Origin of the sequence: Pseudomonas sp. GM80 (genome assembly GCF_000282515.1) — a bacterium.
GTDB lineage: Bacteria > Pseudomonadota > Gammaproteobacteria > Pseudomonadales > Pseudomonadaceae > Aquipseudomonas.
This window is the reverse complement of sequence record NZ_AKJD01000167.1, coordinates 56,168-99,040: the sequence shown is the minus strand read 5'-3', so window position 1 is coordinate 99,040 and position 42,873 is coordinate 56,168. Positions and strand designations below refer to the sequence as shown.

Genomic DNA, 42,873 nt, shown 5'->3' with positions numbered 1-42,873 from the left:
AGGATGTTGACTGGGCTGGCCTTATCGCGAGCAGGCTCACTCCTACAGGGATTTGGTCACATAACCCTGTGGGAGCTGGCTTGCCAGCGATGGGGCCGGCAGCCTTCATGCAGCAGCGTTCTTTTCCTGCAATCCGTCAGACGATTCGCTGATTGTTGGCTATGGCAACGTCGTATGAGACGGCCTACCTGACTCTAGGACATTGCCTACAAAACCGCCGGATTCATCCGCTATCTGACAGGTGATGAATACGAAACTATTGAGGGGCACAAAGCAAAAGGCAGTCAGTGCCAACAGCCAAGGAAGGCGCATGCTTCAGAATGATCGGGAAAATCTTGAACTCGAACGGCTGCAAAATGAAATACGCAAACTCGTTGTCGAGAGACTCAAGCTCATGGCGGAGGAACGCAAGTTCAAGCGAGAAAAATTCTGGTATCCCGTTGACGTCGGTACGGGGGTGTTAACCGCGATTGCCGCAGTATTCAGCCTTTTGGCAAAGCTCTAACCAAACCCACAGAGGAGAATGATCATGACCCTGGAAGAACGCGTTGCCAGAATTGAACGTCTGTATCGAGAGGACGTTGAACTTGCCGAACGAGCGCAAGACCTTTCCCCAGCGGAAATTCGTTCCGAGCTGTTCAGGTTCAGCATGGGCGCATTATTTGCCTTGGTGGTGCTCACCCTCGGGACGATAGTGCTCCGTTCGCTTTGAAACGTGTCCTGAGCAGACCGGGAACAGAAACGGGTCTGAAAACGACATTTGACGTGCTCATTGCCGACAGCCATTTTCCCAAAAACGACATCCCGCCGATCTGATCCGTACAACCATTCCTCAGCTAAGTCTTTGCTTCTGCTGATTTATCGCGGAGAATCGCGCCCCTGTTTCGGCCGGAGCATGTCTGTCGGTTTTTTCCGACGCGTCCTGACCGAGTGGCAAGTGACCGGAATGCGGAGATCCGACCGGATGAATGATCAGGCCAAAAGCGTCGACCAGCGCTTTGAAGCAGCAGCACCAGCCGAGCTGTCGAGCTGGAATCGCCAGGACACCACCTGGATGTTGGGACTGTTTGGGACGGCCATCGGCGCCGGCACCCTGTTTTTGCCGATCAATGCGGGTCTGGGCGGCTTCTGGCCGCTGGTGATCCTCGCGCTGCTGGCGTTCCCGATGACGTTCTACGCTCACCGTGGCCTGACCCGTTTTGTGCTGTCCGGCCGCGAAGGCGCCGACATCACTGATGTGGTCGAAGAGCATTTCGGCATCAAGGCCGGTGCGCTGATCACGCTGCTGTATTTCTTCGCGATCTTCCCGATCCTGCTGATCTACAGCGTCGGCCTGACCAACACGGTCGCCAGTTTCCTCGAACACCAACTGCACATCACACCGCCGCCGCGCGTCTGGCTGTCGTTGGTGCTGATCCTCGGCCTGCTGGCCGTGGTGCGTTGCGGCGAGCAGGCGATCGTCAAGGCCATGAGCCTGATGGTTTATCCGTTTATCGTCGCGCTGCTGTTCCTTGCGGTGTACCTGATTCCGCACTGGAACGGCGGCATTCTCGCCACCGCTTCGCACGTGCCCGCACCGTCGGCGTTGCTGCACACGCTGTGGCTGGCGATTCCGGTGATGGTGTTCTCGTTCAACCACTCGCCGATCATCTCGGCGTTCGCGGTCGATCAGAAGCGTCGTTACGGCGTGCATGCCGAAGAGCGCAGCTCGCAGATCCTGTCTCGCGCCCACGCATTGATGGTGCTGATGGTGCTGTTCTTCGTATTCAGCTGCGTGTTGACCCTGTCGCCTGAGCAACTGGCGGAAGCGAAGGCGCAGAACCTGTCGATCCTGTCGTACCTGGCCAACCACTTCAGCAACCCGACCATCGCCTTCGCGGCGCCGTTGATTGCGTTTGTGGCGATCTCCAAATCCTTCCTCGGTCACTACATCGGTGCCAGCGAAGGCCTCAAAGGCCTGATCATCAAGAGCGGCAACCGCCCGAGCGCCAAGGCGCTGGACCGCATCGTGGCAGCGTTCATGCTGGTGGTGTGCTGGATCGTGGCAACGTGGAACCCGAGCATTCTGGGCATGATCGAGACCATCGGCGGCCCGGTGATCGCGGCGATTCTGTTCCTGATGCCGATGTACGCCATCCGTAAAGTGCCGGCAATGGCACGCTATCGTGGTCAGGCGTCCAACGTGTTTGTCACCGCGGTAGGCTTGGTGGCGATTTCGGCGCTGATTTATTCGCTGACGGCTTAAATATAAATAGCCAGACCTAAAGATCGCAGCCTGCGGCAGCCCCTACAGAGATAAAGGTAGGAGCTGCCGCAGGCTGCGATCTTTTTTTACATCCTCAACTCAGAACGTAATCGACCGGTTTCAGCGCCGGCGGCACCTCTGCCCCCAGTTCCGCCAGGACATCGCGCTCGATACTGCGCACCAGCGCATCGGTCGGAAGATCGTTTTCATCGCGGCCAAACGGGTCTTCCAGCTCATCGGCAATCGCATCCAGACCAAAAAACGTGTAGCTGACAATCGCCGTGAACAGCGGCGTCAGCCAGCCCAGCGGTTCGGCCATGGCGAACGGCAGCAGGATACAGAACAGATAAATCGTCCGGTGCAGCAGCAAGGTGTAGGGGAAAGGCAGCGGCGTATTCTTGATTCGCTCGCAGGTCGCCTGCGCCTGGGTGAGGCTGGTCAGATGGTTGGCCAGCAGCATGTAGCGCCACTCGCTCAGTTCACCGTTTTGATGCAAATCGGAACATTGCTGGCCAACCGTCTGCAGGATTCGCCCGCTGTAATCGGGCGTCTGCGCATCCGGTTTCGGCGTGATCCACGCGTTGCTGGCGTCGGCTTCGCTCTCTTTGCGCAGGCGTGCGTTGAGCGCATGGGCGAAACCGCACAGGTTGAGCAGCAACGGCTGGCGCTCGGCAGACTCACGGATGACGTGGGTTTCGCGGATCACCGAGCGAATGTGCACGATCACCTCGCCCCAGGCCTTGCGCGCTTCGTACCAGCGGTCATAACAGGCGTTGTTGCGAAAATTCATGAAGATCGACAGCGACAACCCCAGCAAGGTGAACGGCGTGGCGTTGACCTTGGTGAAGTTGCTCGGGTGCAGGATTTCGATCAGCACAATGGCCGAGGCCAGCAGGGTGACCATCAAGGTGCGCAGGGCGATGCGCTTGGCAATCGAGCCTTTGAGGGTGAAGAGAATGGCGAATTGGTTGACCTTGGGTCTGATGATCATGCTGTGCGGTTCCGATAACCCATGGAAAATGGCGGTTCAGCCGCCGGTCATGTTCATGAAACGTACGACCTGGACGTCGTCGTTGACTTCGAAATTGTGCCGATAGGGCTTGAGTTTCATCGCCTCGATGATGGCTTTCTCCAACCGCTGCGGCTGCCCCGGATGCGCGCGCAACACGGCCTTCAAGTCCACCGAGTGCTCGTTACCCAGACACAGTAGCAGGCGACCCTCAACCGTCAGCCGCACGCGGTTGCAGGTGCCGCAAAAATTGTGGCTGTGCGGCGAGATGAAACCCAGACGAATATCCGGCGCCTCGGCCAGCCGCCAGTAGCGTGACGGGCCTTGAGTCGACTCGGCAGAGTCGATCAGGGTGTAGCGCTCGGCGATCTTTTCGCGCACCTGCGCACTGGAGAAAAACGACTCCGCACGGCTGTGTTCGCTGATGATCCCCAAGGGCATTTCTTCAATGAAAGAGACGTCCAGCTGGCGGTCGATCGCGAAGCTGACCAGGTCGTTGATCTCCTGATCGTTGCGCCCCTGCATCACCACGACATTGAGTTTAGTGCGGGTAAAACCGGCCTTGCGTGCGGCATCGATGCCGTTGATCACCTGCGCTAGATCGCCGGTGCGGGTCATCTGCTGGAAGCGCTGCGGGTCGAGGCTGTCGAGGCTGATGTTCAGACGCTTGACCCCGGCATCGAACAGCGGCACCGCGAGTTTGCCCAGTTGCGAACCGTTGGTGGTCATGCACAGTTCACGCAGGCCGGGCAGGGCGGCGATTTGCTCGCACAGCTTGACCACGCCCGGACGGATCAGCGGCTCGCCGCCGGTGAGGCGAATCTTGCGGGTGCCCAGGGCAACAAAACTCTGCGCCAGTTGATAGATCTCCTCCAACGTCAGCACTTGCTGGCGTGGCAGAAACTGCATGTCTTCCGCCATGCAATAAACGCAGCGAAAGTCGCAGCGGTCGGTCACCGACATGCGCAGATAGTCGACGCGGCGGTTGTAACCATCGATCAAGACACGCTCTGACATGACAGCCTCGCAAGTATCAAAACAGCGGATGAAAAGGGTGAGTCAGCGCAGGTTATGAGTAACTTCTCAAGGCGTCCAATCACTGTTAATGACTGGCTGATTGATGCCGTCGATGATGAAATTATTTTCGCGAAAAGTTGCTGATTTAGTTTCGCAAGGTACCGTAAATAAAGGGTTTTTCTGCGTGATAGATGTTTTCGATAGTGCAGTCATTAATAGCGATTAGACAATAATTTGTATCGGTTCATATCCTTGCCCCGGCAAATCAAACGACGACTTTTTTACCCTTGAAAGTCGGCCGTCGTTGTTTAACCGAATCAGGTTTATGCCTGTGTGCATCGTCATGGAGAGTCCCATGTCACAAGTCGACCGTTACAAACCCTACAAAGGCGCCGCTGCCGGTTGGGGCGCTGTCATCAGCCTGACCAAATCCTGGCTGGGCAGCGAAAACGCCCTGAAAAACATCCGCGCCATGCTCAAGACCAACCAGAACGGCGGCTTCGACTGCCCGGGCTGCGCCTGGGGTGAGGCGCCGGGGGCGAGCATGTTGAAGTTCTGCGAGAACGGCGCCAAAGCGGTGAACTGGGAAGCGACCGGGCGTTTGGTCGACCCGGCATTCTTCAACAAGTACACGGTGTCGAGCCTGGCCGAGCAGAGCGACTACTGGCTGGAATATCAGGGCCGCCTGACCCACCCGATGCGCTACGACGCGCGGGTCGACCGCTATGTGGAAATCAGCTGGGAGGACGCTTTCGCACTGATCGCCGACCACCTGAAAAATCTGAAATCGCCTCATGAGGCTGAGTTCTACACCTCGGGCCGTGCCAGCAACGAAGCGGCGTTTCTCTATCAATTGTTCGTCCGTGCGTTTGGCACCAACAACTTCCCCGACTGCTCGAACATGTGCCACGAGGCCAGTGCGGTGAGCATGAACGAGACCTTGGGCGTCGGCAAAGGCACCGTGGTCTACGAGGATCTGCACCACGCCGATGCAATCTTCGTCATCGGTCAGAACCCCGGCACCAACCACCCGCGCATGCTCGAACCGCTGCGTGAAGCGGTGAAGCGCGGCGCTCAGGTGGTGTGCATCAACCCGCTGAAAGAGCGTGGCCTGGAGCGTTTCCAGAACCCGCAAAACCCGCTCGAAATGCTCAGCAACGGCTGGGAAGCGACCAACACCGCGTACTTCCGCCCGGCGCTGGGTGGCGACATGGCGATGATTCGCGGCATGGTCAAATTCCTTCTGCAGTGGGAGCGTGAAGCGCAAGTGACTGGCGGCGAACCGGTGTTCGATCACACGTTCATTGCCGAGCACACCACGGGGCTGGACAGCTATCTGGCGGAAGTCGAGGCGACCAGTTGGGAGCATATTCTCGAACAATCCGGCGTGCCGTTGCATGACATCGAACTGGCCGCGCGCATGTATGGCCGCGCCAAAAGCGTGATCATGTGCTGGGCCATGGGCCTGACCCAACACGTGCATTCGGTGGCGACCTTGCAGGAAGTCATCAACCTGCAACTGCTGCGCGGCAACGTCGGCCGTCCGGGCGCCGGGCTTTCCCCGGTGCGCGGGCACAGCAACGTACAGGGCGACCGCACCATGGGCATCAATGAACTGGCGCCGGCAGACTTGATGGACGCGCTGGAAAAACGTTTCAACTTCGACGTGCCACGCATGCACGGGCACAACACGGTGATGGCGATCGGCGCCATGGAACGTGGCGAAGCCAAGGTGTTCATCGGTCTGGGCGGCAACTTTGCCCAAGCCACGCCGGACACCCCGCGCACCCACGCCGCCATGCGCAAACTCGACCTGACGGTGCACATCGCCACCAAGCTCAACCGCAGCCACTTGGTCACCGGTCACGACGCGTTGATCCTGCCATGCCTGGGGCGTACCGACATCGATATCCAGGCCGAAGGTCCGCAAGGGGTGACCGTCGAAGACACGTTCAGCATGGTGCACTTGTCGTTCGGTCAGTTGAAACCGAAGTCGGCGCACTTGAAGTCCGAGCCGGCGATCATTGCCGGGATCGCCGCCGCGACGCTGGGCAAGCATCCGATCGACTGGGAATGGGTGGTGGGCGACTACGGGCGCATCCGCAACCTGATTGCCGATGTGATTCCGGGCTTCGAAAACTTCAATGAAAAACTGTTGATTCCGGGTGGCTTCCACCTCGGCAACGACGCCTCGGATCGAGTCTGGAACACCGCCAGCGGCAAGGCCCAGTTCACTCCGTGCGTGCTGCCGGAACACCTGATCAGCGAAGGTGTGCGCAACCTGCCGGTCAAGCCGCATCTGATCCTGCAGACCATGCGTTCCCACGATCAGTACAACACCACGCTGTACGGCCTCGATGATCGGTATCGCGGGGTTTACGGCATGCGCGACGTGATCTTCGCCAACGAGCAGGACATTCAGCGCCTGGGTTTCGAACCGGGGCAGAAGGTTGATCTGGTGGCGCTGTGGGATGACGAACGCGAGCGTCGGGTCAGCGGTTTTACCCTGATCGCCTACGACATTCCGGCAGGGCAGGCGGCTGCGTACTACCCGGAGACCAACCCGTTGGTGCCGCTGGAAAGCTATGGCGAGCGGACGTACACGCCGACTTCCAAGTTCGTGGCGATCCGCCTCGAAGCCGCTAAGGTCAGCAACCTGATCCCGTCGTCGGCGGCGTAACCCGCAACCCATAAAAACACTGGCAATTTGACTGGCTGCAGGCGTTCGCGCCTGGCGGTGGCCCGGGTTCGTGCTGCCGCTTTTCAGCCTGGATGAGGACATCATCATGTTTAACCTGGAGGCACTGGACCTGGCGCGCATTCAATTCGCGTTCACGGTTTCGTTCCACATTATTTTCCCGGCGATCACAATTGGCCTGGCGAGTTTCCTCGCGGTACTCGAAGGCCTGTGGCTGAAAACCCGTAACGACACGTACCGCGATCTTTACCATTTCTGGTCGAAGATTTTCGCGGTCAACTTCGGCATGGGCGTGGTCTCGGGGCTGGTCATGGCGTACCAGTTTGGCACCAACTGGAGCGGCTTTTCGGATTTCGCCGGGAGCATCACCGGGCCGCTATTGACCTATGAAGTGCTGACCGCATTCTTCCTTGAGGCGGGGTTCCTCGGGGTGATGCTGTTCGGCTGGAACCGCGTCGGCCGTGGCTTGCACTTCTTCGCCACAGTGATGGTGGCGATCGGCACGCTGATTTCGACCTTCTGGATTCTGGCGTCCAACAGCTGGATGCAAACGCCGCAGGGCTTCGAAATCGTCGATGGCCGGGTGATGCCGCTGGATTGGCTGGCCATCGTCTTCAACCCGTCATTCCCGTTCCGTCTGGCGCACATGGCGATTGCCGCGTTCGTGGCGACATCGTTTTTTGTCGGTGCGTCCGCTGCCTGGCATTTGCTGCGCGGTAACAACACCGCGCCGGTGCGCAAGATGTTTTCCATGGCGTTATGGATGGCGTTGATCGTTGCGCCGATTCAAGCGGTGGTCGGTGACGCCCACGGTTTGAACACGCTGGAGCATCAACCGGCGAAGATCGCGGCCATCGAAGGCCACTGGGAAAACGCCGACAACGGCCCGACGCCGCTGGTGCTGTTTGGTATCCCGGACATGGCGGTGGAGAAGACCAGATACGCGCTGGAAATCCCCTACCTGGGCAGCCTGATCCTCACTCACAGCCTCGACAAGCAGATCCCGGCGCTGAAGAGTTTCCCGAAAGAAGACCGCCCGAACTCGACCGTGATCTTCTGGAGCTTTCGCGTGATGGCCGGGCTGGGGATGTTGATGATCCTCGTTGGTTTGCTGGGGTTGGCGCTGCGCCGTGGCGGCAAGCTTTATGGTCATCGCGGCTTTCAGCGACTGGTGTTGGTGATGGGGCCGAGCGGCTTGATTGCGCTGCTGGCCGGTTGGATTACCACAGAAGTCGGGCGTCAGCCGTGGGTGGTTTATGGCTTGCTGCGCACGCACGACGCGGCATCGCATCACTCGGTGGCGCAGATGAGCACATCGCTGGCGCTGTTCGTGGTGATCTATTTCACGGTGTTCACCGTGGGCATCGGCTACATGATGAAACTGGTGAAAAAAGGCCCGCAGCCGCACCACGAACATCCGCCTGAAGGCGACCAGACACAGACACCGCGTCGACCGCTTTCGGCCGCGACCACTCCCCTCGAATCCACGACCTCGGTCCACTGATAAAGGAGCATTGAGTCATGGGTATTCAAGGTATCGATCTCTCGTTGATCTGGGGCGTCATCATCGCCTTCGGGGTGATGATGTACGTGATCATGGACGGTTTCGATCTGGGCCTCGGGATCCTGTTTCCGCTGATCCCGGACGAGCAGGAACGCGATGTGATGATGAACACCGTCGCGCCGGTCTGGGACGGTAACGAAACGTGGCTGGTGCTCGGTGGCGCGGCATTGTACGGCGCGTTTCCGCTGGCGTACGGGGTGATTCTGGAGGCGCTGTACCTGCCGCTGATCTTCATGCTCTGCGGGCTGATTTTTCGCGGTGTGGCGTTCGAGTTCCGCTTCAAGTCTTCGCCGCAGAAACGCCACTGGTGGGACAAGGCGTTCATCGGCGGCTCGCTGCTGGCGACGTTCTCGCAGGGCGTGGCGATCGGCGCGTACGTGGCCGGGATTCCGGTGCTCAATCGGCAGTTTGCCGGTGGCGGTCTCGATTGGCTGGCGCCGTTCCCGCTGGTGTGTGGCGTTGGCCTGGTGGTGGCGTATGCGTTGCTCGGCAGCACCTGGTTGCTGGTCAAGACTGAAGGCATGCTCGAATCGCGGATGCGTCATTACACACGTCCGCTGGCCTGGTTGCTGATGGCGATGGTAGGGGTGATTGGCGTGTGGACGCTGCAACTGCATCCGGAGCTTGCGACGCGCTGGTCGACCCACGGCCATCTGCAAGTGTTTGCCGGGTTGGTGGTGTTGGCGCTGCTGGCGGTGTTCGGCTTACTGCGCTCGTTGCGGCAGCGTCATACGCACTGGCCGTTCGTGTTCACCCTGGTGCTGATGTTCCTCGGTTACATCGGTCTGGCGCTGAGCATCTGGCCGAATATCATCCCTCCGTCGGTGAGCATCTGGGCCGCAGCGTCACCGCCATCGAGCCAGTTGTTCGCGTTGATCGGCGCGCTGTTCATCCTGCCGGTGATCCTGATGTACACCTTCTGGAGCTACTACGTATTCCGCGGCAAAGTGAGGATTGGCGATGGCTACCATTGATTCGCGTGAAGTGAAAACCAGCCGCTGGTACAAGCGTCTGGGCTGGCTGTTGTTGATCTGGTTTGGCAGCGTGGTGTCGCTGGCGATTGTCGCAAGCCTGCTGAAACTGGCGATGTACGCGGCGGGAATGAGAACCCACTGATAATAAAAAAACCGGAGCCTGGCTCCGGTTTTTTATGGTCGGCAGTTTCTCTGAAAGTTGCTGCTTAGTTGCTTTTAGTGTTCCTCCAGCAACACTTGTGTTGCGCCCTATACAGTCGGCAAGGGCGATATAACCTAAGCGTTATTGGTTCTTTTGAGCGGGCGCGCGGCTCCTCTAGCATGGGCTCATGGGGCGTTTTTTGACTTTGGGGTTCATAGACTTGGTTGCTTGTCTGGCAACTAACCCGTTGCACTGCCTATCGCATTTCTAAAACTACAGCAGACATTGCCGTGCACTGATTGCCGACCAACTTTTGGTAGGCGGGGCCGGGTATTAGCTGCGATTCAAGGAGCTGTTACATGCATTACCGTTCCCGTTCATTACTGGCGGCCGCTGTCGTGACCGCCATCTGGCAACTGCCCGCCAAAGCCGAAGAATCCGCTGCGCGTTCCGAAGAGGGCGCGCGCCTGGACACGGTGTTGGTCACCGGCAGCCGAGGCACCGCGCGCACCGTGCTCGATTCGCCGGTACCAGTCGATGTGCTGACCGCCGAAGACCTCAAATCCGCCGGCGCTGCCGACGGTGAACTGGGCGCGGCCTTGCAGACACTGCTGCCGTCCTTCAGCCTGCCGCGCCAGTCCAACTCCGGCGGCGCCGACCACGTGCGCGCCGCACAACTGCGTGGCATGAGCCCGGATCAGGTGCTGGTGCTGGTCAACGGTAAACGCCGCCACACCTCGGCGGTGGTCAACGACTCCTCGAAAATCGGCCGGGGTACCGCGCCGGTCGACTTCAACTCAATCCCCATCAGCGCGATCAAACGCATCGAAGTGCTGCGTGACGGTGCCGGCGCGCAATACGGCTCCGATGCAATTGCCGGGGTGATCAACATCATCCTCGACGACGCCCCTGAAGGCGGCGAAGTGACCACCAGTTACGGCGCCTTTCACACCCATCAGGACGCTATCGGCAAAACCACCACCGACGGCCAGAACAGCGTGACCACCGCCAAGATTGGTACGCGCCTGGGCGAAGAGGGCGGCTTCGTTCGCGGCGGCACCGAGTACAAGGATCGCAACCCGACCAACCGCGCCGGTTTTGATGGCTTCGACGACACCCCGAACCAGCGCAACTACGTGATGGGCGACGGCCTCGCGCGGGACGTCAACCTTTGGTTCAACAGCGAGCTGCCGCTGGCCGGCGGCAAGGCCTACAGCTTCGGCACCTACAACCAGCGCCACACCACCGGCGCCGAATTCTATCGCTACCCCTACGAACAGCCACAGTTCTACCCCAACGGCTACCTGCCGCAATCGCTCGGCGACAACAAGGACGTCTCGGCCACCGCCGGTTTCAAAGGCATGATCGGCGACGACTGGGACTTCGACAGCAGCGTCACCCATGGTCGTAACCGCTTTGATGGATCGACCCGACGCACCCTCAACGTCAGCCTCGGCGAAGACTCGCCGACCAAGTTCGATACCGGCGATTACGAGCTGCGCCAGACCACCTCCAACCTCGATTTCAGCCGCGAATTGCGCCTCGGCGAGCGCTCGTTTGTGCTCGCGGTCGGCGGTGAATATCGCTACGAGAATTACCTGACCTACGCCGGCGACGAAGCTTCTTACATCGGCTCCGGCGCCGATGGTGCCAACGGCCTGCGCCCGAGCGAAGAGTCGGATCTGGATCGCAATGTGTTCGGCTCTTACGCCGAATTGTCCGGCGATCTCACCGACCGCTTCTTCGTCGACGCCGCCACGCGCTGGGAGCATTACGACGACGCCGGCAGCAAACTCACCGGCAAACTCAGCGGTCGCTACAAACTGACCGAGCAATGGGCCCTGCGCGGTGCGGTCTCGAACAACTTCCGCGCGCCGTCACTGGCGCAGAGTGGCTTCCAGAACACCACCAGCAACTTTGGCGACGGCGGCACGTTGACCGACATTCGCGTGCTCTCGGTCAACGACCCGATCGCCCGCGCACTGGGCGCGGAAAAGCTCGATCCGGAAACCTCGAAGAACTTCAGCCTGGGCCTGACCTTCCAGTTGAACGAACGCTTTGATGCGTCGCTGGACGTGTTCCGCATCGACGTCAAAGACCGCATCACCCTGTCGCAACGTATTGGCAGCGATGCGCTGGAAAACTACATCAACGACAACTTCGGCGTGGCCGGCGTGCACGACGTCAACTTTTTCACCAACGCCGCCGACACCAGCACCCACGGCGCCGAACTGGTGCTCAATTACCACCAACCGTTGTACGACGGGCAACTCGGCTTGACCACGGCGTACACCTATAACCACACCAAAGTCACCAGCACCAAAGGCACGCCATCGCAACTGACGGCGTTGGGCATCGGCAATGACGCACTGGTTGGCGTCGAAGAAACCAACACCCTGACCGACGCCGCGCCGAAGGACCGCTTCATCTTTTCCGCTAACTGGGCCAGCGAGCATTGGGGTTTGCTCGGGCGCCTGACGCGTCAGGGCGAGACCACTCGGGTGTTTGATTTCGGTGATTCGCAACCGGAGCAAACCTACGGCGCGGTGTGGCAGCTGGATGCCGAGGTGGCCTACAAATTCACGCCGAAATTCAACATCGCCGTGGGCGGCAACAACCTCACCGACAATTACCCGGAGCGTTCCGGTTCGGCGATCAACTACGGCGGCAACCTGCCGTACGACGTGCTCTCACCGATCGGCACCAACGGTGCTTACTACTACGCCCGCGCCACCTATGGTTTCTAACGCGGGGCCGGGGCGGCATCTGCCGGTTTTTCAGGCGCTGCTGATCACGCTGGGCATGGTGATCACCACCGACATCCTGAAAACCGCGCCGACCGTGGCGCTCAACGTCGGGCCGGAGCATTTCTACCTGGTGTGGGTGCTCGGCGGTGTGGCGTCGATGATTGGCGCGCTGTGTTTTGCCGAAATGGCCACGGCGTTTCCGCATCCGGGTGGCGACTACCATTTTCTGCGCACGGCGTATGGCGAACGCATGGGGTTTCTGTTTGCCTGGTCGCGGTTTTCGGTGATGCACACGGGCTGGATTGCGCTGTCGGCGTTCATGTTTGCCGATTACTTCAATGCGGTTGTGCCGTTGGGACAGTATGGCTCGGGACTGTTTGCCGGCGCGGTGATAGCGGCGTTGGTGCTGCTGAATCTGACGGGGAAACACATCGGGTTCATCACGCAGACATTGCTGGTGGGATTGCTTGCACTGGGTTTCTTGAGTATCGCCAGCGCCGGCGTGCTTCTGGCTTGGCAAGGTATTGAACCGCCGGTGCCGAACGTGTCGGTGCTGCCTGAAAACAGCGGTATGGCCGGGTTTTCGGCGGCGATGATTTTCGTGTTTCTGGCGTTTGGTGGCTGGAGCGATGCGGCAACATTATCGGCTGAAGTGCGTGACGGTCGGCGGGGGATTTTCATCGCCATGCTGGGGGCGCTGAGCGTGTTGATGATCATCTACCTGGCGCTCAATTGGGCGTTCGTCCAAGGCCTGGGATTCGCCGGGCTGGCGGCGAGCAATGCGCCGGCAGTGGAGCTGTTGAACCGCGCTTTTGGCGCGCCAGGGGTTATGCTGATTTTGCTGATGGTGGGCGTTGCCGCCATCGCCACCATCAACTCGACGCTGCTGGTGGGTGCTCGCACCACCTACGCTGCTGCTCGCGATGTGCCGCAGTTGCGCAGTTTTGGGAATTGGGATGATCGTCATGGCGTGCCGCGCAAGGCGTTGCTGGCCGAAGGCGCGGTGGCGTTGTTGCTGGTGTTGTTTGGCAGTTTTACCCAGAGCGGCTTCAACACCATGGTCGAGTACCTGACCCCGGTGTATTGGTTGTTTTTGAGTTTGAGCAGTGTCGCGCTGATCATTTTGCGCCGGCGCTTTCCGCTGGTGCCGAGGCCGGTGAGGGTGCCGTTGTATCCGCTGTTGCCGTTGCTGTTTTTTGGGTTGTGCCTGTACATGCTGTATTCCAGCGTGACTGTGGTCGGGTATGGGGCTTTTCTGGGGATTGGCGTGTTGCTGGTGGGCGCATTGATTCTGGCGGGGTTGAGTCGCGTGGCGTTGACGCCTCGGCAAGCTCCTGAACCGCTTTCGGACTAGAACGAAACCTGCGCCGGTTGCGACAGCCGCAGGACCGAAAGGTCGCCGGTGATGCGTTTGTACGCCAGTCGAATCGCTTCGATGTTGTTACCGTTTTTCGCACTGTTCTCATGCAAGATCACAATGACTTTGGTGCTCAAGCGCTCTGGCTCCTTCGCCCCGTGATCGCTCCACTGCCCGTAAGCATCGAGCACCGTGAAGCCGTCGGGAAAGCGCGGCGTCACTTCCTTGTCGAGAAACTCACGCCAGCGCGCCGGGTTGACTGCACCGTCCTTGCCATCAATCGACCCCACCGAGAAGTACAACTCGGTGCGCAACCATTGCGCCTGCGCCGGTCGTGCGGCGTCGCCTTGCAGGGTTGAACTGGCGGGATCATGGGTGTGAACGGACACAGGAGGAGGGCTGGCGCAACCGGCGACTGCGAGGAACAGTGCCGCCAGCAAAAGACGTTGAGGCATGGAACATCCTTATTGAGCGGTGGGTGAACATGGCGAGTATAAGGTTGCCCATTGATCGTTAATAAAGACCTAAAAAGCAGCCTGATAGGCGCTTCGGGAATAACTGATTCACCCCCCCCTGTAGGAGTGAGCCTGCTCGCGATAGCGCTGTGTCAGCCAACTCATTATTAGCTGACACGGCGCCATCGCGAGCAGGCTCACTCCTACAGGGGATTTGTGGCGTGGCACAGATTGCATTCACGCCGCATGACCTGTTGGAGATAGCATTCACGCCGCATAACCTGTGGGTGTCTGGCTTGCCAGCGATAGCGGTGTGTCAGCCAACTCATTATTAGCTGACACACCGCTATCGCGAGCAGGCTCACTCCTACAGGGGGGTTGTGGTGTGGTGCAGATTGCATTCACAGCGCATGACCTGTGGGAGTCTGGCTTGCCAGCGATAGCGGTGTGTCTGTCGCTGGAGATTTTGAATGGGTTGGCCCCTTCGCGGGCGAGCCCGCTCCCACAGGGATTGTGTCTGCTACGCACTCGGCGGCTTGGCCAGCGCAATCCCCGCCGCGCCCAATCGCTTGAGTATTTCGAACAGCAGATCACTTTTGGTCACACCGACAATCCTCGGGCTGCCCACATACCCGGTCACCGTCAACGTGATCCCGTCCGGCGACAGCTTGCTGAACCGAACAAACGGCGCCGGTTTATCGAGGATGGTTTCGTTCTCGCGGTAGGTGCCCAACAGCAGTTCCTTCACCTCCTCAGGGTCGATATCCAGCGGAAACATCAACTCCAGCGACGCCACGCCCTGAGCACTGCCACCCAGCGTAACGTTGCGCAGGTTCTGCGAGATCAGTTGCGAGTTCGGCACGATCACGATCGAGCGGTCGCTGAGCTGGATCTCCGTGGCGCGCACGTTGATCCGCCGGATATCGCCTTCGACACCACTGATGCTGATCAAATCACCGACCTTCACCGGCCGCTCAGTCAGCAGAATCAAACCCGAGACGAAGTTCTTCACGATCTCCTGCAAACCGAAACCAATGCCCACCGACAGCGCACTGACAATCCACGCCAGGTTGGTCCACTGCACGCCCAGCGACGACAGCGTCAGCAGGATCACAAAGGCATAGCCGATGTTGGAAAACAGCGTGCTCAACGACGCGCACATGCCCGGGTCCATGTCGGTCTTGGGCAGGAATTCATTGTCGAGCCAACGGCGCAAGGCGCGGATCAGCCAGATGCCGATCATCAGCGCCAGCACCGCGTTGAGCAGATGCGCCGGAACGATGTTGAATTTGCGCAACCCGGCGCCGCCGAGGATGGCCATGATGTTACTCGCCAACTGCCCGAGCGTGGTGCCGATGCCACCGACGAACAACGCAATCACCGCCAGCAGCAACAGGGCGGCGCGGCTGAATCCGGACAACAGAATCGAGATCTGATCGAGACGCCGATCGCCGATGCCGAGCAATTGTTTGAGCGCCTTGCCGCTCGCGTGTTTGGGCGAAAAAGCGTACTCGCAGCCGTCCTTGATCACCTGGATCAGCAGGTAGAAGCCCGATAGCACAATGTAGGCCCAGACCACTTCATAGGTGATGAAACGCGCCAGCGACACGTAGCCGGTGAGCAGTGCAATCGCCGAGACAAACATCGCGATACTGGCGATGGTGTACATCACCCCGGCAAACGTACTGTTCGCTTGCGGGTCATTGCCGGCCACCACCGCCTTGCGCACTTTGCCGACGCGCAACAGCAGCGTCACGACGATGACCATCACCACCATCGACGTCACACCGCGCCCGGCGAGCACGATCTGACTGCTCATGCCGGTGGCGTTGCATACCTGCACCAGCGTCACCAGCACCAGCAACGTGCCGGAGAGAATACGCGGGAAGCGTTTCAGCGCTTGCGCCACCTGATCATGAATCGCCGGCAGCCGCCATGAAGGATGATCGATCGACAACAACGCACGACTCAGCCCGGTGATCAGCACGCAGGCATACACAGCCTTTTCGAACTCTTCGGAAAACGTCGACAGCACGGGCGTCAGCGGCGCGTGGCGAGTCAGCGCGTAAAACAGCAAATGCAGGGCGAGGGCGGTGGTCGCAATCGTCGCCAGCGCCGAAGCAAACGCCAGTGCACTGCGGCGCAAACGCCCCTCGGGCACGCGATGAATGCAAAGCCAGGTCAGCCCGCGCTCGGCCAGACGCCGGCCGAACGTCCACACCACCAGCGCCAGCAGCACCAGCACCACGGTAAAAAAATAGCGCCCCGGTGCCCACACCGTGGCCCAGGTTTGGGCCACTTGATCGACGAAAAAGCCGAAGCGCTGACGATCGTCCAGCGAAGGCTTGACCAGTGGCGTCCAGAAATCCGGGTTCAGCACACTCTGCGTGCCCAGCGTCAGCTCGCTCTCCAGCAACGTGCGCCGAATCCCGGCGATTTGCGTAATTAGATCCGCCGCACTCTGCTTCAACGCCGCCAGACTTTTCAGCGTCCCATCAACCTTGTTCTTCTGCTCCGTCAACGCCGCACGCTGCGCGACGATGTCCGCTTGCTCGGCGGCGATTTCCGTATCCGGCGCCGCGCCCAGCACGCCCAATTGCACCGCCAACTGCGCCTGCTGCGGCAGCAACGCCGCCGACAATTTGTCGACGTCCAGAATAAACGCCTGCACCCGATCCTGCGGGCCTTCGAGCTGGTTGTAATTGTTCGCGGCGGAGATTTGCTGTTTGAGGCCATCGAGGCGCTGTTGCAGGGCCTGCAAGTCACTTTGCGAGATCACCGGGAGCGGGGTGGCAGCGGTCGCGGCAGGCGCCGGCAGATCGGCGGCCCACAGCGATGGACTGCCGGCGGCGAGCAGCATGAAAACGATAAGAAACAACGACTTCAGGGTGTGGCGCATGGGGCAGGCCGACTCTCGATTAACACACAACCTAAGAGGTTAGGTGATCAGGCCGGATGGGGCGGAAAAGTTTCACGGCAGGTAAGAAATGAGCAATGGCGCAAAATGCTGCCAAAATGTTCTATATCAGCCGTAGCACGGGCTCAACGCTGGTTTGTGATTACAGACTAAACCGCTGTAATGGCTGTCATTTGTCTGCGCGACACTCGTCTCGCCAATGATTGGGAGGACTTATCAGAATGGATTACCTGATTCGCACCGCGACCCCGGCAGATGCCTCGGCGATCAGCCGGGTCATCATCCATACGCTTCGCGAGTCCAACGCGCTGGACTATTCATCTGACATCATTGATCAGGTGGAGCAAAGTTTCTCGCCGCGAGCAGTCCTGGACTTGTTGGCCCGGCGTCAGGTCTTCGTGACCACGCTCGACGGTCATGTTGTGGCCACCGCGAGCCTTGATCACGACATTGTTCGCAGCGTGTTTGTCGATCCACGCCACCAAGGGCTGGCGGTCGGCAGACACCTCATGGAGCAGCTTCAAACAGCCGCCCTGAGCGCAGGTATCGACCTGCTGCGTGTGCCCTCGTCGATTACTGCCGAAGGCTTTTACGCGGCGCTGGGCTTCACGAAAGTCCGGGATGAGTACCATCAGGCGGAGCGCACGATCATCATGGCGAAGGCGCTGGAGCACTAGGAAAGTCGTCATAGGATTTGGGCAAGTATCCCCAGATTCTCAGGATGTCTGCGCGTACTTCAAACTCGAATCCAATGTGCGCCACAGCCCTCGATATCTCGTCGGTGTGGTCGATGATCTTGCGTGCCAGCAGTCGTCCTTCCGAGGGGGCCAGTTCCCATAAGCCGATGTCGAACCATTCGACGCCCGCAAAGGGAAACGGCAAATGGTAGAACCATTCGACGTCCCATTCCGAGATATATCCGTTGACGTACTTGGATCGATAGGACGGACGCCAGCCCTCAAGCCTGCGGAAATGGTCGATCAGTTCATCCCACTTGGTTGTATTCGCCGCACTTGCCAGGTTTCTTGCCGTGACCGCTGCGTGGATTTTCTTCCGTTTCGCCGCGTCATGCCTCGCGTTGGATCGGGGTAGTTCGCTCATGTTCGGTCGTGGCTTTCCTGGGGTTGATTGGGGAGTGGGCAATTTTGGCTCGGAAAACGATGATGTGCGAGCGCGCCAAGGCACAACCGAACTGGCGGGTCAGGGCAGCAGGTGAATCAGTTGTGGTTGCAGAGCATCAGCGCCCACGTCGAGCAGGGCGAGCGTCACCGGCAATTTGAAACGACGGCGACCGGCGCTGCCCGGGTTCAGGTAAAGCCGCTCACCACGCCATTCGATCAAGGGCTTGTGGGAATGGCCGGTGATGATCAGTCGGGTATGGTTGTCGAGGAGGGCGGGGACGTCGGCGATGTCGTGGATGAGTAGGGTTTGCCAGCCGTTGAGGTCGAGCGTGAGGTGGTCGGGGAGGTCATTTGCCCAAGGCAGATCCAGATCGTTATTGCCGCGCACGGCGTGGACTGGGGCGATTTGCGTCAATTGGCTGAGGATCTGCGCGCTGCCAATGTCGCCGGCGTGGAGGATGAGTTCAACGCCCTGGATCGCGGTCAGCGCCTCGGGGCGGAGCAGGCCGTGGGTGTCGGAGATGATGGCGGTTTTCATGGAGAGAGATTAGCAGGTTGGTCTGGAGGGCAGTATTCAGCCCGCGGGCATCAACGTTGATGAGGGATATCGTCGGTATACTCCTCGATCAGAAAACCTGGGATGCCGATTCCCTTGTTGATCTTTGGAAGGAACTTGCAATGCCTGCAGGCAAACGTGAACTGGCGCGGTTGGAGCGCCTGCTGATCACCACGCTGACCGAGGCGTGCGAAACAGCAAAAGGTGAAATCAAAGGCTTTACCTGGCTGACCCACACGGGTGACCTGAATGCAGTGGCTCACCCCCTGAAAGTGATCTGGGTGTTTGAAACGCTGGCCGACAGACAGCTCGCCCAAATTGAGGCAAAAGAGCGGATCTTCGAGCTGACGGCTATCGCGTTGAACGAGGCTGGTATCGAGCTGAAGCTTACCGATCGCAATGTCCGCTTCGACTCGGAGCAAGAGTGTCAGAACATTCAGGGCGGCGATTGGCAGAAGCGGCTGGCCAAGGACTAGGTGCTGGCATTCGGCGGCAAAATGGTCGGAGTCAGTCACTCATCTCCGAACGACGCACTCACGTCAAAACGCCGCAAAAGATTTTGAACCGCTCCCGGGCACGCTCACCTAATGATTAGCCCATGGATAATTCCACAGGCGATCTGCCAATACCGGCATGCTCCGAGAGGTGGTCAACGTGGCTAAAGACGATAAGAAAAGCAAAGGTGAAGCTTCCAAAGCCAGTAAGGAATTGAAAGACAAGAAGTCATCAACGACGAAGAAGGCTGCGGCGGCTTCGGCTCTTTCGAAATCCTCCGACAAGGATAAGAAAGACAAGAAAAAAGACGCCGAACCGAAAAAGTCTGCCAAGAAAGCTGATAGCAAGCCCGAAAAGGCCAAGAAATCTGAGAAATCAGAGAAGGCCGAAAAACCGGCGAAGAAGAAAAAGTAGTCTCTGCTGTCTGCCAGGGCATTGCGCCCTGGCTACTTAAGGCGGTACTCGTTCAGTCAGCCTGGTTATCGCAATACGTTTGAAGAAAGTGTGCGTGTGTGTTTTCTGGACTCTCCGAGCCTTCAAGCGAGGGTTGCGCGGAACTACATCATCCCCGCGCGAACCTTGGATCGTGAGCCAACCCAGCGTCGCCCTGCGTTAAAACTCAAGCCAGAGAACGAAGTCGATCTGCTTCTGAATCACACGCCCTTGGAGCCTGATTTGGACTGGGCTAATGAGAAAAAAAGGATCGAAAAATTATCGTGGTGGAAAGAGTCCGGCTTACCAAGCGATGGGAAAGCTTGGCATTTTCACCTGATGGGATTACTTGGCAATTTCACATACCCAGCCGATGAGAACGATTTGAAGTGGCTGAATGTGCCTTATGGTCAGTTGACGTTTGACGTGGAAGGGAACGACTTTGAGGACGCTAGCCATCCTTCACATCGATATTTCAGTCGAATAGTTCACTGGCCAGGGGGCGTTTCTGGAGTGACAATCGGTCGTGGATACGATCTGGGTCAACAACCTGATCCAAAGACCGATCTTGCCAATGCCGGCGTAAGGGAGCCGTTGCTGTCGTGGCTGGTTGGGGCTAAAGGAAAGCAGGGGCAAGCTGCAAAGGCCTATCTGAACAGTGCCAGCAAAGAAATCAGGCTTCATACTATTACTCGAAAACAGCAATATAAACTTTTTATTAGTGTCTACGAGGTTATGAAGCAAAGCGTTCTGAGTATATCCGGAGGAGGAGTCAACCAGAAGGATTACGGTATTTTGTCTTGGGATTCGGTTAGTAAAAAAATACAAGATATCATCATCGATTTACGATATCGCGGCGACTATCACAAGCCGTCCCGAAAGTTTATTCAGAAGCCATTTGTTGAAAATGATCTGGAGAAGATCAAGCAAGAGATTTCCAGAAAAAGTAATTGGGAAAGCGTGCCGTTGGAGAGAGTCTCCGAAAGGGTTCGTTACTTGGAGGGTCAGTGATGAAGTCTATTTTCTTAGTGATTTTTATATCGTTCCTTCCGTCTTGTTTGAGTGGCGCAATTGCTGCTGAGTTTGACTATAAGCAAGTGTATCGAGCAGATACCGGCAAGGTAGATAAATATATAGTCAGGTATTTGACATCTTTTGCTACTCCGTGTGTCACGGTGCAAACGTTTATTCCTGGTGGTGACGGAAAAATATTTAAAGAAAAAGAGTTTTGCTCTATAGATGGAAAAAATTTAATTGATGGGTATTCTGAGGTTGAATTAAAAAAAGGGGAGTTTAAGGAAGGTAGGCTTGTATTGACCTTCGAAGTTACTCCTCTTGCGCGTGTAGAGGGATACGTTGAAGCGTGCGATGTAACGTTCGAGAATGGCTCGCCTCAAGGTTTGTTTTGCAAAAAGGCTTGACCCTTGGCGGCCAAGAGTGTGTAAAAACGGCTTCGCAAACCTTGCTATGATTTCTGAGGATTTCATCGCAAGGATCGCCCATAAAGCGCTTTATCCAAGGTGAGCATCGAGGCCAAAGCAACGTCCATCCAGAGAGCCTCGACGATTACGTAACGGATACCAATCCGGTGCGCGTACTCGACGTTTTTGTCGACGAACTTGACCTGAAAAAACTGGGTTTTTAAGGCGCCATGCCGGCAGATACTGGCAGGCCGGCTTACCATCGCGCTGTCCTCCTGAAGATCTACATCTACGGTTATCTGAACCGCATTCAGTCGAGCCGGCGACTGGAACGAGAAGCCCAACATAACTCCATTATCTTGTGGTTTTGGCTGGATTAATTCGCCATAAGACCTATTATATTGGTATTAGCTGATTGATTGGAGTGCGCATAAAACCTATCATTCGGTTACTGACTGCCATTTATTGGGTTGGATGCACACTATGTTGGATTTAAGCTTTAGTAAGCCGAGCGAGGTCGTGAAGCGCCTCTGCGATCGCTTGCGCACAGAGCGCCTGGCGCTGGACATGACTCAAGCCGACTTAGCCGGGCGTGCTGGCATTGCAGCCAACACCGTGTCCAACCTGGAAGCCGGGCGCAATGTCGGGTTTGAGAACGTTGTCCGGATCGCCATCGCCCTTGGTCGAACCAAAGAGCTTGAAAGCCTTTTCTTGCCGAAGCTGGAGAGCATCGAGGACATCAAGCGCTATGAGACCAGTGCCAAGCGTATGCGTGTGAAGAGGAGTCCTGGTCTTGCTTGAACAAGTGAATGTCTTTTACGAGGGCTGGGGAGAGCGATGGCGTTGGGGCACGCTGGTGTCTACAACTCTGACCGGTCGCCCAAAGATCGTGTTCGAGTACAGCAACGAAGCCAAGCAAAGTGGATTGGAGTTATCGTCCTACAGGCTGCCGTTGAAAGGCCCCCAGTTGCGTCAACATTTTCCCGACTATCAATTGGACTTGCCAGGGCCTGTTTATGACTCGTTGCCGGACGGGTGGGGCATGCTGCTGATGGACCGTATGTTCCGCAGACGTGATCTCTCAACGGCACGCATCGGCGCACTGCAGCGGCTGGCCTACATTGGTAGCAATGCGATGGGCGCCATGACGTTTGAACCCGTGGCGCCCGAAGGTCAGAAGTCAGAAGTCCACATTCCATTGGAGCAGCTTGCCGCCGAAGTGAAGAGCGTGCTCCACGGAGAAGGTGGCGAGTTCCTGCAGACACTGATGTTAGTGGGTGGTTCACCTCAAGGTGCAAGGCCAAAGGCGCTGGTTTATCGCAACCCCGAAAGTGACGCTTTTACTACGGCTGTTACACCGGGCTTTGAAGCCTGGCTGGTTAAGTTCCCAGCCAAGGAAGAGCATGCCGAGGTGTGTGCTATTGAAATGGTCTACGCCCAATGCCTGCGTTTGTGCGGCATCGAGACTCCTGACACGGCGTACTTTAGTCTGCCAAATGGGTTTGCGGCGTTTGCAAGCAAGCGCTTTGATCGTCAGGACGGCATGCGCGTACCCATGCAGAGTCTCGCGGCCTTCACTGGCGCCAATTACAGGTCTCCAGGCGTTTTGGACTACGTCAATTTCATGCGCGCGACGCAGATTTGTACCAACGACGTGCGAGAAATGGCGCTGGCCTTCGAGCGTGCCGTCTTCAATGTTGCGTTCAACAACAGAGACGACCATCCGAAAAACTTCTCTTACATCATGTCGAAAGAAGGTCAGTGGAGACTGGCGCCGGCATACGATGTGACCTTTTGCGAAGGGCCTGGCGGATATCACCAGATGGACGTGATGGGGCATGCAGAGGAAGTTTTCCGCGCGGACATGCTTCGGCTTGCAGAGGAAGCCGAGGTGCCCCAGGAACTTGCCTGCAAGATGATTGACGGCATTTGTGATGTGGCCAGCCTGTTTGCAGCTATCGCCGATGAGATGTACCCGAAGGTTATTACGCGCGATACCCTGCGTATGATTAAAGGCTGCATCGACAAGAACGTTGCCCGGTTACGAGAAGGTGACAACGGCCACGGTCGCAGATGACGACCGCCGGCGAGAGTATGGCGGCGTAGTTCTCCTCACATGCCAGCGCATCCCCGTATAGATAAGCGTGTGAGGCGCGATCAGGCGTGTTTCGCCATTTGGTGTTCTAAAAGACAGTGGGCCGCACGGAAATAAGACATGGATTTGGTTCAGATCGCACCTGCGGCATACCACATTACGGACGACTACTGGCATCTTCTCAGGGCAGAGGGATGGCGCTGTTTATATTCTCGTCGAATGTGAAGCGTCTTTCGTGAGTTACGAATGCCTGATCAAGCTGAACGCCGAGGAGTTGCGTGACTACCACGGCCTGGGCTGGCTATCCATTCAGCACCTGGCTAATCGAATAAATTACTTCGTCGGTGATTACAACGACAGAAAAATCACAGGGCCATTGCTTGACGCAGCCATTCAGGCATCGAAGCTTTGGTCATCTGAAGGCGCTGGGTTAATGTCAGTTCGCACCTATTTAGACGACCACCATGTTGGAAACGGTCATCAATGAGTGACTGCTTCTGGCCAAAAGTAGCCACTCAACAGCGTGTCAGCGAGTCCATAGCCCGCCACTCATTGACTGCTAACGCTCGGTAATTTGGCCGACTTCATATCACTTTTTTCTCTGCTCGGTTCCGCATTTGCCATGATAGGATCTAAGAAAAGTAACATCTTAGCCTATAGCAAGGAATGTTATGAAACAACGATGTCCTTATCAATGATTATAGGAGTCAGTGGAAGTACGATGAACATTACGAAAAAAACAACCTTGCCCTTTATTGGAATCAGTGCGACTGTCGTTGGGGGGTTGCAGATATTTTTGTACGAACCCTTGATTGCAATTGCGCAAGCACAATTTGACGGTGTTCCTCTTCGACTGATCATGGAGATAATTTTAACCATTGCAGCTCATTCAACTATAATTTCAATAGTTCCGCTATTGCTGGCCGCATTTAACAAGGTCGCCATAAGCTACACAATCCTTATCTTATTTATATCTATATATATACAAATCGCAGTAGGCATAAATTCCATCGGCCCGACGGTAAGTGCTATAGCTTTTTCAATTTTAATTTTTTATGCATCAACAAAGGCAAGTGAACTTATTCGGCATTTTCGTGCGAAGTGACTTCCTATAATAAGTCGTCCAAGTGATTCGTTTCGCTCTCCGGGACTCTCTGCTGCTCCGCACCCTAAGCTTCAGCGAGTGGCTGCTTTGGGTTGTGGATTCAATCGATCGCGACAGGCAAAAAAAGGCCAGAAGCGGTCCTTTGAAAGCGTCTACGGAAGAAGGACCGATTCAGTACTGTGAAAGAACGACGGGAATTCCATCAGAGTGGTTGCCTCTAATGCCAACAAGCTGCTCCACTCGACGGGCATGATTGAGCCTCTAAGATGGGCTAGAGTGCCCCCTTTAACCAAACAGTAGAGCCACATCACATGCATTTCGTCCGCCACGGAGAGTACCTTGCCGCTTCACGTATTACTGGGCCTCGGCATAATCTCCTACAACTGCGCCTTGGAGTTGGTGAGCAGCATGAGCCGATCTGTGAGTGTCTCCCGCCGCAGGGGGCATGTAATCACGAACCATTAGTTGAGGCTGATATCGTTGCAAGCGTACTCGAAGGAACATCGGAGGCGAATCGACGCTTTGGCACCTCACATGTCGTTACCCACATCCGGTACGTCCGAAATGACACCAAGCCTGAAGTAGTCTACGGCCTCTTGGCTCTCAAAATCCTTGAGCAGTTGCATGTCGGCGGCACATTCGTTGAGGGCAGCAAGGTGTTCGAACGCTAATCCAGCCTCATTGTGATCGACATAATCCAGAACGATTTCACCACCACTCTCCAAACCCGCCTGAGCTAACGGATGGTCGTCCGGTACTGGGCCGGTTTGTTCGTATGCAATGGACATCAGCGCGGTGATTTCCTTGAGCACTTCTATGAAGTTGGCCCTCAAGTCGTTGTCAGGGGGGAGCATTGAAAACATCTCCTTCGATTACGGTGGACCAGGGAGCCCACGTTTGTGGTCAATTGTTGCTCAGGAACGGCTCCAGGCATGAACGCTTCGGATCAGGCTCTACTCATTTCCTCATAAGAAGCATCGATGACCGAGCTGTGGTCACCCCAAACAGCCGCGGCAACGTCCTGGATGATTTCCGCTAGCGTCTCAACGTCAACACTCTCGGCCTCAATACAGGCCAAACGTCCCGCCGACCAATCGATAACCGTACATTCCGGGTACTTCCCTAGCAGTACAGACAACGTTTTCTCAGGCGGCTCTTGGTAGTTGTACATGAAGTCAAAGCACAAAGTCCTGGCGTCTCGAATCGGGTACACCAGCATCCATGCATTCGACTCAGACCACCTCAAATCGCACTGTTGCAATGCTTCCTGTTTAAACATCAACGTCGTGTCGCGGCACTATGCCGTGGGCTTTTCGGGCCACGAATATCTCCTTGCCGGTGACAAAAACTCGGTACCGAGGAGCAATGGCGAGAAGCCAATGCTGAATCGGACTTGTGCAGTGTCTGATTGGCTAGCGTCACCGATGAATGAAATGCTGCTGCAGGAAGTCGTGATCTTCTTCGACCAGTCGAGGGTACCTGCTTGCGTCAAGCCTTTCGCGAAGTCTCCTGGAGTAACTTGCCTGCTCAAAAGCTACTTGGCTGCTGGCGCTGTCAAAGAAAGACCGGAGATGAGCGAGAGCCTGATCAAATACAGGACCTTCAATACGCAGAAACAGACCTGTCAAATCTTGCTGATCCGTGAGCTCTCGATACAAGTCGATGGCGAAAATACTGCCTCCGTTATTTTCAGCATGATACACATGCACGTCGCCGTAGCCGCTGTAAGGGTGGGCAAAATACAACTCGTGGAGTTCGAGAATGTCGACGGGAATTTCAAGGATTGTAAATACCGCCTGCAGGTCGGCGCTGGGAGTTTTCTGGTCACCTTCCCAGGTTACTAAATCTGACATCGATACGCAGATGTCGAACTCTTTGGCATAGATGATTTTTCTGGACATTCTCATTCCATCGCTGAATGTTAGAGTTTCAAGGTGGCGCTTCATGAGGCATCGACTACGGGTTATGCCTGAAATAGACCGGACGAAGTGTCAGCTCATCACAGAAAGAACCAGCGGTCGCTATTCTATCTCCGCGAGAAGCCGGAAATGTCCCAATGCAGCCATGCACAAGCCTTCAAAATCTGATCCGTTCAGTGGCGACGGCCAAATCGTCACTGAACGGTATGGACCTAGTCTGTAATCTCAACCCTGTCCAAAGCCCGATTCACCGCCAGCTCCCCAAGCATCACCACCTGCGCAATGCCCAGCAACGTCTTGCGAATCGGCCCATCCACCAACCCCGCGACATCCCCCAGCATGATGGAGGCCGAGGCCAGCGATTCGCAGGCGTTGACCAGCAATGACTCGGTATCCGTTTCCGGATTAACCAGAAACATCGTGCTCGCCTGATACGGCGCAGCCATGATCGCGGCAGCGGGATTGAGGTAATGATCGAGTGCGCGTTCAGCCGCGTCGTGAAGCTTCCTTGAATCAAGCGATTCATAGGGTGAGGCCGGATCGGTTTCGGGTGGGTTTGGTGTTGGTTTGAACATTGATGAAACTCCACGTGTGTGTTTAGAGGAGCCATCACTCTCGCTACCAAACGAAGGGTGGCGGCCATACGAAGGTTGGTAGACCGGCCCACATGGAAAAACCGGCGCGCCCGAAGACGCCCTGCGCATGGCCACCAGCAAGCAGATGCGAAAAAGCACCCGCGTAAGGTGACGCGATACGCCATGTGGAGTAGCGGGCTACCAAACCCGATCACTGTTTTCAGTGACCGACCAACGATAGAGCCCGCGCTCCAAGCGCACAAGCCGGCGGATTCTGGCGTAGTCGTAGGCAACGGCGCAAGGCGTTGTAGCCTTTCGGACGTAACGTCAGGTGTCCTTAAACACATCCCCAAAAACGTTAAACAATGACGGCCGTCAGCGATGCAACCGCGCCGACGCTGACATGCAACTCAAGCGCAGCCGCCGCCAGACTGCCCAAGCGTGCGGCGCTCTCGAACACTTTGAAATTAGCGGGAGATGCCATTTCATCTCCGCAACGACAGCACATCGAACTGCAGTTTTTGATCACCGGAACGCATTACGCAGTTGGGTGATCACTTCTTCGACCGACAGTCCCGGCGTCTCTGGAGGTGTCGGGTTTTCCCCAAACTCTCTCCAGATAAACAGCGTCAGCTCGGCACCGTCAGTCGCCGCGAGGGCGTTTTCAGCGTAGGCAAAGTTTGCCAGTTGCCGATAGCGCTCATCCTTACAGAACAAGTCTTCGACCCAGTGATAAACCGGAATGAAATGGAAGTGAATGGGCCAGCCCGGTTGATGACCAAAGCGGCCAATGTAGAGATGCGCAGGAGTTAATATCCGCTCCATGAGCTGCTGGGTCTTGGCCAGCAGGCCACCCATTTCCGTCAGTGCGTCAGGCGATAAATCAGCCAATGATGAGGTGTTGAGCCTGGAACCCAGCATCAGATACCCGGGGAGGGCGCTCGCCAGGTGGTGGTTGATAATCCAATGGTCGGTTTCATGAACAATGAACTGTGGGGCAATTTCCATCGCCGTTTGTCCTGATGGAGTGGATGCGGCAGAGTAGCAAAGCTTGTTTGGCAACGCTGCGATTGACAGCGCGTGGCGTCAGCCATTGACGCTGCACAGCCATAAATCTGGCCGGAGTTGACCGTCGTCACGGCGTGATTAGGGACATGCGCCAATTTACGTAAGCGGATTCAAGGTTCGCCACTCCTGATTTGATCATTGGCAACCAGCGTTGTGTTGCTAGAGGAAGCCGCCCTTGACCTGCTCACTGATCAGGTCAGCCATCTTCCGCACCGGTTCAGTCATGCTGCGGCGAGAGCGATGGACCAGGCCGATATCCCGGTGAAAAGTGTGCGCCCCGAGGTCGAGTGCCCGCACGCCTGCCGGCCATTGCGGTTCGGGCGTTGTTTGCGGCACCAGCGCAACGCCGACACCGTTTTCCACCAGTTTGACGATCGCCTCCAGCTCATCCAGTTCGCACACCTCATGCAAGGTGAAATGCATTTGCCGCAGAAAGCGGTCGACCTGTCTGCCGCCGAAGGATGATCGGTCATAGCGAATGAACGGTTGGCTGGAGAGCAGTTCAGACCAGTCTTCTCCCGGCACGTCGCGCGGCACGATCAGGCGGTAGGGCTCCAGCGTCAGAGTCGTCCAGCGCAGATCGCTCTGTAGCGAGAAAGGCGGGCGAATGATGACGGCCATGTCGATCTCGCCAGCGTCGACGAGGTTCACCATCTCCATCGACAGCCCCGGGACCACACGCGTGCGGCACTGCGGACAATGTTGGTGAAACTTCGCCAGCGCATCCGGCAAATAGGAACGCTGCACCGACGCAATGGCGCCGATGTTCACCAGCACACTGGGCGGTTGTCCAATCGTCGTCGAGCCCAGGTTTTCGTAAAGCCTGAGCAACTCCTGCGCTTGCAGCAGGATCTGGTGGCCCATTTTGTTGAGGTGCGCCGAGCGGCCTTTCCTGTCGAATATCTCGAAGCCGAGTTCCGCCTCCAGCCGCTGGATTTGTGCGCTGACGGCGGCCTGCGTGAGGCCGATCTTGTTGCCGGCCGCAGCGAATGTGCCTTCGCGCGCCACAGCGATGAGTGTCTTGAGTTCTTTGATCATTCACAAATATTAATTGTGTTTCTAAGAAATATATATTGATTTTTCTGTTTTGTTTTCCGTCCTAGGATGTTTCCCATCCCCGGCAACGGCTGAACCGAGAGCGCCAATGACGGTGGGAATTCGCCAACCAACAAAAATATCTGGAGTTCTGATGAGCCTTTCACCTTTCCACCTGGCAATCCCTGTTTACGACCTGGCTTCAGCGCGGACCTTTTACGGTGAGGTATTTGGTCTTGAGGAAGGGCGCTCCAGCACGCAGTGGGTCGACTTCGATTTTTATGGTCACCAACTGGTCATTCACGAACACCCGAAAACCGCCTCGCAAGAGAGCGTTCACAGCAACCCGGTCGATGGTCACGATGTGCCGGTGCCGCACTTCGGCATCATCCTGGGTTGGGCGCAATGGGAAGCGTTGGCCGAGCGTCTGAAGTCGTTTGGGACCGAGTTTGTGATCGAACCGTACGTTCGTTTCAAAGGTCAGGTGGGCGAGCAAGCCACCATGTTTCTGTTCGACCCGTGCGGCAACGCCCTCGAGTTCAAGGCCTTCAAGGATATGAGCCAACTGTTCGCCAAGTAACAACAGGCATGGCACAACCGCGTTGTGCCATTTGATCTCTAGTGAGCTGGAAGCTCATGACTCTAGCAACTGCGATTACCCGCAGACCTTTCATTCCAACAAGAAGGCTAGACATGAAACGTATTCCCTTGGTGTGGCAAATCGTTGCCGGGCTGTTGCTTGGCGTGCTCGTCGGTTGGTACTTCAATACGCATCCGCAGTATCAAACATGGGTCAGCGCCGAGATCTTAAAACCGCTCGGTGACATCTTCATCAAGATGATGAAGATGGTGGTTGTACCGATTGTGTTCTGTTGCATGATCCTGGGGATTGCAGGCGGTGGCGACAGCAAGTCGTTTGGCCGGATGGGGGCGAAGTCGCTCGGCTATTTCTTTGCAATTACCGCGCTGGCGATCGTCATTGGCTTGTGTTTCGCCAACCTCTTCGAGCCCGGCACCGGGACCGATATTTCAGGCGTCTCGCACAGTTCGGCGGCCATTAACCTGGAGCCTTCGAAAGGCGCCTTGGTGATTTTGCAGAACATCGTTCCAGACAACGTGATCGTGGCGATGTCGGAGGCGAAGTTGCTGTCGGTATTGTTCTTCGCCGTGCTGTTGGGCCTGGCATTGAACGCATTGCCGAAAGACAAAAGTGCGCCTTTCATCGCCGTGGTTCAGAGCCTCTCCGATGCAATGTTCAAAGTCGTCTCAATCGTCATGGCTTACGCGCCAATCGGGGTGTTTGGCATGATCGGCGCGACGGTAGCGACGTTTGGTTTCGCCTCATTGTTGCCGCTGCTCAAGTTGATTGGCGTGGTGTATCTGGCACTGATGGTTTTCGCTTTGGTGGTGCTGGGCGGCATTTGCTACTTGATTGGCGAAAACATCTTCAAGTTGATCCGCTACTTCCGCAACGAGTTGATTCTGGCGTTTTCCAGTGCAGCCTCAGCGGCGGTCATGCCGCAATTGATGACCAAGCTGGAGAGCTACGGTGTACCGCGTCGGATCGTCAGTTTCGTGGTGCCGGTGGGCTATGCATTCAATCTCGATGGCGCGTCGATTTTTCTCGGCGTGGCAACAATCTTTGTCGCGCAGCTTTATGGCATCGACCTGTCGTTGTCTCAGCAGATTCTGCTGGTGGTGACGATGGTGCTGACCTCCAAAGGGGCGGCAGGGGTGCCGGGTTTTGCCATCATCATTCTGTCGGCCACATTGGCTTCAGCCGGGCTGCCGTTGGAAGGTGTGGCGCTGATTGCCGGCATCTTCAGGATCATCGACAGCGGCACCACCACGTTGAATGTATTGGGTAATGCCATTGCACCGCTGGTGATCGCCAAGTGGGAGAAGGTCGAACTGCAACCGCTACCCGCTCACCCAGCGGCAAGGGTCTAACCGGGACAACGCAGCTTTGCGGTTGCACCGATCACACGTGCACGTCTGCTGACACAGGGACGTTTTTTTTGGGTTTGTTTACTAGACGACCGGTCTATTGATTGTGAGGATTTATGACGGATTACGCTTCAGACACCGACCTTTTTTCACCCGTAACCATGGGCGCACTGCAACTGGCCAACCGGATTGTCATGGCTCCGGTGACCCGTAGCCGAATGGCCGAAGACGGCGTACCGAATGAAATGCACGCGACGTACTACGCCCAACGCGCCAGTGCCGGCCTGATCATTGCCGAGGCGACGAATATTTCCGCGCAGGGCCGAGGCTATGCGATGACGCCGGGGATCTGGTCGGAAGAGCAGGTCGCCGGCTGGAAAAAAGTCACCGACGCCGTACACGCAGCGGGCGGCAAAATCGTCAGCCAGTTGTGGCACGTGGGGCGTTTTTCCAGCGTCGAGTTACAGCCCGGCGGCGCTGCGCCGGTGGCACCTTCGGCGATCAAGGCGGAAGGCAGCACGTACACCGAAAAAGGCTTTGTCGAGGTGTCGATGCCGCGCGCACTGGAGACCTGGGAAATTCCAGGGATCATCGAGCAGTACAGGCTGGCCGCCGAAAATGCCAAGCGCGCCGGTTTCGATGGCGTGGAAGTGCACTCCGCCAACAGCTATCTGCTCGACCAGTTCCTGCGCGATTCCACCAACCAGCGCACGGACCGATACGGCGGCTCCATTGAAAACCGCGCTCGACTGACCTTGGAAGTCACCGAAGCCGTGGTCTCGATCTGGGGCAGCGAGCGCGTCGGGATTCGTCTTTCGCCGGTCACGCCGGATGCCGGGAACACGCCGCCCGACAGCAATGTCATGGCGACTTACGGCTATCTGATCCAGCAACTCAACCCCCTCGATCTGGCCTATCTGCATTTCGTCGAAGGCGCCACGGCCACCTCGCGCACCGTGCCTGAAGGTGTGGATCTGGATGCATTGAGTGCGCAGTTCACAGGGGCATTCATCGGCAATAACAACTACGACCTGGCGATGGCACTGGAGCGTCGGGCGCAGGGCCGGATTGATGCGGTGGCGTTTGGTCGTCTGTTCATTTCCAACCCCGACCTCGTGACGCGTCTACGTCGTGGGCTCGAACTGACCATCGCGCCACGCGAGAGTTACTACGGCGGTGGCGCCAAGGGTTACACCGACTGGCCAACCGCCAACGCCTGAAAAACCACGACCTGCGCCCGCTACGACGCAGGGTCGCCAACGCATTATCGCCAAGAGGTGTGAGCATGAATTATCTGCAAAACAAGGTCGCCATCGTCACGGGCGCATCGTCTGGTATCGGCGCGGCAACCACCCGCGCGCTGGCCGCAGAGGGTGTCCGTGTGGTGGCTGCGGCACTGGATAAAGAGGGCCTGGAAGCCTTCGTCGGCCAATTGCGCGAAGCCGGCCATGAAGTGGTCGCGTTCACCACTGACGTCACTCAAGCGGAGCAGACTCAGGCACTGGCCAGATTCGCCCGGGAAACCTACGGCACCGTCGACATTCTGGTGAACAACGCCGGGCTGATGCTGTTTTCCAACTGGGTCGATCTGGCCGTACAGGATTGGGAAAAGATGATCGACGTGAACATCAAAGGCTATCTCAACGCCATCGCGGCGGTGCTGCCTGTGATGCTCGAGCAGAAGTCCGGGCAGATCCTCAACATGGACTCGGTGGCGGGTCATCAGGTCGGCCCGGCCGCAGGCGTTTACAGCGCTACCAAATTCTTCGTCCAGGCCATGACCGAGTCCATGCGCAAGGAACTCGGTGTGCAGCATGGCATCCGCGTCAACACGGTCAGCCCCGGCGTGATCAATACCGGCTGGGCGGACAAGGTCAGTGATCCCGAGGGACGCAAGGCGGCCCAGGCGCTTAACCGGATCGCCATCGCACCGGACGATATCGCTCGGGCGGTGATCTACGCACTCAATCAGCCGGAAAACGTCACCGTCAACGACTTGATCATCTCGCCGACGCGTCAGGATTGGTGACGCTTATAGCGGCGGTTTTACCCCATCTGCTGTACCCACAAGCGACTCTGATCGCTCGACTTCATCAAGAGGAAACAACCATGTCAAAAAACATCAAGGCAGTACCGACCGCTGAGTACAACGCTGTCATCGCCACCGCCAATCAGTACGTCGAAGGACTGCGGATCGGCAGCGCTGCCGGCGTTGCACAAGCCTTCCATAAAGAGGCAGTGATGTACGGCTTCACCAATGGCGAACTGCTGGGTGGGCCGATCACCAACCTGTTCGACTTTGTCGAGAAGAACGGCGGCGCCCCTCAAATCACCACGCGCCTGGACGTCCTGGCAATCACGCCGACCACTGCCGTGGTGCGCGTCGACATGGAAAACGATGCGATTGGCGCCGACTACAACGACTACCTGACGCTGATCAAAATGGACGGCGTCTGGAAGGTGATTGCCAAGGTGTATCACCAGTTCGAAGCCTAAGCATCCACCGATCCCGGCGTGCCTGATGCCGGGATCGGCGAACGATTTATTGAAAGGGTTTATACGATGACGATGGTTGAGTATTCCGCTGTTCTGGAGGGCGACGCAGAACAGGTCTGGAGCGTGTTGAAGAAATTTGGCGAGATCGATAAATGGCATCCTTCGATCGTGAGTAGCGAGATCGAAGGTGGCATGCCGGATGGCCTGACCGGTTGTATTCGCAGACTCTTCCTCGCCGATGGCGCAGGGGTCAGGGAGCGGTTGTTGTCGGTTGATGATCGTGGGTTGACGCTGTCTTATCGTTTCGAAGAAGCACCTTTGCCGCTGGATAATTACGTGGCGACGGTTCGGTTGGTGGCGTTGACGGACTGCAGCCAGACGCTCGTTACCTGGTCAGCAAGTTTCGACCTGCAACAGCCGAATACAGCCGAGCATTATCAGGCGTTGATCCGCAGCCTGATCGTCGAGGGACACAAGGGGCTTCAGGCATTGCTGGTTGAGTAATGTACGACGCTGGCCAGTGGCGAGCGGCATTTCATTCGCCACTGGTTTGTCATTACGACGTTATTTAAAACGCGTTCAATACCCGCGTGTCGACACCCACCACCTCCGGCGGCATTTCGTTGATCAACACAACGGCGTCATCCCCACGGTTCAGATAGATCAAGTAGTCGCCAGTCTCGAACGTGATTTTGAAAGCGACCAGCCGGCTGTGCTGATCCGGCCACTGGTCGATAACGCCTTGAACCTGTGTGATGAGCTTGCCTGCCACCGCGAGGCGGGGTAATTCGGCCAGCAAATCTTCCCGCCGCCACGAACACTCGCCATCCTCCTCAATGCGAAAAGAGGCCGGCGTTTGCAGCTCCGCTTGATCGGCGCCGACACTTTCACCATCGCTGAGCAGGTACATCGCAAGGGTTTGATCTTCGCCAAAGCGCCATAGCAGTGAACCAACATCTTGCGAGTACGGTTCACCGTTGAAATAGTACTGGTCGTGCAGCAGCGCGCGTAGTGTCTGGCCGACCAGTAAGCGTGCATGGCCTAAATCCGAGGCCATCCTCTCGCGAGAGGCGATATAGCGGTTCAACACTGAGCGATACCTCTTGAGGCAGGACGAGCAAGCTGCGGAGTTTAGCCGGGCAGGGCATTCCTCAGGGGAATGCAGCGCATAAAATTAATGAATTTTTCTTGTCTCTGCCCATGGCGTAAGTTGCTCGCACAACAAGGAGCAACGCCATGCAATTGACCTCTGCAAAAAAATTCGACACCGCCCGCGCCAGCGAATACGCCCAGCAAAGTCGTATCGCCCTGGCCGGTTATGACGCCTGTCACGATCTGGCCGCGTGCATGTTGGCCGCCAGTCTCGGCCAGTCTCGATCGGCCAAGGTGCTGGTGGTTGGCGCGGGTGGTACGGCGCAGGAGATCATTGCGATGGGCGCGCTGGAGCCGGGTTGGACGTTCACCGCTGTCGATCCTTCTGCGCCGATGCTGGAGGCCGCGACGCAGCAGCTACAGGCAAACGATCTGTTGCACAGAACGCAGGTGCATCTGGGGCAGGTCGAAGATTTGTCGGCGGACGCGTCCTTTGATGCAGCGACATTGATCGGCGTGCTCCATCATCTGCCGGGCGATGCGGCCAAGCAGCAAATCCTGCGCGCGGTTCAGGCTCGGCTCAAGCCGGGCGCGCCATTGATTGTGGCGGGCAATCATTACGCCTACGCCAGCCAACCGTTGTTGCTTCAGGCCTGGGGCCAGCGCTGGCGGCAGCAGGGTGCGAGTGCGCAAGAGGTGCAGGCCAAGCTGGGGAAGATTCTGCAGGGCGCCGATCCTCCGCACTCCGAGGCGGCGGTTCAGCAGTTGCTGCATGACGCCGGGTTTGGTCAGGCGACGCGGTTTTTCAGCAGTCTTTTCTGGGGTGCCTGGCTGACGTGTAAAAACGTCTGAGCGCAGGTCTCACAGGGTTCTACGGCTGATCTATAGTCACTCAGTCGGCCAGCGGATTCGGCCATTGCGACTCGCCAGGAGTGCGCGACGTGATCACTCGACTGCAAGTTCTCAAACTGATCCAGATCAGCCTCGCGTTGCCAGCCTACACCGTGCCCGCCAGCGCGACGATCGGCTTTATCCTCTGGTACGGACTCGGCTTGCTGACGGGACTGCTGACTTCGCAAACGCTGGCGGGTGCGGAGTGGGGCTTACTGCTGCTGGTTGCGTCGCTGTATTCACAATGGGCGTGCTGGAGCATTTTTGCTGACGGGCTGGAGGACATTCCTGCGGTGCCTCATCTGCCATGGGTGGTATTCGGATTGGTGTTGACGCTGCTATTGGGCATCGCAGCCTGGGTGATTTTTCGCACGGGGCTGTTCGGGTTTTTGTGCGGTTCGCAGGGGATCGTGGCCTGCGTTCTGTTGGTGATCAATCTGCTGCGCAGGAGAGCGGCGGACAGCGGGCATTTGCGCGTTTGAAGATCAAAAGATCGCAGCCTTCGGCAGCTCCTACATTATGTAGGAGCTGCCGAAGGCTGCGATCTTTTGATCTTTAAAAATGCTGCTCGACGACATAACGACTCGGCACTTCCCCCAGTAATTGCTTGAACACCGTGGCAAACGCGCTCGAACTGCTATACCCCAACGCCATCGCAACCTGAGTGACCGACTGACCTTTGCCCAGCATCACCACCGCTGCGAGCAGACAAGCCTGTTGTCGCCATTCGATAAAACTGATCCCGGTGTGCAGTCGGAAATGCCGGGTAAAGGTGCGTCGGCTCATCCCCGCACGTTCGGCCATCTCATCGATGCCCACTTCCAGCGAAGGCTGATTCAAAAACTCGCAACACACCAACGCCAGGCGCGGCTCTGCCGGCAGCGGCGCATTGAGCGACAGTGCGGGCATCGCGGCGATTTCGTGCAGCAGCAAACTCATCAAATGACCGTCGCGCCCTTGAGTGGAATACCGCGCGGGCACGTCGATGGCTTTCATCAGCAGATGCTGCAGCAACGGTGAAACTTCCAGTACCTGACATTGCTCCGACAGCCCAAGTTTTTTCGCCGCTTGCTTACGGATATAGGTGTTGTGCAGGGTGACCGGACCACGCATCTGCATGGAATGAGAGAGTTGTGCGGGCACCCAAATACCGCGCTGAGGTGGAACGACCCAGTTGCCGTCATCGGTGAATACCGTGATGACACCGCTGGCAGCATAGGCGAACTGCCCCCGCTTATGATCGTGCAGCGGGAACAACGTGCCGTCCGCATATTCAGCGGCGGTCACGACCGCATCGCGTGGTGTGTTCTGGTAAGGATGGCCGGTGATTGTTCGCATGGCCCGATTCTAATGAAAGATGGCCTGTGACTGAAAGCGGGCCATCTCGATTACTTGCATATTTGCCCGATACGAGCACTTTCGCTCGGCGTCGGGAACGATTGATCATGCAAAAGAAACACCTCCTACTCGCGATCCTGGTCACTGCGGTGTGGGGACTGAATTTCCCCGTGACCAAGCTGGGCCTGGCCGACATCGATCCGTTGTTGCTGACCGCGTTGCGTTTCGCGCTGGCTGCGTTGCCCTGGGTGTTTTTCGTGGAGCGCCCACGGGTTGCGTTTCGATGGCTGGCTGCTTACGGGATGATCTTCGGCGTTGCAATGTGGGCGTTGATCAATCAGGGCATCGCGTGGGGAGTGCCGCCTGGCACCGCATCGCTGTTGATCCAGTGCAGCGCATTTTTCACCTTGGGCTGGGGCGTGATTTTTTTCGGCGAGCGCCTCGGGCGGCCGCAACTGCTCGGCGCGCTGTTGGCTGCCGCCGGGTTGCTGGGCATCGTATTGTGCAGCCCGGGTGATGCGTCGAGGGCAGGGCTGGCGTTGGTGATTGGCAGCGCAATGGCCTGGAGCGTGGGCAACGTCATCATCAAAGTGTCGAAAGTGCGCGAGATCTTCGCGTTCGTGGTGTGGGCCAGTCTATTTCCGCCCATCCCGCTGATGTTGCTGACGTGGTCACTGCACGGCTCGGCGCCCTTCATTGCGCTGCCTGCGCAACTCAATGCGATGACCCTGTTTTCACTCGCGTTCCAGGTGTATGCCGCCACGCACTTCAGTTATTGGGGCTGGAACCTGCTGTTGCGCGAATACCCGATCTCCCGCGTGGCACCGCTGTCGCTGCTGATACCGGTGTTTGGCATCTTCAGTTCGATGGTTATCCTTGGCCAACATCCGAGCCCTGCGAATTGGGGATTGATCCTGTTGGTGCTGGTGGCGATCGTATTGGGTTCAGGATATTTGCAAGGCGTGTTGGCCCGTCGTCGAGCGCGAATCGCCTGATCATCATCGGCGGATCGATTTGTCAGGGGGAATATCGGATATCCTGCCGACCTCGAAACGGATGTGTATTCATGGAGGAAACGGTGCGAATTTTTATCACAGGTGCTTCGTGTGCGGGGGTGACCACATTGGGTCAAAACCTCGCCCGTCTGCTCGACGTACGACACGTCGACGTCGACGATTTCTTCTGGATGCCCACCAATCCTCCGTTCACCACCAAACGGCCTGTCGGTGAGCGCGTGTCGATGATCCAGGAACAGCTTGGTGACAACGATTGGCTGCTGACCGGTTCTTGTATGGGCTGGGGAGAAGCGCTGATCACTGCTGTCGATCTGATTGTGTTCGTAGTGACACCCACGCCCGTACGCCTTGAACGCCTGGCTGCCCGTGAAAAGGCGCGCTTCGGTGATCGGATAGCGCCCGGCGGTGACATGCATGAGATCCATGTGGCATTCCGCGAATGGGCTTCGCAGTACGACGATCCAGACTTTTCAGGGCGCAACCGAGCGTGGCATGAGGCGTGGATTGCGCAGCAACGGGCTGCGCTCTTGCGGATTGACGGGGCGGGCGCTGCTGAAAAGATCGCTGCGGATGTCATTCATGCGTTAGCGCAGATAACACGATAACTGGAGCCGTGACGGATTTAGGGCGAGGCGGTCTTACGCCTACTGGCAAAAAATGTCAGTAGGCTCGGGCTAGCCACGTTTGAAACGCTTGAATACGCGAATTGCAACCAACCCAGCCCATTGGCCGCAATCAATCAGCAGACGCTTCATAAAACGGACGCACTGGCCGAGTCGGTAGCGTACAGCCCGTAGAATGATACGTCTGTCAGCTACAGGGCGCGCATCAATCAGGCATAGCTTGGTGGTGGATAGAGCCACTTTTGCGCCGATCGCTAAAGCAACAGCGAGGAAATACAGCCAACGATGATTCTTGGCTTTTTCATGTTGGCTTACCAACGCCGACAACTGCTTCAAGTAGGGTTTGGCAGCTGCGAGCCGGGGGATGATGCACTCGCTGGCCAAGGCGACTGTGTGGCTGCCGATACCCTCGTCCACAATACCCGGCGGACCATCAGGTCTGGCCGAGCAATAGTGGTAAGGCACGTACTCACACGTGCTCGACAGCGGCGATGACCGTGAGATATCACTGGAAAAGTACTTCACAGGACACAATCGTTGATTGTATTCGGCGATCTCTTTGCGAATGGCGTTCACATCATCATCGCTCACGGTCCGGCGATTCGCGGCGTAAAAACCTCTGGAGTCATCTGGCGCGAATTCAATGAAGTAGCCGGCTTCGCCTTCCTTGATGTGTGTGAAGGTCCACTGCGAATCGCGGCTCCACTGGCACGACCTCAGGTCATCCAGGCCATTGGCCTTACAGTAATCGTCGTAGCGCCTGATTTGGCTCAACAAGTAACCGCTGGCGTCCTGGACGTTCACCGTTGCCCCGTTCAGCAATGCGGTGTCTTCGTTGGCGCCGTTGTCCGCCACGAAAAATACCGCTGCAACCAAAGCCAGAGGAAACCAGAAGTGATCGTAAATCTGGCGGAAGCGTTCAGTGAGGTTGAGGTTGTCGTACAGGAGAACCATGACGCCCCATCCAGTGATAGCGCACAGCATCAAAAGGGGAATTAGCCCGACCTCGCTGCCCAGCTTACCCACACCATTGATTGCGTAACGAGTGGGCAGGTAATTGATGATTGGAAATAGGCCCAGGCAGTTCAATACACCCGGCAGGATCAGGAGTGCGAAGAAGCAGAACAGGCCACGTTTTTTGCCCACCGTATAGGCCGCTGCCGACAGTAAGGGAATCAGCAGCAGTGCCAGCATCACCAGAAAGCCCAGCGTGATCACCATGGCTTGATCGGGCGACCAGTAGCTTGCGATGACCTTTCCCGCTTCATCACGCTCGGTGAAGCTCGATGACACGACGCCCAAGCCTTCCAGGTTCTGGTGCAGATTGTAGGCGGCGCCATGGAGGAATTTTGAATAAGGGTGGAAGAAGCTCGCGACGGAAAATGACATTAATCTGAATCCTTGATTTCCTGGGTCATTCCTTGGTTAAAAACGCACTGAATGTGAAACACCGATCCTGCTGAAATGTGTCGATCAGCGACACCCGCCACGTTATCGACGGACCACCAAGTGCACAAGCCGGCGGATTCTGGCGGAGTTGTAGGCAAAGTCGCAAGGTGTTGTGGCTTATATGGCATGAGACGACGTGATGTTTAAACACCAGTCCAGAAACGGTTAAACACCGGGTGAGTGCTTCAGCGAAGTTGCTCATCGAGAGCCAATACTGGAAGCCTTGCCGCAACATTTGCAGGCCGTGGCTAACCTGTAGAACGGTTTGAACGGAAGCTGTTGGTGTTATCCTTCCGCCACTGCGCGTGACAAGGATCCGACTCGTCGGCGCGGAGTTTTTTGTCCTGCAGTTCGGCAAAGTTTCAGGACGGGATTTTCAAGGAAGAGCAAGGATGATTCATGAGCGAAAAGGCAAGCGCCCCCACCCTGAGATACCCAAACGCACCCCGGATAATTGCGACCGCGACGACTCTGCCGGCAGGCGCATCAAAGTCGTCATGACGCGCTCCATGAGATCGTTGGGTCGTGCGCTGTGGGGAACTTTTACCTACCTGGTTGGAGTTTTGATTAACCTCCTGCTGGGTGTCGCTGCGCTTGTGATCGTTCTCTTGGTTGTTCTCTACGCAACGGCTGATTCGACAAGCTCCGATATGGTGCCTCGGCTAAATGCGCTGGTCGCCACCGCCAACGACCATAAGGTTGGTTATTTTCAGGATCAGGACTGGTGTGAAGCGTTACTTGTCGATACGGGTAACTATGCCAGCTCGCCTGCCTCTACCTGCGGTGATGGCGACAATGCCAAACCCTTCGATGGTCACGGGAACGAGATCTTTGCCAAGGTCAGAGCGGCTGCAAAAAAGGCTGGAATAACCCCAATCAGAATAAGTGTCCTGTCTGAGAAAGGCACTGTTTCGTTCGCGCAAATCGATCTTTCGTGCTTCTACTGTTATGCCTCGTATATCTATTCGCCGCAGGCTGCATACCAGCCCGATAAGGCGGAAAAAGCCAGTGTCACGGATATGAGTGGGGGTTGGTACTATGTAGATACAGGTATCTGATCGTTCCACGGCAAAGAGGGTGATGAGCTATAAAGGCTGTTGAGTCGCCGCGTTAGTTATTCGGGAAAAAGAGAGTAAAAAGTATGAAGGTTGCAACTGGAGTGCGGAGTCTTTTGTTATGGATTTTTATCCTTCTGTTTATCGTTGTCACCGACACCTTGATATACCTTTCGACGTTGCTGGATTTTAAGGATGCCCCGCAACTTATATTTGTCTTCAGTTTCTATCTCCTTGCCTATCTGGCGGCTTTGATTCTGATGGTGGCAGCGTGGCAGTTTTTACATAAACTTCTTGCGGTTAAACCGTTGCCCGCTCAGAAAATAAAGCTTACTTATGATTTGACCTTTGAAGAGCATGAAAAAATCAAAGCGTTTTTGAGCGAAATCAGAAACTGAAAGCACGGCCTCGGTGAGGGGCTGCTTTGCTCTTTTTCCGCTACTCAGATCGGGTAGATATTCACTCAGACGACCAATTCCCATGTTCTGCCGCCGCCCACTGCGCCTGCGTAACGCCATAACACCTGCACAAAGCAGCCGCCCCGGACAGGTTCAACTCAGCGTCATACACATGCACCGCGCCTATCTTCAACGCCGCTTTTTGCGAGCGAATGTTCGTGGGCGCGATGTGCAGGTAAACGGTGTCGTAGGCGCTGAAGGCATGTTCCAGCATCAGCTGCTTCAGTTCGCGATTGGCTTCACCACCCCATTTTTCCCGCACCAGAAAGGTGTAGCCGATGGCGATGCTGGCGGGCAGATCCGGCGGCGTGTAGTAGCTCGACATCCCCACAATCTGCCCAGTGTCGATATCGAAGATTGTGAGTGCCTGACGCGTGGCCAATCGAGCGGCGAAATAGCTTTCGAACACCGGTCGTTGATAGCGATCCCGGGCAGGATGGCCGATCCATATCTCTGGATCGCTGGCCGCCGAAAACATGCCCTCACTATCACTCGCGGTCAGTGGCCTGAGTCTTAACGTGGGGCCGCACAAAACGGGTTGGCAATCAAAGTCGCGCACGATCTGGAGCTTCCTTTGCAAATGAGCCGAGAGACTGAACCCAGTCTAGGGCCGCAGAGGCTTATGGAAAGATCCAATGCGTATGTAATCGACAGAGCCAAACCGCAGAAGTGTCGGGCTCCGCTGTCATTCGCCAGTCGGGGCCGTTTCCGGTTGCAGATTGACCTGATCATTCTCACCCAACGAGCTGTATCGGTCGCGAAGCTTGCGAAGGTCTCGGGAGCCCATTTTGTCCAGGCACAACGTCGCATTTTGCGCATCGGTGGTGGCGCGTATCAGCTCGTCGATTTTCAGGTGCAGGATGTCATTGTCCCGGTTTTGCGTGTTCTGGATCAGGAACACCATCAGGAAGGTAATGATGGTCGTCGAGGTGTTGATGATGAGTTGCCAGGTATCGTTGTAATGAAAGTAGGGACCGGTAAAACCCCAGACTGCAATCAAGGCAATTGCCAGGAGAAAAGTTTTCGAGCTGCCGGCCCAGTTGGAAAGCGCCTGGCAGAAACGTGCAAAATTCATGGTGGCTGACTCTTGATGTGGGGATTGGATAGACCACACTGAGTCTTTGAAATTCTTTTTTACATTTCTCGTGGACGGTTCAATGGCCAAAATCATCAGCGCCCAGGACTTGCAGATCGACCTCGACGGTGCGAACGAAGCAGGCCTGTTCAAATGGCTGGTCGCCAGTTTTCTGATGGGCAAAAGAATCCAGGGTGAGATTGCTGCGAGGGCGTATCAGGTGATCGTCGAAGACCATCAGCGAGACACCCCGCAAAAACTCGCGCGTTGCACGCATCGACAACTGGTCGCCATGCTCGGTCAGGCTCACTACGTGCGTTACGACGAGTCAACGGCATCGCGCTTAGTGGCGCTGGCCAACAAACTGAACGATGAATACGCCGCCAAGGTAACGAATATCGTGGCGGCCAGCGCCGATCGTCAGGCGTTCGAAAAACGCTTGTCCGAGTTCGACGGGATTGGCCCCAAGACTGTCGAGATTTTCAT

General features: G+C 56.8%; 48 protein-coding genes and 2 pseudogenes (1 of these 50 running past the window's edge). 32 read left to right on the top strand and 18 right to left on the bottom strand.

Annotation, left to right across the window (positions count from 1 at the left end):
• Positions 1 to 310: 310 nt before the first annotated feature.
• From PMI37_RS23605 to PMI37_RS23595, 3 genes are all read left to right on the top strand, one after another.
• Complete coding sequence (locus PMI37_RS23605; protein ID WP_008085739.1) at positions 311 to 505, top strand: hypothetical protein; 195 nt, start codon at positions 311 to 313, stop codon at positions 503 to 505.
• 24 nt (positions 506 to 529) lie between these two features.
• Positions 530 to 712: a hypothetical protein gene (locus PMI37_RS23600; RefSeq protein WP_008085737.1), complete on the top strand. Its 183-nt coding sequence runs from the start codon at positions 530 to 532 to the stop codon at positions 710 to 712.
• A gap of 252 nt (positions 713 to 964) precedes the next feature.
• Positions 965 to 2,245 carry a serine/threonine transporter gene (locus PMI37_RS23595; protein WP_008085734.1) on the top strand — a complete coding sequence of 427 codons (1,281 nt, stop codon included), beginning with the start codon at positions 965 to 967 and terminating at the stop codon, positions 2,243 to 2,245.
• 94 nt (positions 2,246 to 2,339) lie between these two features.
• Here PMI37_RS23595 and PMI37_RS23590 read toward each other — a convergent pair whose 3' ends face one another.
• Positions 2,340 to 3,236, bottom strand: a complete 897-nt coding sequence (locus PMI37_RS23590; protein WP_008085733.1) for a bestrophin family protein — start codon at positions 3,234 to 3,236, stop codon at positions 2,340 to 2,342.
• Positions 3,237 to 3,272: 36 nt separating this feature from the next.
• Complete coding sequence (gene moaA / locus PMI37_RS23585; protein WP_008085731.1) at positions 3,273 to 4,271, bottom strand: GTP 3',8-cyclase MoaA; 999 nt, start codon at positions 4,269 to 4,271, stop codon at positions 3,273 to 3,275.
• Positions 4,272 to 4,626: 355 nt separating this feature from the next.
• On the opposite strand from moaA, the gene PMI37_RS23580 reads away from it, so the two are divergent.
• From PMI37_RS23580 to PMI37_RS23560, 6 genes are all read left to right on the top strand, one after another.
• Positions 4,627 to 6,951: an FdhF/YdeP family oxidoreductase gene (locus PMI37_RS23580; RefSeq protein ID WP_008085729.1), complete on the top strand. Its 2,325-nt coding sequence runs from the start codon at positions 4,627 to 4,629 to the stop codon at positions 6,949 to 6,951.
• A gap of 106 nt (positions 6,952 to 7,057) precedes the next feature.
• On the top strand, positions 7,058 to 8,473 hold the full coding sequence (locus PMI37_RS23575) for a cytochrome ubiquinol oxidase subunit I (protein ID WP_008085728.1): 1,416 nt from the start codon (positions 7,058 to 7,060) through the stop codon (positions 8,471 to 8,473).
• A 17-nt stretch (positions 8,474 to 8,490) separates the two neighbouring features.
• Complete coding sequence (gene cydB / locus PMI37_RS23570) at positions 8,491 to 9,507, top strand: cytochrome d ubiquinol oxidase subunit II (RefSeq protein ID WP_008085726.1); 1,017 nt, start codon at positions 8,491 to 8,493, stop codon at positions 9,505 to 9,507.
• Entirely contained in the window at positions 9,494 to 9,649 is a 156-nt protein-coding gene (locus PMI37_RS31495; RefSeq protein WP_008085724.1) for a DUF2474 domain-containing protein, read from the top strand. The genes cydB and PMI37_RS31495 overlap by 14 nt, the downstream gene beginning before the upstream one ends.
• Before the next feature lie 359 nt (positions 9,650 to 10,008).
• The gene (locus PMI37_RS23565; RefSeq protein WP_008085722.1) at positions 10,009 to 12,396 is read left to right on the top strand and encodes a TonB-dependent receptor plug domain-containing protein; all 2,388 of its coding nucleotides are present in this window, start codon (positions 10,009 to 10,011) and stop codon (positions 12,394 to 12,396) included.
• Entirely contained in the window at positions 12,386 to 13,750 is a 1,365-nt protein-coding gene (locus tag PMI37_RS23560) for an APC family permease (RefSeq protein ID WP_008085719.1), read from the top strand. Before PMI37_RS23565 ends, PMI37_RS23560 begins: the two co-directional genes overlap by 11 nt.
• On the opposite strand, the gene PMI37_RS23555 is transcribed toward PMI37_RS23560, so the two are convergent.
• Positions 13,747 to 14,208: a DUF3574 domain-containing protein gene (locus PMI37_RS23555; protein WP_008085717.1), complete on the bottom strand. Its 462-nt coding sequence runs from the start codon at positions 14,206 to 14,208 to the stop codon at positions 13,747 to 13,749. The genes PMI37_RS23560 and PMI37_RS23555 overlap by 4 nt on opposite strands.
• A 520-nt stretch (positions 14,209 to 14,728) precedes the next feature.
• The gene (locus PMI37_RS23550; protein ID WP_008085715.1) at positions 14,729 to 17,107 is read right to left on the bottom strand and encodes a DUF3772 domain-containing protein; all 2,379 of its coding nucleotides are present in this window, start codon (positions 17,105 to 17,107) and stop codon (positions 14,729 to 14,731) included.
• 239 nt (positions 17,108 to 17,346) lie between these two features.
• Here PMI37_RS23550 and PMI37_RS23545 point away from each other — a divergent pair, with 239 nt between their 5' ends.
• Entirely contained in the window at positions 17,347 to 17,802 is a 456-nt protein-coding gene (locus PMI37_RS23545) for a GNAT family N-acetyltransferase (protein WP_008085713.1), read from the top strand.
• On the opposite strand, the gene PMI37_RS23540 is transcribed toward PMI37_RS23545, so the two are convergent.
• Together PMI37_RS23540 and PMI37_RS23535 are read right to left on the bottom strand one after the other, a co-directional pair.
• A complete protein-coding gene (locus PMI37_RS23540; protein ID WP_008085711.1) occupies positions 17,777 to 18,226 on the bottom strand; it encodes a DUF6678 family protein in 450 nt (149 codons plus the stop codon). The two genes, PMI37_RS23545 and PMI37_RS23540, sit on opposite strands and share 26 nt — an antisense overlap.
• 99 nt (positions 18,227 to 18,325) lie before the next feature.
• The gene (locus tag PMI37_RS23535; RefSeq protein ID WP_008085709.1) at positions 18,326 to 18,784 is read right to left on the bottom strand and encodes a metallophosphoesterase family protein; all 459 of its coding nucleotides are present in this window, start codon (positions 18,782 to 18,784) and stop codon (positions 18,326 to 18,328) included.
• Positions 18,785 to 18,924: 140 nt separating this feature from the next.
• Here PMI37_RS23535 and PMI37_RS23530 point away from each other — a divergent pair, with 140 nt between their 5' ends.
• From PMI37_RS23530 to PMI37_RS23500, 7 genes and pseudogenes are all read left to right on the top strand, one after another.
• A complete protein-coding gene (locus PMI37_RS23530) occupies positions 18,925 to 19,278 on the top strand; it encodes a hypothetical protein (RefSeq protein ID WP_008085707.1) in 354 nt (117 codons plus the stop codon).
• Between the two features lie 169 nt (positions 19,279 to 19,447).
• Entirely contained in the window at positions 19,448 to 19,711 is a 264-nt protein-coding gene (locus PMI37_RS23525; RefSeq protein ID WP_045123269.1) for a hypothetical protein, read from the top strand.
• Positions 19,712 to 19,876: 165 nt separating this feature from the next.
• Positions 19,877 to 20,740 (top strand): pesticin C-terminus-like muramidase, encoded by an 864-nt coding sequence (locus tag PMI37_RS23520; RefSeq protein ID WP_157173110.1) that lies wholly within the window; start codon positions 19,877 to 19,879, stop codon positions 20,738 to 20,740.
• Positions 20,740 to 21,150 carry a hypothetical protein gene (locus PMI37_RS23515; protein ID WP_045123257.1) on the top strand — a complete coding sequence of 137 codons (411 nt, stop codon included), beginning with the start codon at positions 20,740 to 20,742 and terminating at the stop codon, positions 21,148 to 21,150. Before PMI37_RS23520 ends, PMI37_RS23515 begins: the two co-directional genes overlap by 1 nt.
• A gap of 80 nt (positions 21,151 to 21,230) precedes the next feature.
• Positions 21,231 to 21,515: pseudogene (locus PMI37_RS31490) on the top strand (transposase); the annotation flags it as partial.
• A 118-nt stretch (positions 21,516 to 21,633) separates the two neighbouring features.
• Positions 21,634 to 21,951: a helix-turn-helix domain-containing protein gene (locus tag PMI37_RS23505; RefSeq protein ID WP_008085698.1), complete on the top strand. Its 318-nt coding sequence runs from the start codon at positions 21,634 to 21,636 to the stop codon at positions 21,949 to 21,951.
• Entirely contained in the window at positions 21,944 to 23,227 is a 1,284-nt protein-coding gene (locus PMI37_RS23500; protein WP_008085696.1) for a type II toxin-antitoxin system HipA family toxin, read from the top strand. The genes PMI37_RS23505 and PMI37_RS23500 overlap by 8 nt, the downstream gene beginning before the upstream one ends.
• Before the next feature lie 33 nt (positions 23,228 to 23,260).
• Here the strand turns inward: PMI37_RS23500 and PMI37_RS31920 are convergent.
• A pseudogene (locus PMI37_RS31920) lies at positions 23,261 to 23,344 on the bottom strand (WYL domain-containing protein); the annotation flags it as partial.
• A gap of 136 nt (positions 23,345 to 23,480) precedes the next feature.
• Here PMI37_RS31920 and PMI37_RS32085 point away from each other — a divergent pair.
• The gene (locus PMI37_RS32085) at positions 23,481 to 23,732 is read left to right on the top strand and encodes a hypothetical protein (protein ID WP_177323333.1); all 252 of its coding nucleotides are present in this window, start codon (positions 23,481 to 23,483) and stop codon (positions 23,730 to 23,732) included.
• Between the two features lie 234 nt (positions 23,733 to 23,966).
• Positions 23,967 to 24,350, top strand: a complete 384-nt coding sequence (locus PMI37_RS23495; protein ID WP_157173109.1) for a hypothetical protein — start codon at positions 23,967 to 23,969, stop codon at positions 24,348 to 24,350.
• Positions 24,351 to 24,880: 530 nt separating this feature from the next.
• Here PMI37_RS23495 and PMI37_RS32295 read toward each other — a convergent pair.
• From PMI37_RS32295 to PMI37_RS23465, 6 genes are all read right to left on the bottom strand, one after another.
• Positions 24,881 to 25,204, bottom strand: a complete 324-nt coding sequence (locus tag PMI37_RS32295) for a hypothetical protein (RefSeq protein ID WP_008085694.1) — start codon at positions 25,202 to 25,204, stop codon at positions 24,881 to 24,883.
• Between the two features lie 564 nt (positions 25,205 to 25,768).
• Complete coding sequence (locus PMI37_RS31475; RefSeq protein ID WP_008085691.1) at positions 25,769 to 26,251, bottom strand: hypothetical protein; 483 nt, start codon at positions 26,249 to 26,251, stop codon at positions 25,769 to 25,771.
• Positions 26,252 to 26,481: 230 nt separating this feature from the next.
• Entirely contained in the window at positions 26,482 to 26,844 is a 363-nt protein-coding gene (locus tag PMI37_RS23475) for a DUF6124 family protein (protein ID WP_008085689.1), read from the bottom strand.
• 358 nt (positions 26,845 to 27,202) lie between these two features.
• The gene (locus tag PMI37_RS31470; protein ID WP_008085687.1) at positions 27,203 to 27,328 is read right to left on the bottom strand and encodes a LysR family transcriptional regulator; all 126 of its coding nucleotides are present in this window, start codon (positions 27,326 to 27,328) and stop codon (positions 27,203 to 27,205) included.
• Positions 27,329 to 27,369: 41 nt separating this feature from the next.
• Positions 27,370 to 27,852 (bottom strand): HIT family protein, encoded by a 483-nt coding sequence (locus tag PMI37_RS23470; RefSeq protein WP_008085685.1) that lies wholly within the window; start codon positions 27,850 to 27,852, stop codon positions 27,370 to 27,372.
• A gap of 219 nt (positions 27,853 to 28,071) precedes the next feature.
• On the bottom strand, positions 28,072 to 28,950 hold the full coding sequence (locus tag PMI37_RS23465; RefSeq protein WP_008085683.1) for a LysR substrate-binding domain-containing protein: 879 nt from the start codon (positions 28,948 to 28,950) through the stop codon (positions 28,072 to 28,074).
• Positions 28,951 to 29,101: 151 nt separating this feature from the next.
• On the opposite strand from PMI37_RS23465, the gene PMI37_RS23460 reads away from it, so the two are divergent.
• The 6 genes from PMI37_RS23460 to PMI37_RS23435 all read left to right on the top strand — a co-directional run bounded on the left by PMI37_RS23460 (position 29,102) and on the right by PMI37_RS23435 (position 33,894).
• Positions 29,102 to 29,527: a VOC family protein gene (locus PMI37_RS23460; protein ID WP_008085681.1), complete on the top strand. Its 426-nt coding sequence runs from the start codon at positions 29,102 to 29,104 to the stop codon at positions 29,525 to 29,527.
• A 113-nt stretch (positions 29,528 to 29,640) separates the two neighbouring features.
• The gene (locus PMI37_RS23455) at positions 29,641 to 30,897 is read left to right on the top strand and encodes a cation:dicarboxylate symporter family transporter (protein WP_008085680.1); all 1,257 of its coding nucleotides are present in this window, start codon (positions 29,641 to 29,643) and stop codon (positions 30,895 to 30,897) included.
• Between the two features lie 113 nt (positions 30,898 to 31,010).
• On the top strand, positions 31,011 to 32,114 hold the full coding sequence (locus tag PMI37_RS23450) for an alkene reductase (protein ID WP_008085678.1): 1,104 nt from the start codon (positions 31,011 to 31,013) through the stop codon (positions 32,112 to 32,114).
• A 65-nt stretch (positions 32,115 to 32,179) separates the two neighbouring features.
• Positions 32,180 to 32,923 carry an SDR family oxidoreductase gene (locus PMI37_RS23445; RefSeq protein ID WP_008085676.1) on the top strand — a complete coding sequence of 248 codons (744 nt, stop codon included), beginning with the start codon at positions 32,180 to 32,182 and terminating at the stop codon, positions 32,921 to 32,923.
• Positions 32,924 to 33,003: 80 nt separating this feature from the next.
• A complete protein-coding gene (locus PMI37_RS23440; protein ID WP_008085674.1) occupies positions 33,004 to 33,390 on the top strand; it encodes a nuclear transport factor 2 family protein in 387 nt (128 codons plus the stop codon).
• Positions 33,391 to 33,408: 18 nt separating this feature from the next.
• The gene (locus tag PMI37_RS23435; protein WP_238552727.1) at positions 33,409 to 33,894 is read left to right on the top strand and encodes an SRPBCC family protein; all 486 of its coding nucleotides are present in this window, start codon (positions 33,409 to 33,411) and stop codon (positions 33,892 to 33,894) included.
• Positions 33,895 to 33,958: 64 nt separating this feature from the next.
• Here the strand turns inward: PMI37_RS23435 and PMI37_RS23430 are convergent, their stop codons facing one another.
• On the bottom strand, positions 33,959 to 34,480 hold the full coding sequence (locus tag PMI37_RS23430; protein ID WP_008085670.1) for a hypothetical protein: 522 nt from the start codon (positions 34,478 to 34,480) through the stop codon (positions 33,959 to 33,961).
• 146 nt (positions 34,481 to 34,626) lie between these two features.
• Between PMI37_RS23430 and PMI37_RS23425 the strand changes: the two genes are divergently transcribed.
• Positions 34,627 to 35,334, top strand: a complete 708-nt coding sequence (locus PMI37_RS23425; protein WP_008085668.1) for a class I SAM-dependent methyltransferase — start codon at positions 34,627 to 34,629, stop codon at positions 35,332 to 35,334.
• An 89-nt stretch (positions 35,335 to 35,423) separates the two neighbouring features.
• The gene (locus PMI37_RS23420; protein WP_008085666.1) at positions 35,424 to 35,855 is read left to right on the top strand and encodes a hypothetical protein; all 432 of its coding nucleotides are present in this window, start codon (positions 35,424 to 35,426) and stop codon (positions 35,853 to 35,855) included.
• Positions 35,856 to 35,928: 73 nt separating this feature from the next.
• On the opposite strand, the gene PMI37_RS23415 is transcribed toward PMI37_RS23420, so the two are convergent.
• On the bottom strand, positions 35,929 to 36,711 hold the full coding sequence (locus PMI37_RS23415; RefSeq protein ID WP_008085665.1) for an AraC family transcriptional regulator: 783 nt from the start codon (positions 36,709 to 36,711) through the stop codon (positions 35,929 to 35,931).
• Between the two features lie 107 nt (positions 36,712 to 36,818).
• On the opposite strand from PMI37_RS23415, the gene PMI37_RS23410 reads away from it, so the two are divergent.
• Both PMI37_RS23410 and PMI37_RS23405 read left to right on the top strand, forming a co-directional pair.
• Entirely contained in the window at positions 36,819 to 37,706 is an 888-nt protein-coding gene (locus tag PMI37_RS23410; RefSeq protein WP_008085662.1) for an amino acid metabolite efflux pump, read from the top strand.
• Positions 37,707 to 37,777: 71 nt separating this feature from the next.
• On the top strand, positions 37,778 to 38,332 hold the full coding sequence (locus PMI37_RS23405) for an adenylate kinase (RefSeq protein ID WP_008085660.1): 555 nt from the start codon (positions 37,778 to 37,780) through the stop codon (positions 38,330 to 38,332).
• Positions 38,333 to 38,401: 69 nt separating this feature from the next.
• Here the strand turns inward: PMI37_RS23405 and PMI37_RS30975 are convergent, their stop codons facing one another.
• The gene (locus tag PMI37_RS30975) at positions 38,402 to 39,739 is read right to left on the bottom strand and encodes a hypothetical protein (protein ID WP_008085658.1); all 1,338 of its coding nucleotides are present in this window, start codon (positions 39,737 to 39,739) and stop codon (positions 38,402 to 38,404) included.
• A gap of 452 nt (positions 39,740 to 40,191) precedes the next feature.
• Here PMI37_RS30975 and PMI37_RS23395 point away from each other — a divergent pair, with 452 nt between their 5' ends.
• Positions 40,192 to 40,857 (top strand): hypothetical protein, encoded by a 666-nt coding sequence (locus tag PMI37_RS23395; protein WP_008085647.1) that lies wholly within the window; start codon positions 40,192 to 40,194, stop codon positions 40,855 to 40,857.
• Between the two features lie 83 nt (positions 40,858 to 40,940).
• Complete coding sequence (locus tag PMI37_RS23390; protein WP_008085645.1) at positions 40,941 to 41,252, top strand: hypothetical protein; 312 nt, start codon at positions 40,941 to 40,943, stop codon at positions 41,250 to 41,252.
• Between the two features lie 61 nt (positions 41,253 to 41,313).
• Here the strand turns inward: PMI37_RS23390 and PMI37_RS23385 are convergent, their stop codons facing one another.
• The gene (locus PMI37_RS23385; RefSeq protein WP_238552726.1) at positions 41,314 to 41,871 is read right to left on the bottom strand and encodes a GNAT family N-acetyltransferase; all 558 of its coding nucleotides are present in this window, start codon (positions 41,869 to 41,871) and stop codon (positions 41,314 to 41,316) included.
• Positions 41,872 to 41,997: 126 nt separating this feature from the next.
• Entirely contained in the window at positions 41,998 to 42,387 is a 390-nt protein-coding gene (locus tag PMI37_RS23380; RefSeq protein WP_008085640.1) for a low affinity iron permease family protein, read from the bottom strand.
• A gap of 82 nt (positions 42,388 to 42,469) precedes the next feature.
• On the opposite strand from PMI37_RS23380, the gene PMI37_RS23375 reads away from it, so the two are divergent.
• Positions 42,470 to 42,873, top strand: the 5' portion of a protein-coding gene (locus PMI37_RS23375; RefSeq protein WP_008085638.1) for a hypothetical protein. Its footprint extends 58 nt past the window's final position; 404 of the gene's 462 nt are visible here — the first part of the coding sequence; its start codon is at positions 42,470 to 42,472; its stop codon lies beyond the right edge, outside the window.

What these genes read in the sequence shown, in the direction of transcription:
- PMI37_RS32295 (WP_008085694.1), bottom strand. Translation starts at nt 25,204, where the DNA reads ATGCTCCCCCCTGACAACGACTTGAGGGCCAACTTCATAGAAGTGCTC.
- PMI37_RS23555 (WP_008085717.1), bottom strand. Translation starts at nt 14,208, where the DNA reads ATGCCTCAACGTCTTTTGCTGGCGGCACTGTTCCTCGCAGTCGCCGGT.
- PMI37_RS23580 (WP_008085729.1), top strand. Translation starts at nt 4,627, where the DNA reads ATGTCACAAGTCGACCGTTACAAACCCTACAAAGGCGCCGCTGCCGGT.
- PMI37_RS23460 (WP_008085681.1), top strand. Translation starts at nt 29,102, where the DNA reads ATGAGCCTTTCACCTTTCCACCTGGCAATCCCTGTTTACGACCTGGCT.
- PMI37_RS23475 (WP_008085689.1), bottom strand. Translation starts at nt 26,844, where the DNA reads ATGTTCAAACCAACACCAAACCCACCCGAAACCGATCCGGCCTCACCC.
- PMI37_RS31495 (WP_008085724.1), top strand. Translation starts at nt 9,494, where the DNA reads ATGGCTACCATTGATTCGCGTGAAGTGAAAACCAGCCGCTGGTACAAG.
- PMI37_RS23395 (WP_008085647.1), top strand. Translation starts at nt 40,192, where the DNA reads ATGATTCATGAGCGAAAAGGCAAGCGCCCCCACCCTGAGATACCCAAA.
- PMI37_RS31475 (WP_008085691.1), bottom strand. Translation starts at nt 26,251, where the DNA reads ATGTCCAGAAAAATCATCTATGCCAAAGAGTTCGACATCTGCGTATCG.
- PMI37_RS30975 (WP_008085658.1), bottom strand. Translation starts at nt 39,739, where the DNA reads ATGTCATTTTCCGTCGCGAGCTTCTTCCACCCTTATTCAAAATTCCTC.
- PMI37_RS23560 (WP_008085719.1), top strand. Translation starts at nt 12,386, where the DNA reads ATGGTTTCTAACGCGGGGCCGGGGCGGCATCTGCCGGTTTTTCAGGCG.
- PMI37_RS23465 (WP_008085683.1), bottom strand. Translation starts at nt 28,950, where the DNA reads ATGATCAAAGAACTCAAGACACTCATCGCTGTGGCGCGCGAAGGCACA.
- PMI37_RS23425 (WP_008085668.1), top strand. Translation starts at nt 34,627, where the DNA reads ATGCAATTGACCTCTGCAAAAAAATTCGACACCGCCCGCGCCAGCGAA.
- PMI37_RS23440 (WP_008085674.1), top strand. Translation starts at nt 33,004, where the DNA reads ATGTCAAAAAACATCAAGGCAGTACCGACCGCTGAGTACAACGCTGTC.
- PMI37_RS23450 (WP_008085678.1), top strand. Translation starts at nt 31,011, where the DNA reads ATGACGGATTACGCTTCAGACACCGACCTTTTTTCACCCGTAACCATG.
- cydB (WP_008085726.1), top strand. Translation starts at nt 8,491, where the DNA reads ATGGGTATTCAAGGTATCGATCTCTCGTTGATCTGGGGCGTCATCATC.
- PMI37_RS23415 (WP_008085665.1), bottom strand. Translation starts at nt 36,711, where the DNA reads ATGCGAACAATCACCGGCCATCCTTACCAGAACACACCACGCGATGCG.
- PMI37_RS23545 (WP_008085713.1), top strand. Translation starts at nt 17,347, where the DNA reads ATGGATTACCTGATTCGCACCGCGACCCCGGCAGATGCCTCGGCGATC.
- PMI37_RS23590 (WP_008085733.1), bottom strand. Translation starts at nt 3,236, where the DNA reads ATGATCATCAGACCCAAGGTCAACCAATTCGCCATTCTCTTCACCCTC.
- PMI37_RS23565 (WP_008085722.1), top strand. Translation starts at nt 10,009, where the DNA reads ATGCATTACCGTTCCCGTTCATTACTGGCGGCCGCTGTCGTGACCGCC.
- PMI37_RS23515 (WP_045123257.1), top strand. Translation starts at nt 20,740, where the DNA reads ATGAAGTCTATTTTCTTAGTGATTTTTATATCGTTCCTTCCGTCTTGT.
- PMI37_RS23405 (WP_008085660.1), top strand. Translation starts at nt 37,778, where the DNA reads ATGGAGGAAACGGTGCGAATTTTTATCACAGGTGCTTCGTGTGCGGGG.
- PMI37_RS23410 (WP_008085662.1), top strand. Translation starts at nt 36,819, where the DNA reads ATGCAAAAGAAACACCTCCTACTCGCGATCCTGGTCACTGCGGTGTGG.
- PMI37_RS23600 (WP_008085737.1), top strand. Translation starts at nt 530, where the DNA reads ATGACCCTGGAAGAACGCGTTGCCAGAATTGAACGTCTGTATCGAGAG.
- PMI37_RS23535 (WP_008085709.1), bottom strand. Translation starts at nt 18,784, where the DNA reads ATGAAAACCGCCATCATCTCCGACACCCACGGCCTGCTCCGCCCCGAG.
- PMI37_RS23505 (WP_008085698.1), top strand. Translation starts at nt 21,634, where the DNA reads ATGTTGGATTTAAGCTTTAGTAAGCCGAGCGAGGTCGTGAAGCGCCTC.
- PMI37_RS23380 (WP_008085640.1), bottom strand. Translation starts at nt 42,387, where the DNA reads ATGAATTTTGCACGTTTCTGCCAGGCGCTTTCCAACTGGGCCGGCAGC.
- PMI37_RS23495 (WP_157173109.1), top strand. Translation starts at nt 23,967, where the DNA reads ATGAACATTACGAAAAAAACAACCTTGCCCTTTATTGGAATCAGTGCG.
- PMI37_RS23550 (WP_008085715.1), bottom strand. Translation starts at nt 17,107, where the DNA reads ATGCGCCACACCCTGAAGTCGTTGTTTCTTATCGTTTTCATGCTGCTC.
- PMI37_RS23470 (WP_008085685.1), bottom strand. Translation starts at nt 27,852, where the DNA reads ATGGAAATTGCCCCACAGTTCATTGTTCATGAAACCGACCATTGGATT.
- PMI37_RS23445 (WP_008085676.1), top strand. Translation starts at nt 32,180, where the DNA reads ATGAATTATCTGCAAAACAAGGTCGCCATCGTCACGGGCGCATCGTCT.
- PMI37_RS23540 (WP_008085711.1), bottom strand. Translation starts at nt 18,226, where the DNA reads ATGAGCGAACTACCCCGATCCAACGCGAGGCATGACGCGGCGAAACGG.
- PMI37_RS23455 (WP_008085680.1), top strand. Translation starts at nt 29,641, where the DNA reads ATGAAACGTATTCCCTTGGTGTGGCAAATCGTTGCCGGGCTGTTGCTT.
- PMI37_RS23575 (WP_008085728.1), top strand. Translation starts at nt 7,058, where the DNA reads ATGTTTAACCTGGAGGCACTGGACCTGGCGCGCATTCAATTCGCGTTC.
- PMI37_RS23530 (WP_008085707.1), top strand. Translation starts at nt 18,925, where the DNA reads ATGCCTGCAGGCAAACGTGAACTGGCGCGGTTGGAGCGCCTGCTGATC.
- PMI37_RS23605 (WP_008085739.1), top strand. Translation starts at nt 311, where the DNA reads ATGCTTCAGAATGATCGGGAAAATCTTGAACTCGAACGGCTGCAAAAT.
- PMI37_RS23390 (WP_008085645.1), top strand. Translation starts at nt 40,941, where the DNA reads ATGAAGGTTGCAACTGGAGTGCGGAGTCTTTTGTTATGGATTTTTATC.
- moaA (WP_008085731.1), bottom strand. Translation starts at nt 4,271, where the DNA reads ATGTCAGAGCGTGTCTTGATCGATGGTTACAACCGCCGCGTCGACTAT.
- PMI37_RS31470 (WP_008085687.1), bottom strand. Translation starts at nt 27,328, where the DNA reads ATGGCATCTCCCGCTAATTTCAAAGTGTTCGAGAGCGCCGCACGCTTG.
- PMI37_RS23595 (WP_008085734.1), top strand. Translation starts at nt 965, where the DNA reads ATGAATGATCAGGCCAAAAGCGTCGACCAGCGCTTTGAAGCAGCAGCA.